The sequence below is a fragment of the Arthrobacter sp. SRS-W-1-2016 genome, assembly GCF_002009585.1.
GTDB classification, from domain to species: domain Bacteria; phylum Actinomycetota; class Actinomycetes; order Actinomycetales; family Micrococcaceae; genus Arthrobacter; species Arthrobacter bambusae_A.
In genome coordinates this window covers 1-57671 of record NZ_MTPV01000022.1, presented here as the reverse complement: position 1 = coordinate 57671, position 57671 = coordinate 1, and the positions used below count along the sequence as shown (strand labels likewise).

The window sequence follows — 57671 nt, the reverse complement described above, 5'->3', positions numbered from 1 at the left end:
GAACGCTTGGACATATCCCGACTGCGGTACCAGCAAGGCCGTGGCGCCGGGCGGCGGGTTTGGCATGCGGATTCCGGGATCCCCGGGAACGAAGGACCGCTCGATCACCTTGAGCGTGGCCTTCTCGACACCCTTCATGACTTGGTCCACCTGGATCGAATGGGACAGGTGGTGGGCGAAAAAGACGAGCATGACCATGCTCACGAACAGCAGCAGGAGTGCCCCGCTCACCGCGAGGCGAGGGTAGTCCTGGGTGCGCTGTCCGGCGGCGATGCCCACCGTGTAGAGACCAGCGGTGCTGTACGCGAACGTGGCCACGAACGCGCTGAGCGTTACCTGGTTGGGGATGTCGCGCAGGAAGTTCCGCAGCAACCGCGGGCTGAACTGCGTCGACGCGAGCTGCAGTGCCACGACGGTGAGGCCGAGCACGACGGCGATGACGGTCACCATGGTGCTCGCGATCCCGATGAGCAGGTTACGCGCGTCGTCGGAGGTCCCTTGGAAGAGGAGGACTGCGAGGGGCGACGTGGCGTCGAGCTGAACCGCGGAGAGCCCCGCACCCGCGATGATTGCGACGACGACGGCGCAGGTGGGCATCGCCCACAGGGCACTCGCTAGATACTCCCGAACGGCATCACGCCTCACAAGTGTCACTCTCGACTGAGGGTGCCCGCCAGTCAAGGGGAGGCTTGTGAATTAGTGAAACACCCCATCTTAGTTGTTCCGCGCCTCCCAGCGTGGCTGCCATGGCGGATGAATCACTACCGAGGATCCACAAAATATGCTTTATAAAAACGGTTGAGTAACCCTCGACGATCACCTAGGCTTCACGTCAAGCCCGCTAAAAACGGCGGGTCATTTCTCAACTGGGGGGAAATATGAAATTCAGATCTGCCTTAGTTGCCGCTGCCCTGGCGGCAACGGCAATGGTATTAGCGCCGCCGGCTCAAGCCGCTGACGGCCACACTTTGAGCGGCTCCGACCGCGCCTTTGTGATGGAATCGAGTGAGCGGCTAGGGATTGCTCCACCAGTCAGGGACCGCCTGATTGCCAATCTGGAGAAGGGAGTCGTGCCCGAATCCATGACAGGTGCATCTCCCGTCAGCACCAAGACCAAGAAGCAGCCGGATAAGACGGAGGTCAGGAAGGAGTTCGGGGACGGATCCGTCTCGCTGACTACCTTCCAGAACCCCACCGAGCACAGGTCAGGGGGATCCAAGGCTGAGGTAACGCCCATGTCCATCTCCAACTGTGCCGACTACACCGGTGTCGGAACGTTCGAGTTCAGGCACTGCCAGGTCCGCACTGATCAGTTCTCGTTCACTATGGCCTTCGAGTCTGACGGCCGCCTCGGCAGCAGCTGCGCGCCCAGCTTTGCCGGAGCGATCTACAACATCTACGGAGCCTGGTACAGCGGTGTCGGATCTGTGGGCGGAATCACCCAGGAAGTCCTCCAAGGAGTGCAGAACTGCTCCGGCGCAGCCCGCGCACGCGCAAGCGCTCTCGTGAACATGGGTTGGTACTCCACAACGGCGTCGTTGACCTTTTACGTCCAGAACAGCTCACGGTGGGACACTTCACCGTAATGACTAGGATAGGAACATGCGAGAACCGAACTGGATGACCGTTATTCTCCTCGTTGTCATGGCGATTGCATTCATCAGCGCCGTTGCCTGGATTACGGTGGCAGCGCTGCGCAGAAGCCGAAAGAAACTAGACAATGAGTCAAGGCACGACGCATAGTTGACCGTTCCCCGGGTCTTCTTGTCCAAGACGTGGGGGCCAACTCGGCAGAGCCCCGCAAAGAAGCCCTCCCCGGGTCAATGACCGGGAAGGGCTTCTTCGTTGTGTTGCTCAACCGGCCACCCAAGGGGTCCGCAGCTAACCTGATTGAACTTACAGGTTCAGAAACAAGCGGACTTACGGACTTCGCAAGTTCGTAGTATTCGAATATACGCATTTACAAATATACAAACTTCGGCCATTGCGCAGCCTCACGGAACGCGCATCGCCCTTGTCAAGGTTTCCTGACATCCCGTCTGTCAGGAACCGGTACTACGACTCGCAAACAGCCCAATTTCTCAATGCAGACTCGCTCGCAGCCCTTACCAAGGCCATCTACAGCTATGCGAATAGCGATCCGCTGAACAAGATGGACCCTCTTGGGCTGTCCGCTACACAGATCTCGGAGGATGATGGTGGTACAGGGTGCGCTTCCCCCTCGAATTCCTACAATTCATACATATCTGGGCCGACTGATTTCTCGTCAGTCACTGGATGCGTCACCAGCTTCGACACCTGCACAGACCAGGCATTCGCAGCGCAAGGGGGCGGTAAGAGCTGGAAAGAAATCCAAAAGAATTTGACCACGTGTCGACAATTCTGGCCTGGGACGCCACTGGGTATCCTAGATTGGTGAATCACGAAGACCCGGGGACACTTCTGGACGGCCCCTCGGCATACTGGTTGGCAAATACCAGAACGAAATACACGAAGATTTTCCTCCCCTCCCTCTCACAGGGGCCGTCCTCAGTTTTTTGAATTTGTGGGTCCAACGGGTGATGACCTCGCTGATCATATTGATAATGATCACGATTGGACCGCTGCTGTACCTGATCATGGCTGCATTCAACAAGGACAGCGCAGAAGTCGAGGCGGGGTACACGACCAGTCCAAGTAACCACATAGATCTTGAGCAACGAGACCCATACGTGGGACGAGTGATCAGGAAGCCCGGCGAACCATACCTGGAACCAGCCCGGTTCAAAGAGATCGTCTCCCGCGCCCGAGCGGAATCGAGAGAGACATCCTGGACGGGAAGCCACGGCAGGCGTCCATGGCCGCCAGTTGTATTAAAGAGCGAATGCAACATTCATGGGAGGCGTGTCAGTTGAGAGGAATGATGGGGTGACTGCAGAGCGCGACACCGTCAGCCGCCGTCGTTGGGGCCTTACACGGTGGGCATTATTCCGGTGGTGGTCTTCTTCCCGGCGGTTTTTGTCAGCGAAGCCATTACTCCAACGGGGATAGATTGGTCGTCACGGTCGTGGAACTTCCTGTCGATCCTGATGCCATGGTTCGACGGGAGCGTGCCTGGGCCAAGGTCATTCGGGGCGATGTTCAGCCTCCCGATCCTGACAGCGATTGCGATCATTTACCTAAGACGGCGATCGATCTCCAATCGTCCAGACAAGAGTGAATGACGAAACAGCTCCCTAGCAGCTTTCATCAAATACAGAAACCCGTAAATCTACACTGGGCTGGCCTCCGGCAACGAAATGAGCAGTCATGACGACCCCGACCAGCAAGAAAAGATCGTCAGGTTCAACGAACTGCTGGCCAACATCGTCATCTACTCCACCGCCTGCGATATCACCGCCGCCGCCAACGAGCTCGCCGCCGAAGGCCACACCATCGACCCCGAAGACCTAGCCACGATCTCGCCCTAAATCAAAAGGACCATCCGCCGCTTCGAAGACTGCGTCCTCAACCTCACCCCGCCACACCAAGACCCACAAACGGAACTAGACCTGCAACCAGGATCGCTATTCTCGCCCATCAGCATCTAAGGGATTGTGAAAAGTGGAATCGGACGGCGCTTCACCGGTAAGAAGTGGACAAGTCGCAGTGCACTATAAGTGCAGTATGATGCACTTATGGATGAGAGTACAACTGCCCTGGCATCCGCAATCGGCGCCCGGGTCAGGCAGGAGCGGCAGTCGCGGGGCTGGACCCTTGATCAGTTGGCGGATGCTGCAGGTGTAAGCCGCCGAATGGTGGTCAACGTCGAGCAGGGCGCCGCGAATCCAAGCGTTGGAACCCTGCTGAGGATCAGCGACGCGCTCGGAGTCGGGCTGCCGGCCTTGGTCGAATCGCCCCAGCCCAAACCGGTAAAGGTTACCCGCCGCGGTGAAGGAGCGGCATTGTGGAGCAGTGCTTCCGGTGGCCAAGGGGTGCTGGTGGCCGGCACAGAATCGCCGGACGTGGTTGAACTGTGGGATTGGACTTTGAGCCCGCGTGACAGTCACGTAAGCGAGGCCCACACACCGGGTACCAAGGAACTTTTGCAGGTTCAGGAAGGCACAGTGGTGGTCGAGGTCGCAGGGCAAGCGATCACCCTCGATACCGGTGACGCTGTCAGCTTCCCGGGCAACGTGGCGCATTCCTATGCCAATCCGGGCACGGAGCCGGCGAGGTTTTCCCTGGCCGTCTTCGAACCCGGCGTAGGGTCCGGACACCGGCATGAGTAAACGCGCAATCCGCGGCGCCGCAGTGCCACCATGGGGGCTGGCCGTTGCCGCGATGTTCTCGGTCCAGCTGGGGTCCGCCCTTTCGGTAGACCTGATCCCTGTGGTGGGTGCGGCCGGCACCGCTTGGCTGAGGCTCAGCGTGGGAGCGCTCATCTTCCTGGCAGTGGCCCGGCCTCCGCTGCGTGCGGTACGCCGTCGCGATGTGCCGGTGCTCCTGGCACTGGGTGTCGCCACGGGGCTGATGACCATTGCCTTCCTCGCCGCGATCGAGCGCATCCCGCTCGGCACCGCCGTCGCGATCGAGTTCCTTGGCCCCTTGACCGTCGCCTCCGTGCGCAGTCACAACGCGAGGGCCCTTCTCTGGCCTGCGCTCGCACTGGTGGGAGTCGTCCAGCTCACCGACCCCTGGCAAGGGCAAGTCGACCTGGCGGGTATCGGGTTCGCCTGCCTCGCCGCCGGCGGGTGGGCGGCCTACATTCTGCTCACCCAACGCGTTGGCGATCGTTTCACTGGCATCGGGACACTTTCGCTCACGGTTCCCGTGGCTGCCCTCACGGCAGCGGTGGTAGGTATCCCGCAAGCCGCTGGACAGCTCACCTTCGGTGTCCTCGCTACCGCAGTCGCAGTGGCTGTCCTGATGCCCGTGTTGCCTTTCATCTTGGAGTTGCTCGCGTTGCGCCGGATGACTTCAGCCGCCTTCGGCACCCTGATGGCGCTCGAACCCGCCTTCGGCGTTCTCCTCGGACTGCTCGTGCTCCACCAGCAGCCCTCGCTCATCCAGTTTGTCGGCATCACGCTGGTGGTCCTCGCCGGCGCCGCAGCGCAACGAGGTGGTCGACGCCACCCGCTCACCACTGATCAGGCCGGGACCAGACCGGACCTCGACCTTGTCGGCTAGATAGGGAGCTGGAGTCCTTGACTTCAAGTTCGGGCTCAACAAGGGTGGAAGGGATCGATCCAAGCGACATTCTTGCGAATCAGGAGATCCACCATGACTCTTCCCAAAGGTTTGACTTCCGGCATCTGGCTGCTCGACATGGCCCACAGCGAGATCGGCTTTAGTGTCCGGCACGCCGGCATCAGCAAAGTCCGCGGACGCTTCACTGACGCGAGCGCCGAGGCCCGCGTCCGCGAGTCGTTGGCCGACGCTTCGCTCCACGCAACGGTCAAGACCGCGAGCTTCGACTCCGGCGACGCCAACCGTGACGCCCACGTCCGCGGCGCCGACTTTTTCGACGTCGAGAAGTTCCCGGAGATGACCTTCCGGGCCACCAGCGTAGAGGGCGACGGCGATGACTACACTCTGACGGGCGACCTCACCATCCGCGGGATCACCAAGCCGGTGGAGCTGGAAGTTGAGTTCACCGGCGTCGCGGTTGATCCTTTCGGCGCGACGCGCGCCGGGTTCTCCGCCGAAACCGAGATCAGCCGGAAGGACTTCGGACTGACGTGGAACGCCGCTCTGGAGACCGGCGGTTTCCTGGTGAGCGACAAGGTGAAGATCAACCTCGAGGCTGCCCTCGTGAAGCAGGCCGAGCCCGCCGCAGCCGAGTAGTCAGCGGCCGAGTAGGCAAGAGGTAGCTGGCCGGCCGCTCAACTCGCCGTGTAGGAGTTGAGCGGCCGGCCGGTGCCGCCATACGTGAGGTCCAAGACGAGAAGGCCTTTTTGTTCCAGGACGCTGAGGTAACGCTGCGCCGTCGGGCGGCTGACCCCAAGCTGTCCGGCGATTTCAGCGGCGCTGACGGGGCCCCCGGCGGCGCGGACGGCGTCGAGCGCTTTCTGCATGGTGGGCTGCAGCCGCGGCGCCGGAGCCGCGGGCCTGACCCCGGCGGAACGCGCGTTGTAGAGGCTATCAATGGTGGCTTGATCGGCAGTTGAAGCGGAATCCAGCTCCTGCCGCCAGTTCCGGTACGCCTCCAATTGCGTGCGGAGCCGGTCAAAGCTGAACGGCTTGACCATGTAATAGACCGCGCCGCTGGTCATCGCTGACTTGACGGTGGCCAGGTCCTGGGCCGCGGTAATGACGATGCAGTCGACGTCGGTTCCGGCCGCCTGCAGGGACCGCAGCATCGAGATCCCGTCCTCGTCCGGCAGGTGTACATCCAGCAAGAGCAAGTCCGGGTTGAGGCGCGCTATCGCCTCCCGCGCGGCTGCGCCGCTGTACACCTGACCGACACATTCGAAACCATCAACTCTGGCCACGCGGGCAGCGTGGATTCCGGCGACCCGGAAATCGTCGTCGACGACCAATGTCCTAATCAAGGTTTGGACTCCTTTCCATGTCCGCGCCGGTACGGGCGTTCCGGTAGTTGAAGCGACGGCAGAAAACGCACAAAACGTGCATTTTTGCGGCTAAGGCGCACAACTTACTGAAGACTTCTGGCCCGGATGCTCCCTTCCTAAGCTTGACACAGTTGCCGTGATCCACATCACGAATTCAAGGAAATCCCAATGAAGGGACTCCAAAGACAGAGAGGTCTTAGCGTTATGAATGCTATCCACCCCAACCGGCCGCCCGGGGCCCCCGAGAGGACTGAGGACGCCGCGGGCATCGACATCGTCGGGTTGACCAAGCGTTACCTCACTCCCAAGAACGAGACATTCACTGCCATCCGCGATGTGACGTTGAGGGTCGAACCCGGCCAGTTCTGCGCGATCGTCGGACCGACGGGCTGCGGCAAGTCGACCACCCTGGCCCAGGTCTCCGGCCTGGAACGGCCGAGCGCCGGCTCGGTGCGGGTCCACGACCAGCTGGTTGACGGCATCACCAATGGCGTCAGTTACATGTTCCAAGCAGACGCGCTCTTCCCGTGGAAGACCGTTCTCGGAAACGTTTTGATCGGCCCGGTCCTGCTCGGGACGCCGAAGAAGGAAGCCACCTTGCTCGCAAGGGACTGGCTGCGCCGCGTGGGCCTGGCCGGCTTCGAGGACCGTTATCCGCATCAGTTGTCCGGCGGCATGCGCAAGCGCGTCGCCATGGCGGCGGCGCTGATCAACAACCCGCGGATTCTCTTGATGGATGAGCCGTTCGGCGCCCTCGACGTGCAGACCAAGGCCATCATGCAGAATGAGCTGCTGGCGCTCTGGGAAGAACTGCGCCCCTCTGTCCTGTTCATCACGCACGACCTCGACGAAGCCGTGGCGCTCGCCGACAAGGTGGTCATCATGACCAGCAGCCCGGGAACCATCAAGGATGTCTTCGACATCGATCTGCCCCGGCCGCGTGGAGATGTCCAGAAGATCCGGCACGAGGAGCGATTCCTGGAGCTGCAGGGCCAGATCTGGGAGTCCTTGAAGGACGAAGTCACCCGCGCTTACAAGCAGTCAGCGGGTGTAGCAGCATGACAACTACAATCAGTAGAGGTGCTCCCGTGCAAGAGCAAGAGAAAGCACAAGCGAGTGAGCTTAAGGTTTCCGCCCGGCGTGCCATGAATCGTCGCACCACGTGGGTTTGGGCTGGCCGTGCCATTCTCGCGTTCGTTGTGATCGGTGGCTGGCAGTGGTTCACCACGGAGGGCTGGGTGGACAAGTTCTTCTTCGGCCAGCCGACCGAAATCTGGAACAGCCTGGTCAAGCTCTTCACCGAGGGCACGGCATTCGGCACCATTTGGGAAAACCTCTGGGTCACCATGCAGGAAGCGATCTACGGCTTCTTGCTCGGCACGCTCGTCGGCGTCGTGCTCGGGATCCTTTTGGGCTCGAACAAGTACCTGTCGGAAGTTGTCGGCCCGTACATCCGGATCGTGAACTCCATCCCCAGAATCGTGCTCGGCTCGATCTTCATCGTGGCATTCGGCCTCGGCGTCTTCCCGAAGGTGCTGCTCGCAGCGGTCCTGGTCTTCTTCGTCGTCTTCTTCAACGCCTTCCAAGGCGTCCGTGAAGTGGACCAGAACCTGGTCGGAAACGTCCGAGTCCTGGGTGCATCGCCGCTTCAGGTGGCGATCCACGTGACCATTCCCTCGGCTATGACCTGGATCATCGCCAGCTTGCACACGGCATTCGGCTTCGCGATCATCGGTGCGCTTGTTGCTGAAGTGCTCGGTGCCCAGCAGGGAATCGGCCTGATCATCAGCCAGGCACAGGGAACCTTCGACCCCAACACGGTCTTCGCTTGCATGGTGATCATCGCAGTCATCACGCTCGGCGCGGAATACCTCATCGCCCTGCTAGAGCACACCCTGCTCAAGTGGCGGCCACCAAACCGTTCCGAAGCCCAGGCGATCTGACGCTCGCCGTCTTGCACTCCACTTACCCAACGCTCGAATCCTCACAATAGAAGGAAAAGCACAACCATGATGAAGAACAAGATCTACGCCGTCGGCGCTGCCGGAGTGATCGCACTGAGCCTCGCGGCTTGCGGCACCAGCTCCGCAAGCAGCAGCACTGCAAGCGGCGGTGCTTCGGCGGACGCCGCCTCGATGCCCACCGTGAAGATGATGGTTGGCGGCATCGACAAGCAGATCTACCTGCCGTACCAGCTCGCAGAGCAGCTCGGTTACTACCAGAAGTACGGCGTGAAGGTGGAGCTCTCCACCGAGCAGCAGGGTGGCGTTGGCGCCGAAGACGCGATGGCATCGGGGCAGGTGGACATGGCCGGTGCCTGGTACGTCCACACTGTCGACTTCCAGTCCAAGGGCAAGAACGTCATCAACCTCGTACAGCTCTCGAGCGCCCCGGGCGAACGCATCATGTGCAGCCCCAAGGCGAACGTGAAGACGGGTGCGGACCTCAAGGGCAAGACCGTCGGCGTTACCGACCTCGGCTCGGGAACCGATGAGCTCACCCAGTTCATCGCCGCGAAGGCCGGCCTCGCCAAGACTGACTACCACACGATCGCCGTCGGCGCCGGATCAACCGCCATCGCGGCCATCCAGCGCGGCTCCGCTGACTGCGTCATGACCACCCAGCCCACGGTCGGGGCCCTCGAGAGCAAGAACCTCGCCACTTCCGCGATTGACCTCGCCACCACTGAGGGTGCCACCGCAGCACTTGGCGGCACCCTGCCGTCGGCCGGCCTCCTCGCCCAGTCTGACTGGGTCAAGACCCACGAAGACGCAGCCCAGAAGGTTGTCAACGCCCTCGTCGACACGATGCACTGGATCAGCACCCACTCCGCCCAGGACATCGCCGACAAGCTGCCCCAGTCCTTCGTCCAGAACAGCACCATCTCCAAGGACCAGTACGTCGCAGCGCTGAACCAGGACAAGGGCCAGTTCCTCCCGGACGGCATCATGCCCGCCGGCGGCCCGAAGACCATCTTCGACGAAGAGAAGACCATCGGCGTTGACACCTCCAAGGTCAACATCCCCGACACCTTCACCCAGAAGTACGCCCAGGCCGCACTCAAGCTTGAGGGCTACACCGCTACCACCACCCCTGCCGGCAACGACGGCTAATCTCATCGCTGTATAGCTAGCCCCCTGACAATCGGCCTGCGTGGTAATCCACGCAGGCCGATTGTTTTGTTTGTGGGTGCTTTTCTAGGCGGGGCGCAAAACTTCGACGGCGGTAGGGCCCGCTCGATCTATGGCCAGGGGGTCAGAGCTGCCGCGTACTGCTTCGATCCCTTGTTTGCCACTCCTCGGAGCTAAAGAACTTTTCCAGCTCCAGGCCTGCATTCTCCGAGACACGTACGTCGTCATCCGTCATGTCAAACACGGGAAGATAGCCTTTTTGTTTCGCCAATTCGTTCGCTATGGCGAGTGCTGACTTATCCTCGGTGGACACGGATTCGCCGTTGATTATTCGCTCCGCAATGTGCTCGCACCCGGAAATTTGCAGTATGACCATGAGATCGAAGTTTCTTAGCTCATGCTCATGCCAGATGCTCTTCAGTTGAAGAGGTCCGATGGTGCTGCTGTCCCCGGCTCTGCTTTCTTGGCTAGTCATGGGATCACTTCTTCGAGCAGAACCGATTTCCTTACGAGGCGCATGTTCATCTCCGTGGCAGGGGGCATTCCAAAACCGGACGATCGGTCTGTTTAAAGTAGGCCAGAACGCTTTCGATGGTCAACCCTTGGCCAACAGCCTGAACGCACGGTAAAGGGTTTCCGTCTCGGAAATCTCCAGGTGAGCATGGCGTGGTCAGCGCGGCACACCGAACCAAGGTTTGAATGTATCCGAGTCGCTGGAGCATAGGGGATTGGCTGCCGGAATTTCCAGACGACGCTACCTCCCGGACATCACCGCGACGGTGCTCAGTGGTGGGTTGTGAGGGGCCGGTGAACCAGCCGAGCTGACGGCTCATGGCGGTGGTGATGCCGGGTCTGAGTGCCGTGGTGTTTGGGTTGGTGTGGGCTTGCCGGAGACAAGGTACGGCAACGGGTTCCCTGCTTATATATCCTTGGCGACCATCCTTCGACCGCGATTTCCAGCGACCTGATGCGATCGCCGTTGAATGGCCAACGCCCGTTTGTCACAGTTCCGCCCCATTGAGTGGCCGAGAGGGCGTTTTTGAGTAAGTAAAACGTGAAAACTGAGTAATGACGGTGTTGTCAATTGAGTATTTAATGGACAGCTTTAAAAGAGTCTTGAGGAATGTTCCTTTGACTCTTGCTTTGCCGGTCGGAAGCGATCTAAACTTTCTCTCAAATCGGTTCCCGCGCCGATTCGATTCAAGGAAAATTACCTACGCTGGCCGATGCTCGCGCGCCTCTTAATACTTCCCCGAGTCTGAATGTATCAATGTTGTGCGTCGGACTAATCAAAACGAGCTAAATGGATTATTGAATATCGGGTCAGTTGACCTTGCTCTCGAGATAAATCATGTACATGCGAGGAGGAAAGTTTGTTCAAAACGTCAGCCCTTTTGATTAGTTCCGCTTTGATGCTCTTTGGGGCGGCTCCCGCGATAGGTTCTACGCCTCGCGCTCCACAACCGCTGGCGTCAGTCGAGGTCGCTTCACTCGCAAAAAGTAACTACCTGAGCATCAATGTGACTTGCAAGAGGAGTGGTGAGATTGCTTGGAATGGATCCTTCCAAGCAAATGCAAACACCACCTATAACGTCTACTCCATGGTTTCGGGCGGGGGCTTGGGAGAATACGACTGGCAGTACATGGGCGTATCGTCCACGGGGGGTCTCGGCATCGGCAGTACCAACACCTACTTCTACTATGTCGACAGCCCAACTTCCGCTACGGTAGAGGTCAAGATCGCTGGGATGACAACAAGCAAGACAGTGAGGTGCACCTAATGAGCGCAACTCGAGTCCCTATTGAGTCGTCCAACTACAGGCCTGGCGAGCCCTTGCGAGCGTGGACTAGCGGCGAGCCGATCGCACCCTTCGATGCCGAGCTAATCATTCAGGAATCAAATTCATTCAAATCCGTCAGTAGAATTATCAAGGGCGTTGAACTTGCGGATTCTGATTTGATCGCTTTCGGGAAACTCAATTCAATTTGCGTTCTTCGATGGTATGAACCCATGATCAGCCTTGTGAGAGAGCCCGCGATTGCCCCCGAAGTCGCCGAATTTCTCAAAAGGTCGATGCCTGGTCTTTGCGAGTAGGCCTATTATCAGGCGAGCTTCATTCATACTATGATGGGCTGCGCCTTCAATTGTCGCCAATAGCGAAGCGACACATCTAGCGCAAACCGGTCAAATAACCTTGGAGGGCCGCGATGGTTCCAATGATGCCAAGAAGGCGGCGCGTTAGCGTGGCGGCGATTGGCTTTTGGCTTCGCTGGATCTGTCGGCCTGTTCAGCAGCAGCGAACGTCGCGGCTACACCGACCACCGTAGATGAAGGGCGGGGCATCGCTGAGGCAATTGCCGGCAAAGCCGGGTGCGGGTCTTTCGAGGACTACAATCTGAACGGACACCCGGGCCGGTGGTCGTTCACTTGCCAAATGAACGACGCCAGCTTTGAAATCATCGTCTACGGTTCACTCAACGCGAGAACCGAGCATGAAACCCAATTGAGCGATGCCGGTTGGCAATACTGGTCTCAAGACTCGTACACAATAGTCTCTGCCTTTAAAACCACGACTCCGGCAACAAGCCGGAGTCTGGAGCCCTTCAAGGAGGCCTTGGACCACTCGAAGACGCAATCCGGATAAGCAAAGGTGGTCTCTACCCTGCGAAGCCCGCTACTCCGGTGGACGCTTGGCCTTAGGTGTCGATGCTGGCCATGTTGGGGTAGCGGTCTCCGGCCGTCGACCCAGCCGGGGCCAGTTCGTCCAGGCGCTTCAGGTCCTCTTCGGAGAGTACGACGGCGGTGGCCCCCAGGTTCTCTGCCAGGCGTTCGCGCTTCTTGGTGCCGGGGATCGGGACGATGTGCTCGCCCTGTGCCAGCAGCCAGGCGAGGGCCAGCTGCCCCGGGGTGCATTGCTTCTGGTCGGCGAGTTCTTTCACCCGGTCCACCAGTTCCAGGTTGCGCTTGAAGTTGTCGCCTTGGAACCTAGGGGAGTGCCGACGGAAATCATTCTCGGCAAAGTCTTCCTCGGAGCGAATTTGCCCGGTCAGGAACCCTCGGCCGAGGGGACTGTAGGGAACGAACCCAATGCCTAGCTCCTCCAGGACCGGGAAGACCTTCGTTTCCGGTTCCCGTTCCCAGAGGGAGTACTCGGTCTGCAAAGCGGTGATGGGATGCACTGCGTGGGCGCGGCGGATGGTGTCCGGTGCGGCCTCGGAAAGTCCCAGGTGCCGGACTTTTCCAGCCTGGACCAGTTCGGCCATGGCGCCGACCGTGTCTTCGATGGGGACGGTCTTGTCCACCCTGTGCTGGTAGTACAGGTCGATGTGGTCCACACCGAGGCGCTGCAGGCTGGCGTCGCATGCGGAGCGGACGTACTCGGGCTTGCCATTGACACCCACAAAGGAGCCGTCGTCGCGCCGTTCGTTTCCGAACTTCGTGGCCAGCACGACGTCCTCACGACGGCCGGCGATGGCCTTGCCCACCAGCTTTTCGTTGGTGAACGGCCCATACATGTCGGCGGTATCCAACAGGCTGCCGCCGGCGTCGAGGAAGGCGCTGATGGTGGCGAGGGATTCGCGGTCGTCCCCTTCGCCGTAGAACTCACTCATGCCCATGCAGCCGAGGCCGAGGGCAGAAACGGTCAGTGAACCAAGCGTGCGGTTTTCCATGGGGTTCTCTCCTTGTAGGTGGCAGAACGTGCTGGACGGCAGGACGGTGCTCAGAGAGGGGTGCGGGTAGGGCCACTATAGGCAGGTTGGGGGAAGAGGGACAACGTGGGGAGTGGAGAGCGGAAAAGCTACGGACTGCTAACTACGGATTGGCCGAACAGTTCTGCATCGAGTTGGTCGAGGGCTTCGGGATACCCGGCCACGTCGATGGTCCCGTACGTGGTCTCGAGTGAGACCACTCGGATACCTGGGCCGAAGTTGGCTGTCGCGAAATCCGACAGTTCCAAGTGCCCGCGGTCCGCGGGAATTCGGCCATTCACGAGGAAAGTAGCTGGATGGACCCAGGATCCGTCCCGAGACTCATTTGTCACGAAGTCAACAAGTGGGGCGCGAACCGAAACCAGGCCCCGCACCCAGCCGTTGGCTACGCCTCCGGGCAATGGTTCGGGCGAACGAATCCAGAATTCCGTCCACCCGCGCCGTCGCCAATGCTTGAATCTGAGTCGGTTAATCACGCCGGCTACCGCTGACCCAACCACCCATGTGGCCACCAAAATGATAAAGAACATGGGAAGGGAGTTGGGTTTTTCCCAGCCGAGCGACAGCAAGACGATCGAAGCAAAAGCCGCGCTAAAGGCATATCCAAGGCCGATCGTCAGCAGACGTTTGATCTTCGCTTGCTTCCCGGTCATGCCACACTATAGGCCCGGGTCCTGCCCGTTGTCCCAGAGATGGAATCACGGGTGCCGATGTCCTAAACGGGCCGCCGGACCGCGGCGGAAAGTAAATTGGTGTTGGAACACGACGTGCCGTCCGGCTAAATCAACCGCCAAGGGAAGCAGGAAAAGGGAAATGAGCGAAACCGCGCTGCGTGCTGCGTGCTGCGAACGTCAATCTGATGGTGGCGCAATGACGGCCCGGCTGCGGGTGTGTCTGCCCGATCAGAAACTTCTGGACGCCCTGGAACCTTCCGCCGACGTCGAGTTCGTGGTGTGGGACCTGACTGGCCCAGCGCCGGCTGACAGTTTCGACCTGCTGGTGCCGCCCTACATGGGCAGGCCAGACGCGCTTGCGGCGCTGGATGGCGTGACGGTCCGGTTGGTGCAGAGCCAGTCGATCGGGTACGACGGCGTCGCCGACATCTTGCCGTCAGGTTGCGCTTTCGCGAACGCGGCAGGAGTCCATGAGCCGTCGACGGCGGAACTTGCCTTGGGATGATGATCGCCAGCCAGCGCGGGATTCCGGAGTTTGTGCGTAATCAGGAGTCCGGAACATGGGCCAACGGTCAGCGCCCCAGTTTGGCGGACCGCAAGGTTCTCCTGGTCGGCTACGGGGGAGTGGGGAAGGCCATTGGAGCCAGGCTGTTGCCGTTCGAAACGCTGGTGATGCGGATGGCAAGCCGCGAACGGGACGATGAACATGGCCGGATCTACGGCATCGATTCACTGTACGAACAATTGCCGTTGAACGAGATCGTGGTGGTCAGCGTACCTCTGTCCGAGCAAACCCGTGGGCTGGTTGATGCCCGGTTCCTCGCGGCTATGCCGGACGGAGCGTTATTGGTGAACGTGGCGCGGGGTGCTGTGGTGGACACTAACGCCTTACTTCGGGAGACGTCTTCTGGGCGGTTACGCGCTGCTTTGGATGTGACGGACCCGGAGCCATTGCCGGCCGACCATCCTTTATGGACGGCCCCCGGTGTGCTGATCACGCCCCATGTTGGCGGGGCAAGCTCGGCGATGTTCCCCCGGATGGTCCGGCTGATCCGGAAGCAGATCTCGTTGCTGCTCGCCGGGGAGGCACCGGTGAACGTGGTGCTGGGGAAGGAAGCGGTGGCTGGGTAGCGGGCTAAGAGGGAGTTGGCGTTGCGGCTGGTGACGGCGCCCCTTGTTCGGGCGTGTCGTCACCCTAGCTGTCCTTCAGCGTCGGCCGCCACGCCTCCGCACGTGCCAGGGCAAGCTTCAGCTCCCGGCCGCCCGCCTCTTCCAGTAGCGCCAAGTCACCCACCACGACGAGCAGGCTCCGTGCCCGGGACAATCCCACATAGAGCTGCTCGGCCGCCCGGTCCATGTCCTTGAAGCCGTTGACGCATAAGACCACAACGGATCGTTCCAGCCCTTTGAAGCCGAGCACATGACCATAGAATTCAGCTTCCCCTGCGTGGAATTCGCACCAGTAGTCTTCGGTGGCCCCGCGTTCGTAGAAGTCGAGATGCACCGGATGACGCTCTTTGGTGGTGAGGAGCGCGATTTGGTTGTTGGTCCACCCCTCGGCGATGAGCGAGTCTACGCAGTCTCCGGCGACGTCGAGAGCCTCGTTTGTGGGGCAATCCACTAGCCTGACGGGTAAGCCCGTGCTGCCGCGAGGCGTGAAGTGCTCTCCGGCGAAGGGCTTGAAGGTTTCGGCGATCTTTCGGGTGTTTCGGAGGTTGTCATCAATGTGGATGGGCACAAAACTTGCCGTGGGCCCATGAGTCAGGTCCGCCGTCGCGCCTCCCCACCTGCGGTAGACGTCCTGGCGGTCATCCATGAACGCGAAGACCTCACCGCCGTCGGGGTCCTTAGTACAGGCCAGCAGCGCTTCCCACCACAGCGGGGCAAAGTCTTGCGCTTCATCGACGACGACGGCGTCCAGCCGCTCGTGCTGCTCCAGCCCGGCCGCGAGTTCTTTGAGGAGCCGCGGCATCTCCTCGTCGAAGTAGGCCTGCCCGGAACCGTCAGGAACGCCAAGCCCGCGCACGTATTCGTGGAATTCGCCGGTGAAGACGGGCTTGGCTTGACGCCAAGTGGAAACCCGGTCCTGCAGGTATTGTCCGAGGCCCTTGTTGTAGCAGAAGAGACCGACGCGCTTGCCCTGTTTGCTGAGCAGGCGGGCCTTCTCCACTGCCAGCCAGGTCTTCCCGCTGCCCGCACCACCGGTAAACCGGATCCGAGGGAGTGATCGTGTTGCTTGGAGCAACACTGCCTGACGTTCGGTGAGGTGGTCTTGCGCGTCTTCATCCTCTTTGGGATTGCGGGAGGTCCCGACGACGGTGTCCAAGTCTCCGCTCAGCTGACGGACGATGCGTTCCAGGAAGGCCGGGGCCAATGGGGAGGCCCCGCCACCTTCGTTCTCTATTGCCCGCCGCACCAGTTCGGCGGGGGACTGGTTGTCGGTCTGGTCAAGGATGAGCGAGCGGGCGCAGCCAGCCATAGCCCAGTCGTGGGGTACGCCCGTGTAGGGCAGGCTCACCATGTATGCGCAGCGGCTGCTCAGCCGTGAACCAAGTTGTTTCTCGAGCCAGTTCTTGAAGGCGTGCAGGGAGCTCTGCGACTGCGCGACGGGACTCTGGATCTTGTGTTTTCCGTTTCGATCGGACTGATACCACTGCCCATTGGCAATGGTAACCTGTCCGCCTTTGACCTCGATGGCCGCTATCCCGACATTAGGCCAGAGGACGAGCATGTCGATCTCGTGCTCGGCCCGGCCGTCGCGCACCTGGACCGAGTGGGCCAGGACTGCGTCGTCGGGGAGACTCTTCTGCAGGGCGTCCCAGACAGCTTTCTCGGCCAGCTGACCGTCGCCGAATTCCGGTTCCTCCGGTATGCACGTCATAGCTGCTCCCACCCTGACTGACCGTCCTTCCTGTCTTTCGCTGATCCAAACGTTAGCCAGCGGACGGCTTCCTCGCTGAAGCGACACCAACGCGTCTCGTCAAGCCCGGATTCCCCGCGAAAATAATCCCCCGCTTATGCCAAACGGATCTTCTCGGCATCATCGCACTGCCTGCCGTATCTCAGGCCTTCAAGTATTTGGTGTCCTGCCTCAAGAGGCGGAACTGCTTGCAAGTACCAATTTGGAACATTCTCGTCCGGCGGCGACCAGCCATTTCGAAGGAGGTAGTCGGCGTCGATGGGCCATTGTTCTCCTGGCAGAAACTCCGCCGACACAATTTCGCACCAAACACCGTCCGCGCTCAGGCTGGCCTGGGCGTAGGGTCGGTTCGGTCCGTCGGCGTTGTCACCGTAGTCAATGCTCAGGAACGAATTCCATTGCATGTTTGCAAGAACTTCGCTTACTTGTTCGCCTGCTCTTGCCCAACGTTCCTGAACGACGTGAGCGTCTTTGAGAGCCCTGACAATGCCATCGAACTCGCCCTCGATTTCCGGAGGCTGAACGGCACCGATCACGGACTCCCAAGCCCCAAAGTACCTTCGGATTGCGATGACAGACGGTCGCTCACGGCGAGCCCAGGTTTCGGCAATTACCCAGCTGTCGTAGCTTGCGACATCTTTTGGCGACCCAAAGTGGTGGTAGTCGTTCATGAATGCCGCTGCCGCTTCACGGTACTCAGCACCGCTGAACGTGACTTTTGCCGGAGGGGCATCCAGATCGTGCCTCAGCGATGCATCCGCAAGCATTCCTGGTTTTCGGAGCAGCGCCACGGCGATGTCGATGTCGAGTTGTTTTCCGAGCGCGACCAAAACAATAGGGATCTCGGAGGGAGCTATTCCGGAGTTCTTGAGCCTGCCAATGAGTCGCTCTTCATTCAGCAAAGCCTTGGAGGTCGAGTTACAGCGCATCCTCAAGGACCTTGTCCGCTCTGCTTCGGCACGATCGGCGACGCGAGAACTAAGGAGATCCAGAGTCTTGTAGCTTCTTAGGTTCGCCGCAGAAGCAATTGTCAGCAAGGGATCACCGGCCAAAAATGATCGCACGGCTTGCCCGGTTGTTTTGCGCGGATCAGCAGGTACCTCATCAAGCGAAGACTCTATTTCCTCCAACTTGGCCACCTAATCTTGAACAGCGCGGAGAGCATCCGTCCACGTTCCGTAGATGTTTCGCACCGAAGCTCCCACTGGCCTCGGCCGGCCCGCGGCAACTTCCTGCTTGACCCATTCGTCGTAGGCTGCGTATGTTGCCTTAGTTCCGGCGAGAGTGGACGTGAAACAGAAGTCCCGAACGGCGTCGTCGTATTCTTCCCGAGTGAACTTCAGCAGTCCCTTGGTGCGCCCTTGCTTGGTGGTCCCGATGCCCATAGCCTCGAGCGCTTCGTTCCATCCACCGAACCGCTTCATGACGGTCTGACGCGTGGGAGGCCAAGGAAATGCACCCTGCCTTGAAACCAGACCAAGCGCAATCACGAGTTCGTCCCGGAGCTCGTCATAGCGTTTGCCCGTAATGCTAGCCTCTGGCTGCTCGGTAAGGCGCCTCTGGGCAGCACCAACGACACCGAGGATCGTGGCAACGTCACTTGGGGTGGCCTCGGCAGATTCGAGCGCTGCCCGAAGTTCCCTTATGAGTGACAGGTCGAGGTTAACCGCCGCCCATTCGGGAGCCGGGGCAAGGCCCAACTCTGCGCCGAGCAGATACCAGACCCCGGCGGCGAGCGCCTCCTTCGAGAAGATGTCCTCGGCTTGGTACTTGTCGAAAACAATCGTGGATGCTTTCAAAGCCTCCTCGGCAAGATCGACGTCGATTGCCGGGTACAGGGCCTGTAGCTTCATCACGGCGTCCGGCCGGGTTACTCCACGCTTGGCCATCTGCCGGGCAGTTTCGCCGTAAATCAGCAGAAACTCTTGATGGGCGGCCCTCACTGAAGCTTCCTTCGCCGCAATTCGGTTCCGCCGCGACTGCTCGGCGTTCGTGCCACCGACCTTCGAAATGATCTGCCGGACCCGCTCGCGGGTGATACCGAAGCTCTGGCCGATAGAGTCCAGGGTCTCGCCGTCTGAGTAGCGTTCCACCATCGCGGTGTCGCGCTGCTCCCGACTGAGTTCAGGAGTAGTTGTCATGGTCACATTCTTATCAGTAGGTTCGGACAATATTTCGCAACTGCTAGGTAGGATTAGTTGCCGCGGTGGGTGCCCCGGGTTGGTTTTGACAAGCAACTTCAGAAACAACTGGTTCGGCTGGGCCGCCGGCAACACGCGCCGGATGTCCTCCAGCGCTCGTAGCGGATCGATGCCGGCGACCGTCGCCCCATAAAGAGCCGCCACCGTCGGGGTCCGAGACTCTGCCCGCACGCAATGCAGCAGCACCGTTTTGCCTTCGGACCGGAAGAGTTCGACGGCGGCAGCGGCCTCTCTCAGCACGAAACCCGGTTGGCCGTTGTCGCCGGCCTCCGCAGAATCCACGACCCAGAAGGTCGCTTGATCACAGGACGGGACATCCGGCACGTCCTCCACGCCCAGCCTGCACAGCGACACAACGGCATCGATTCCGAGCTCCGCAACCCGCGCAAGGGATCCGATCCCGCCCAGCCACACGCCGTCGTCGTGCGGGTGTTGGACCAGCACATCGGTGCGGCCCCACATGCTGTAGTCCTGATGCGCGGCGCGGGGCCAGACGTGATCGCGGCGGCCCTCGCCGCGGGCGAGCTCCATGCCGAGGGTCATGAGGTCGCGGGCGTGCAACCCTGGCCAGCCGTGCAGGCTCCGCCGCCATTCGAAGGGCACCGCGGTGTAACCGTGCGCAGCTCCCAAAAGGCCGCCGGCGATTGCGGCCACGGTGTCCGTGTCGCGCCCGCCACGGACGGCCTCCTCCAAAGACGCCCGCAGATGCGCCGGACCGGACGCTGACAGTCCAGCAAAGTGGATGGCGCTCCAGGCTCCTTGGAGTGCTTCCACCACCCAGCCGTTGTGTTCGAAGTCCCGCGGTCGGGACCGTTCGGCCCCTTCGATGCGCTCGAGCCAGACGGCCGCCCGCCCGGGAGGCAGCAGAGGCAGGCCGGCCCGGACATCGAGCTCTCCGGTCAGAACGGCTTTCCGGATGGCGACGCACCAGAGCCCGCAGGCTTCCTGTGCGTTCGGATCGGTATGGGTCAGCGCGCTGACCACTGCCGCCTCAGCCATCAAGGAAGCCGGGTCCCGGTCCAGGTAGGCGAGGGCCAGCGGTGCGGTTCGCATGAGGGATCCGTTGCCCGCGCTGCGGCCGGTACGGGAGTGGAAGTCCGCGGCCGCGGCAGTGAAATCGGCGGCGTGGACCTTGTCCCGGCCAGCCGCCGAAGCGAGCCGGCGCGCCGCCGCAATGACCGAGCTGGTCTGTGCGCCCACGTCCTTTGCGTCCGTGGCCCAAGCGGCCCATGCCCTCACAATCATGGTCAGGACGGCTGGCGAACCCGAACCCGCGGCGGAAGAAGACTCGAGCAATGCCTGCGCGATCGGGATGGCCATGGACGTGTCGTCGGTCCACTCCGACGGCGCGAAGCCGAATGGACCGCCACCTTTCATGGTTACCTCGGCGCCGTCGGGAAGCGGAGCACCGAATTCGTAGCCTGCGCCGAGCGCGTCTCCCGCGGCCATGGCGACCAGGACTCCGGCGGCGCGGTCATTCTGCAATGGGTTCAGTCTCATGCGATCTCCATCAGGGGGTGCCTGGTGTTCCATCCGGTTAGGTGTGCCAGTTCGGGCTGGCGGTCGGGGAGTGCGACGGCGATGCCGGCCCCTTCGAGCGGTCCGGTCCGCCCGCCGACGTTGCGGCTGCGTAGGGCGCCGTGCTGCCGGATCTCGACGGCAGCCAGGCCGTCGTCGAACGTTCCGAAGTTCATTGCCTGCACTGCTGCTGCGAAGTCTCGAGCCCGCTCACCTGGCATGGCCCCCGCGCCCCGGAGGTGCAGCGGGAGCAGCTCGACGTCCAGGAGAGCGGATTCGACCAGTTGGCGGTAGTGCCTGCGGAACAGTGTGTGCGTGCCGAAGACCTCAAGCAGAAGTGGCTGACGTCCCAGCCCGATCACCACTCCGCGTTGGCCTTCAATTGGGTTCGGGGCATCGGCGACGTCGAAACGCCGATTAGCACGGTGGGCGTCGAGGTGGTCCAGCAGGGAACTCGTCGCCGACGGGCCGCGGGCCGCGTCGAAGCGACGGACCCGCTCCCAGATGCGGTCCTGCGGGCCAGCGCCGCCGCGTTCCTCCGTGCGGGAAACGAGCTCCGCCCTGACGTTCAGGGGAGCGCGCCGGCCCTGGCGGCGGTGGTTGGTCTCGCCTGCTTGCCAGCGGCCGGCCTCCACGCAGTAGGTGTCGATGTCGCGGGTCTCGCCTGCTCCGAGGACGACGTCGCGGGCGCAGGTCCGGTGCTGCTGGCCGCCCTCGAGCAGCTCACCTTCCAGGAGAAGCGCGGGCCTGGGGCCGTTGTTGGTGACCGTCAGCTTGCCCACTTGGGCTCCGCTGGCGAGTTCTGTCACGACGATGTCCGCATGGGTGCCGGTGCTGATGCCCAGCTGTCCGGGGCCTGCCGTCCAGACGGGAAAGATGGTCAGCGGGCCGAGCGTGCTGCCGACGCCGACGTGAAGCTGTTGAACCCTCATGGGAACCTCCTGATGATTTATCGCAAATCTGCGCTAACTGAAATCAGTATGCGCCGCTTGCTTCTTTTGCGCAACCCTGCGATAAATGGTTCTGTGAAGGATTCCAAAGACAGCTCCGGACTCTCCCTGCTCGACTACCCCCGGCCGTCGGTTGCGGTGGACGCGGCGGTGCTGACGGTGGCGGCGGGCAGTGTTTGTGTGCTCCTTGTCCGGCGGGACCAGGGAGACCGGGCAGGCGAGTGGGCGCTGCCGGGCACCTTCCTTCGCGAGCGCGAGCGGCTGAATGACGCGGTGCTGCGGTGCCTCCGCGAGAAGGCCGGTATCTCAGGCCGCGTTCCGCGGCAGCTGCACGTTTTCGACGACCCTGCTCGGGACGACCGCGGCTGGGTGCTCTCTGTGGCGCACGTTGATGTGGTTCCGTTGGCGGCGCTGGGGGAGGCGCTCAAGTCCGACGGCGTCAGGCTGGCTTCGGTGACGGACGAACCTAGGGTCGTGGCTGGGTTGCCATACGGTCATACGGACATCGTGGCGAAGGCCGTGGAATGGATGCGGGCCGCTTATGCGGAGATGCCGGATCCGGGTGCATTGTTGGATGAGCCGTTCACACTGCGTGACTTGCGAACGCTGCATGAAGCGGTGGCGGGGGAGACATTGATGCGGGACACGTTCCGGCGGTTCATGGAGCCGAAGCTTGAGGGGACTGGGCAGATGTCGGACGGGACGCGGGGAAGGCCTTCGCGGTTGTGGGTGCGGGAGTGAACCTGTCCGCTCAGGCGAGGCGTTTGTTCCAAAGCCAGTCCTTCGCACGCAGAATGGTGTGAACTGAAACAGGGCCTCGAGACGCGGGTCCAGGGGGAGGCAATCATTTACACAGAACTCGGGACGCTCCGATATCGCCAAATCAATGCACTCGCCTGGCGCGTGGCAAGTGAGCTGAGCCGGCGCGACCGCAGTCTGTTCATTGGTCTGACAGGTGCTGGGGGCTCTGCGGCTCAAGCTGACGCGTTGACTTTGACCAACGCAAGCGGCCTGGAGTACCAGGCGCGCCGCTGTGGTTTGGGGTTCACGGGTGGCATTGGTGGGGATTTCCAGATGTCGTGGGACAGAGCATTCGGGATGCCAAGCGCTAGGGCGGTTGCGATTGCGCTCGAAGAATCTCAAGGGATCCATCGCGCCGAGAAATCGCCGGCGACCACTCCCAGGGCGCTGGGCTATCGCTTGGTTGCTTCCATGTTGGAGCTCACGTTAGGCGATCGTGTCGAGTGGTCGACAAGTGAGTCCCGCGGAGGCCCGCTCGATCCGGCGTCTGTAGCGACCCGCGAGCGGCTGCGCGATTGGGAAGACACACGCTGGGCGCTGCGGCGCGCCGGCCAACCCGTAGCGCGGCTCGACAACTTCGGTTGGTTGGAGATTGATGGTCGATTAGTGGATCTTCATTTTAGGTACCGTGAGCTCAATGGACGCCTATATCCACTGGTGTTAGACGTCCTCAGCGGTCTACTGCCGTGAAGCTGCGCAACCGTCAGATTGCAACATCAGCCCGGAGGAGCGCCGTGAACCCCCGCTAGTTGGGTTAGAGCTGGGGCGCAAGCCAGCGAGGCGTTGGGATTCCGTCGCTGACTGACGCTAACATCTGACAAGAGTTTGATAAATCACATATGAAATGAGAGATTCATGGGGGCACCAGAGTACTCCGACAGCGATGTCGAAACGATGGCTGAGACGCTTGCAACCTTGGTGGCAGGCGGCAAGACACTTCAAGGGGCTCAGGCAGCCTTGACATATGTGCCGGACGGACTTGTGCATGCAGCACGCGTGTTCTATGAGAAACGGCTTAATCTCATAAAGGAGATCCCGGATCCGGGTTTCTTGGCGGACAAGCACCGGAAAGTTGGCTTCTGGTACTCCGGTCCTCGACATGACGATGTTGTTTGGCCCACGCTCAAAGCCAGGTTACTGCAGGAACTTCCTGAGACCGCAGTTGAAGGCGTGGACGCGGCGTCCTCCAAGGTAATCGGTTTAGGGAGTCCTCCGGGCAAAGAGTCCATCAATACTAGGGGCCTTGTGCTGGGGTACGTTCAGAGCGGCAAGACGACGAACTTCATGTCCGTCGTCGCGAAAGCAGCTGACGTCGGGTACCGACTCATCATTGTTCTCACCGGAACGACCGAAAACCTGCGTACGCAAACGCAGGACAGGATCAACGACTACTTGATCAAACCCTGCAATTCAATCTGGAACCCGTTGACTTCCGTCGACATGGACTTCAGCATGACGACGCCTGCGGATGCCATTCTCAGCAATGCGTCGATGCGATCAATTGCTGTTGTGAAGAAGAATCCCGCCAGACTCCGGCGACTCCACAAGTGGATCAAAACCGCATCTGCGACTACGCGTCAAAGTTGCCCGATTCTGATCATTGACGACGAGGCTGACCAGGCGTCCATTGACGTAGGAACAAAGCGTCAGTCGACTATTAATGGACTCATCCGCGATCTTTTGGCCAACCCAAAGGCCGCATACATCGCATATACGGCTACGCCCTTCGCCAATTTGCTTATCGATCCGAGTGTAGAACATGACCTGTACCCACGAGACTTCATCGTGGACCTTCCTCGCCCCGATAACTATTTTGGGGCGGAACGGATATTTGGTCAATTGGAAGCGGAGAGCCTCGAAGATTCGGTGGATGATGGCTTGGATGTAGTCCGTTTGATTTCCGATCTGGAAGTTGACTCCGTTCGTCCGCCACGGAACAAGACACTTCTCGAACAATGGTCTCCTGAGGTGCCCGATGCAATGGACGCGGCAATTCGGTGGTTCCTGCTGGCCACGGCTGCCCGGCGCCTCCGCGCCCGTAGAGTTGCTCATTCTTCAATGCTTATCCACACCTCGATGTTGGCTGGCGCGCATGAGAAGACTGCGGAAGCGGTCGTCGATCATTTGGACGGGCTTAGGGCGGAGCTGGTCAATGAGACACCTGCGGCTCTCGACGTATTCCGAGATCTTTGGGAGTCCGAATCGGTTCGTGTGAAGGCCGATTCCTTTGGAAATCAGCCCATTGCATTCGACGACCTGCTGCCCCACCTGCTTGAGACAGCCCGTGGCACGAAAGTGATCGTGGATAACTATCAGTCAAACGACCGATTGGAGTACGACAAGGAGCACCCGCAGACAGCGATCGTCATCGGTGGCAACACGCTGTCCCGTGGGCTCACGCTCGAAGGTCTCACCTCGAGCTACTTCGTCCGTGCTTCATCGGCGTACGACACCTTGCTCCAGATGGGACGCTGGTTTGGATACCGAGTGGGTTACGAAGATCTGATCCGCATCTGGATGAGTTCTGAGCTGAAGAGCTGGTTCCTCATGCTGTCCATCGTTGAAGCCGAGATTCGCGAGGAGATCCAGGTCTACGAAGCGGAGGGTAAGACGCCGGCAGAATTACCTGTCAAGATCCGAACACATCCCCAAATGTCAGTGACGTCGGCTGCGAAAATGCGTTCCGCAGTCAAAGCGCAAGTCAGTTATTCGGGACGTCGTGTCCAGACAATCATGTTCAACGAAGACGACAGCGACTGGCTGGAAGGCAACATCATGGCAACCAAAGACCTGTTTGAACGTCTGATCAGCGAAGGCCATGAGGAAAACGAACTTGAAGCGTCTCGACGCGGATTCCGGGACGTTTCGGCTGACGAGATTCTTGACTTCCTAAATAGCTACAAGGTCCATGACGCGGCGAAATCCATCGACAAGGACGCGATCCGCCGTTACATCGAAAAGGAACGTGCCGAAGGTGATTTGAAACGCTGGGACGTTGTGCTGATGGAGCCCCTCAACGGTGAGGAGGAGCTGGATCTTGGGCTCGTTGGGAAAGTCCGGCTCCTTCGCCGCAAGAAGATGTATATCCCAAGCGAGGACGGGACGGCCAATCTAAAGGCAGTTGCATCCACGTCTGACCGCGTTGCAGATCTTGGCGTCGGTTTGGACTTCATCCGGAAATCACTGAACCTAAAGTCCACGGACAAGATCACGGATCGCCAGTTGCTGCAGTTCCGTCAACTGCGGCAGACGACGGATCGAACGGGTCTACTGTGCATCTATCCAATCGCCAGGGAATCTGATCCCGGCCTGGATAAATCCGCGCTGGAACCAGTAGAGAACCGCCGGGTTCCGCTGTTCGCTGCGGCTGACGTGATTGGGCTCTGCTTCATGTTCCCCGAGTCACGAAATCCTCGATCAGTGGTCGACTATGTCGCCGCCAAGGTAGACGCCGAATATCTCGAAGCGCTCGAAGAAGAACTCGAGGCAGCCGATAAGTTGGACGAAGCGAAGGCTGTCGAAGACGAGCTGGTGAAAGCGTGAGAGAGTCGTCGAGTTCGGTCTTTGATTTTCTAGCCAAGGATACCTCCACTGCTGGAAGCTTCCATTCCCGGAAATCTGGCATATCTGCGGCGCACGGCGAGGTGCTTTGTGCCGTGGACTCCGACGGTCGACCCGCAGTGCTCGTCCCAGTGGGGACCCCAAACGGCGGTCCGCTCGACTGGGCCAGTAAGTCGTTGTCCCTTCAGACACTCGAGCTCGCTGTTGATGGTGTTCAACTCCCCTTTGTGATTCTCCGCTGCATCGACCGGAAGCTGCAGCACCAGTTCGGGCTATTAGCGGACGACGTTCTGGACGCCATAGAACTGGACCCGGGTAAGGCATCGAACGCAGTATCGACGACTATAGACCGGTGGAGAAATCTCTTTGAGGCCGAACGCGGAAACCTTTTGGGGGCCGCGCAGTTGGCAGGCATCATGGCCGAGCTCACAGTTCTTCATGAGCTTGTAGGATCTCACGGACCTCTGGCTTTATCGGCTTGGCAAGGGCCGAAAGGCAACCGTCACGATTTCGTGCTTGCGGACTGCTCTATTGAAGTCAAGGCCACAACCAATCACAACAACATGGTGGTTACCATCCATGGTGGTCGTCAGCTGGCGGCACCGGATCAGGGCGGACTCTACCTTCGAGCCCTCCAACTTGAGCGCTCGCCAAACGGCACATCCGTCCCCGGCAAGATCAGGGAGCTGATCGCACTCGGTGTTTCCAGACTTGAGCTTCTAACAGTGCTAAGCGGCGCCCAATATTTGGATGCGGACTCGTCTGCATACGAAGGATTGAGATTTACGATACTGTCCGAGAAGTCGTATTTCGTTGACGCAAATTTCCCGCGGATTACGGCAGAAACGTTGCTTCCGTCCGGCACAATCGAGCGGCTTGGAAACATTTCTTACTCCATTGACTTGGGCCATATGGAGGAGATCGACCTCGATCTGTCCAGGGTCTCGATTGCGAACGACAGGCGAAACTAATGTTGTCGCTGTACAGGCAGCAATACGGTGCGGATGGGGGCTTGGATGCGCGTTCTGCGGACAACGCCATCGGGCGTACTTCACTAGGGCTTTGGGATCTTGTGCTCCGCGAGTCTCTCCAGAACAGTTGGGATGCGCGAACCGAAAAGAATGGAAAGATTTCATTTTCCGTGGACGAGTATGAAATGTCGATAGAACAAACTCGCATTTTGACCGAAAAAGTTTTTCGCAAACTGCCCAGCCATTGCAAATCTACCGATCTGCACAAACATATTTTCGATCGCCGAATACGAGTCCTAGTAATTTCGGATTCAGGAACACGTGGCTTGGGAGGTCCTATTCGGGCGGATGTTTCCGGGACGTCGGGTGAGCGGCGGGACTTCGTCGATTTCGTCCGGAATCTTGGCCGTTCGACCGCCAAGGGCCTGGAGGGCGGAACCTACGGGCTTGGCAAAGGTGTACTGTACAGGGCCAGCCAGGTTGGCCTTTGTCTTATCTACTCTCAGGCGCGACATAACGGATCGGTTGAGCCCCGCTTGATTGGGGTGTCAGGAGGGGATGGCGACTACGATGACGAGGATCGTCGGTACACTGGCCGGAATTGGTGGGGTGTGCCCGGACCGGATGGGATCGTAGATCCACTTACCGGTCCCAGCGCCCGGGGGCTAGCCGAAAGTCTGGGCATGCGTATTCCGGCGGTCGACGATACCGGAACGAGCATAATGGTTGTCGCACCAGACTTCGTTGGGGTCAGAAGTGGCCGTGATCGAGTATCAGCTATTGCGGATGCCGCCTTGAAATGGGCTTGGCCACACGCCATCGATATGGGGAAGGGACCGAACATTCGGTTTGAGTTCACTGCGGACAGCAACTCAATCCCTAGTCCCGAACCGCTGAACCATCCGGTCTATCGTGAGTTTGCTTCGGCATACATAGAGGGCCGAAAACGGATCATCGATCCTAGCTATGAAAGCAATTGGCAGACCACGTTCACGGCGATTCGAAGCCAGAAACCAAAACGAAGTATGGGGCTACTAACGCATCGTATCAGCCACAATCCCGTTGCGACCGGATCCGAACTTGAGAACTCCGTTGCCCTTCTTCGGGATCCGAGGATGGTGGTGAAGTATCTACCCGTTTCGGCCCAGCCAAGTGGGGTGCCGATATTTGGAGTATTCATTTCGACACCTGACATGAATGAAAAATTCGCCGAATCGGAACCAGTGACGCATGACGATTGGGTATATCAGCAGACCGCCGCGGCAAAGAATTCACCGAACCCCGTTAGGATTGCACTGGACAAAATTCGGGAGACTTTTCGGGCGCTTTCGATCCAAGGTGCCAAAGCTGGCACTGGAGTTGCCTCCAAGGGTGCTGCTCGAGTGTCGGCTGCGCTGGGCAGCCTGCTTTCCGGTTTCTCAGGCAATGGCGCAGAACAGCAAGCAGCGGGCTCGGTGGAGGGCCAAGGTGCAAAGCGCCCGAGAAAGGCATCGATCCGTCAACTAGCCGAATCGTCTTTGGATCTAGTGGACGGCGAGATAGTGGCTCGGTTCCCTTTCGTCGTGAGTGGGGGGCGCCCAGGAAACGCGGTGGCAGTCCGTGTTGCGGCTCGCGTTGTGACGGAGTCGGGAGGGAATGAATCGGCCAGCCCAGCCGACGCTGAAATGCCCCGTTTCATCGGGTGGATGTTTCCGAATGGCCTGCTGTCCTCCGAAGACGTGTTGACGGTGGCGGTGCCGAGCGAAGATGAGATCACGGCCGTTTTCACTCAGCCTGCCGATGCGGCAATCCGCGTTACCGCCACTGTGGAGGAGCTTGAAATTGCGAGGAGTTAGCCTCGGGCACCTCACGTTGCCAATTGAGGATGTGTCAACAACTTTGTCATGGGAGGTTTCTGTTGGTGAGACAACTCTGGAAGATGGCGAGGCCGTGGCGGAGGACTGGACTTATTACGACGACATCTTCATTAAGTGCTCTTATCAGCTGGATCTCAAAGCTTCCCTACAACGACTCCGACTGTCGCCAAGCGCACGTTTAGGAGCTCTCATTATCGCCCGCTCGTCGGGTACGCCTCTGATTATGACTTCTGAGGTTCTCGATGTTCGTGGTGGGCGCCAGCAGATCTACCTGACCGTTCCGGCGGATCAGATTTCTGGCACAGTTTCCCTGGAACTTCAGATTTCGGTGCTTACTGTCGGTCATGCCGTGGAAAGTCCCTTTGCGCCGAAGAGGCTTGGAAACACAGTGTTCCGTTTCGACCGAAAGATTGTCTTGGAGGGCACGGCCCCTCGTCTTCCTATGCTCCCTGTGAGTTTTGCCGATCACGGCATAGCGGGTTCGAGCACCTCACTTTGGTGGCTTCGGCTGACAACTCGTGATTTGGCAGCCAACGCCTCGGCCGCCATTTGGTTATGGCTCAACGCAGACAATCCTTTTATTTCCCGAATGCTCGATGATTCCGAATCCCCGGAATCCGAGACGTGGTTGCGGTTTCTTGAACTGGACTTCATGCGCCAACTGCTTCGCGAAGCACTTACCCATGACGAACTGAGCTTGCAAACTCAATATCCGGAGGAATCTCTCGGGTACGTCCTAAGCGGCGTGGTCCGGCTCCTAGGCGAATCCCTTGATCAGGTCCGGCAACGGTACCGCGAGGATCCTGGCCGCGTTGAAGCAGAGCTCCAATCGAAAGTTGGTGCTAACTAGAATGGCCGAACTTCAATCGTTGCTCTGCTATCCCCGGATGCCGCTTTACGAGGCTGCACAATCTTGGGAGGTGCTCCGCGGACAGAGTATGGCGGAGATCCGCGCTTCCCTAGATCTCAGTACAGTTCAGGCTCAGTACTACCCTCTCGCACGGCAGCGTGCTGGTGCTGAAGAGTTACTAGGCCTCCGACAGAAAATTATGGGTATTGCGGAGGAATCTGGGTTTCCATCAACGGTGAGCAGCAAAGTCTTAGTTGAATTCGATCGATCCGTCGGGCCAGAGGTTCATGCCCAGATGGCCATCATGCCCGCCGATGCATCGTCGATTGATGTTTGGAATTTCATCAACACGGCGGTTGTGCCGGATGTTGTCCTTTGGAGGTATGGACGATTCCACACTCAAACCAAGAAATGGATCATCTCTGAGGATCGCCTGTTCGACATAACCAGGACAACTATCGGTCGGCTATGGTGGAGGGTTCATCTCCTTGGTCCCGAACTTGCGCGCAAGCTGGGTGAAGATGAGGTCGTCAACCTGTTGGAAAAGCCGCGCATCGGCGGTTACCCGCTTCTATCCCGCGCGATGGGTGCGCGTTTGTTAACGTTTTCCTCGGAATCGAACACTGGTCGGCGTATGGAACTCTTCCGAGATGCCACGAAACGGCTCCTCCGCAAGATGGCGGTCCAATCCGTTTTCGTTATGACGCCGGAGCAAATTGACGAATTCGTCACATCGCTGTTCCTTGAGTCCGCCATGGCATTGGGTATCTCTGTGCCGGAGGCCCCCACGGAGGCATCAAGCGAAGCGGAGGAGTGAATTTCATACGGATGGGCCGATTTTCTGGGGAACCATGGCGCCAACTGGGCGCGGAGTCTGAAGCCGCACCGAACTAAGCATTGTCGACCGAGTGACGGGCGGGAGATCGGGATTCCCGACCGACCGTCTGTCCGCCAGACTTCTTAGTCTTGACGCCTCCGCTAATGCGAGCGGATTCCGAGCCTTCAGTCCATAAGAGCCCCCAGCATGTCGGCTACAACATCACCGATCTGCCTAGACAGCAGGGGTGGGACGGCGTTCCCCACTTGGTGAAATTGCTGCGTTCTGGCCCCCTCGAAGAAGTAGTTGTCGGGGAAGGACTGGAGACGCGCGGCTTCCCGCACCGTGAAGCTGCGGTTCTGTTCCGGATCCGGGTGAATATAGTAGTGCCCGTCCTTGGAGATGTGCGAGACAACTGTCGTGGCGGGTGCGTCCCAAACCTGCACCCTAAAGCGGTCTGTAAAGGGAGTTCCTACTTTGCCGACATTTCGGTGCTCGGGATGGAGCTTTGCCGGTAAGTCGATGTACTTCGGGCTTTTTCCCAAGCGCTCCGCAAGCTCTGCCATCACGCGATACCGCGCCAAGTCAGAAACCATGTGTGCGCGGGGCTCGTGATGCACGGGTACCGTTAACCTGTCATCTAGGATCCACGATTCGTAGGAATCCACTGCCAGAACTCCTGCCTTTACTGGTTCCGGCTTCGACGCTACATCTATCGTCCGTACATGGCTTAACGCATCAGCCTGAACGGCGCGCCAGTCTTGATCGACCTTCGGTTTCCTGCCCGAGGTCTGTGCTCGAATGCTGGGCATCGTCTGCAAGGCTGCGCGGACCGTAACTGGCCCGTCGGCTTTGTCGAGAACGAGTCGAGGAATGATGGCGGCGACGTCACTTCGAACCCCGAGCAGAATCACGCGGTGTCGCTTCTGCGGCACACCATATTCTTCGGAACGGATAATGAAGTCGGACGGGTCTAAGTCCTTGGGATCTGCTTCCACCACCAATGAACGGATTTCGTAGCTCGCACCACCGGGGAGCCGCTTGAGGTCGCTCAGTATGGTTTGGAACATGCTGCTGTCGCCATTTTTCGACGAGAGAAGCCCTTTGACGTTCTCCATAACGAAAATCGTTGGCTTGAACTTGCCCAGGATGTGGAGGTACTCGCGGTAGAGGAAATGCTTGTGGTCTGATGCGAACGCCTCGTCTCCAGTCCTGCGGGACCGCCCGGCAAGGGAATATGCCTGGCACGGGGGCCCGCCGATTAGCGCCCAATGACCTCGTCGATTCTCCGGCCCGAGCTGCCGTTCGATGAAGTTGTCCACCTCAGGGCGATTTTTCTCACCAAGCTCAACCTGGTAGACGTGGGACTTCGCGGCTAGATAGGCTTCCCTGAAATCACCCGTGAGAGTGGACTGCCACGTATTCTTGCCCTGGATGTAGTCGAAGTAGGGCTGCAGATCCCCTCCGGATCGAACTAGCTCCCGGTACGTCGCTCGTAGCCTGAGCGTCTGGCAGGCAAGACTATCCATCTCAAAAGACGCCAACGTTTTGAAGACGAAGTCGCCCCGCTCGTCCTTGACGCTTGAGAATCCTTCATTTAGGCCGCCCGGCCCGGCGAAGAGATCAATTACTGGAAACACATGAACCCCTTGATATCTGACACTCCAGGATACCAGGTGAGACAGACATCTTAACCATCAATTCTGCGATGCTCTCCGAAGAGGCACCGGCTGCTGCATGGTGGGGGATCGGTCAGCCGATGAGAGATCACCTGCTTGGTGCTTGGCTGCCAAGGGCTCCCAACAAGCAAATTGCGTTGACCAACCACAGGGGCTAGGGATTAGAACCAATCGCCGGGTCAAAATTGCGATCTCCTCCATTGAAGGTCCTAAATTGCTGGGGCGAAGCTTGGGAGGCGCCCAACGTGGCACTAATCTGAACTAAGTTGAGGTCGGCAGTGGTGCCGAAGATTGGGGAACATAGTGGGGCTTTCGAACCGCGAATACGTCGGACGTGCTCTGGACGCGCTGGCAGCCGGACTTGGCCCCCACATCAGTGCCCATCTGGGTGCCTTGGCACCAGGAATCTCGTGGACCAAACTTCTTGAGCACAAAGATGCCAGCGCGGGTAAAGCCCCGAAAACCTATGCCCCCACGGATCTGAGTGTTCAACTGCGCGTCATGACCGAATCTCTCGGCTCGCTCGGTTACCCCTTCAACCTGGGGCACGACGCCCGCAGCTACACCTCCGAACTTCGCCAGATGCGTAACCTCTGGGCCCACAATGAGGCCTTCGACAACGCAGACACCTACCGCGCCTTGGACACGGCGGCCCGGTTGGCTAAGTGCTTGAAACTCGACGACGCTGAGCAAACTCTCACCGCACTACTTGAGGAATACAAGATCAAGGACAAGGGGGCCGTCTGGAACGGCTCCGAAGCCACCACCGTCGGAGGCGAAGCGGAAGAGCTCCACGAATCGCCGCCCAGCGAGCTTGCCGAAAAACCTCTCAATTATCACCAGATCCTCGTGGAAATTACTGCGGCTGACGCGCTGAGCTACGCAATGGCCCACAACGGTTTCAAGTTCGTCCGGCAGATCAAGATCACCAATCCAGGCACGGAAGTTCGGGGCGCGGTGGTTCGGATAGAGGTTCTGTCCACCGCCGGGAGGATTTCTGAGGACTTCCAACAATACGTTGACCTTGCCGCTGGCCAGAGCGTCGTCCTGGACGACGTGGACGTGTCGGTTTCGCCCAACACCATGTACGAGCTTTCAGACAAGCAATCCGGCAGAGTTGTCGTGACCGTTGGATCCGGCGCCGGAGAGGCCACCACGGAGATCGGCAAGGCGGAGGTCCGTATCGACCTCCTTCCGGCACAACTCTGGATCGCAGGCAACGGGCTGGTCTCATACGAATTCTTGGCGGCTTACGTTCAGCCGCACCACCCCGCAGTCGGCAAGCTTGTCTCCGAGGCAGCCGACCTCCTCTCCGCTGCCACTGGCAATAGCAGCCTTGGCGGCTATACGGAAGGCGCCGATCGCGTCGACGAAATCGTCTTCGCACTCTCCCAAGCTGCTAGCAACCGGAACATTCGATATAGCATGCCCCCGGCCAGCTGGGGCCTTCAAGGCCAGCAGGTTCGTACGCCCGCACAGGTACTCGAGGACCGGCTCGGTACCTGTCTTGATACTGCGATTGTCATGGCCGCCGCACTGGAATTCTGCAACATCAGACCACTGCTTTGGATTGTGGAAGGCCACGCGTTTTTGGGATATTGGCGGGAAGAAGGTGTGCTGCCCACAGCCGCTTCCGACGACGTTCCTCAACTCGTCAGCCTCGTCCAGCGTGGTTACATCGGCCTGATCGAGACCACACTGCTCACGGGCAGCCAGCCCATCACTCTTGCCGTGTTGCGGAACGCGCCCATAGCCAAATACATCGAATCGGGCAACGACGAGATTCATGCTGTGACGGACATCCGCCGCGCTCGGCTTGACGGTATCTATCCGCTGCCCGCCCGGACTATGTCTGAGACCGGGACTCCGGTAGTGACCACTTACGTTCCCGAAACGAAGGTGGCGCCAGCACTCCCCGAGAAGCATGGCAAGGTCGTCCGTACCGCCAGCCATGGAACCGAAATCCCGCCTCGTGTTACTCAGTGGAAAAATGCGCTGCTCGACCTAAGCCTGCGGAACCGTCTAATCAACTTCACCGACACCGCACGCTTCCCACTTGCCGTACCGAGCTCGTGGATCGGCTCGTTTGAGGACCTGATCAACAACGGCACGCCGATCAGCCTGCTCCCTTCCACTCAGATCAGCGCGGTCCACCAAGAGCGCGGTATCCGCTTTGGCCGTGATTTGCCCCAGGATGAGCTCATCGCATTGCTCAGTTCCAAGAAGGCAGTGTTCGCAGAGGTCAGCGAAGATGCTTACAGCACCAAGATGCGCGGTCTGGCCTACAAAGCCAAGACGCAGCTCGAAGAAACCGGCGCCAACAACCTTTACCTGGCTCTCGGGAGCCTTATGTGGGAACTCGACGGCCGTACCCTCCGTTCGCCGTTGGTCCTTGTACCGGTCAATCTGACTTCTGCAGGGAAGCAGGGGCTCTACCGCGTGACCTTGGACGAAGCTGGCCAGTCCACTCCAAACTACTGCCTGCTTGAGAAGCTTGCTTTGACGCACGGGCTGCGGATTCCTGGGTTGTCCGAGCCGGTTGAGGATGGCTCAGGAATGGATCTCGACGCAGCTTTCAATGCGGTCCGCGAGGCAGTCTCGGCCAAGGGGCTCGCCTTCCGGGTGGAGAATACCGTGGACCTGTCCATGCTCCAGTTCGCCAAGTTCCGGCTCTGGAAGGATCTTGACGAAAACTGGGAACAGTTCGCCAAGAACCAGCTGGTGCACCACCTCATCAGCACCCCCACGGAACTGTTCCAGGACGCCGTGACCGTGAGTGACGACGTCGATCTCGACGCACTTGCTGCGCAATGCCCCATTCCGGCTGACTCATCACAGCTTCAAGCAGTCGCGTCGGCGGTGTCCGGGCAGACCTTCGTCTTGGAAGGACCTCCAGGGACGGGGAAATCCCAGACCATCACCAACCTGCTCACGCGCGCGATCGTCGAAGGAAAGCGAGTGTTGTTCGTTGCCGAAAAAAGAGCCGCACTCGAGGTCGTGCAGAAGCGCCTTGACGAGGTAGGAATGGGGCCGTTCTCTCTGGACCTCCACGACAAAGGAAGCAAGCCCGCCGTGGTCCGCGCCCAGATAAAAAAGGCCTTGGAACTCCGACTGGATTCGGATGCCCAGCAGCTCGAAACTGCCTCAACAGACCTGGCCGCCGCCCGCCGGGGCCTCATTCGTTATGCCAGCAATCTGCATGAGGAAAACGGCGCGCATCTCTCCCTTTACAGCGCCCGCACAAAGGCGCTCACCTACGAGCCCGACGATCCAGCGATTGCGCTTGGTACAGACTTCACTTCCTCAGCGAACGATTCCACTCTGGAGCCGGTCCGGAGTGTTCTGCGTGAGCTGCCTGAGTACACCGACCGAGCCCGCCCGGGTAGGGACCATCCGTGGCGGTTTGTCGCGGCTGTCGCCGGACCGGAGCAGACGGACCAGCTGCTGACCATCGGGAGGCGTGTCGACGCGGCGCTCGACGCCGTCCGCTCCGTTGAGGGATTGCCGCAGGTTGTCTTCTCCGCTGGGCAGCCGTCCGACGTCTCGACCCTCGCCGCGCTTTTGAAAGACAGGAGCGTTCCGCTGGAAACGCTCGACGTCGTTCGGTCCGGGAACTGGTCTAGCGGTGCCGGCCATCTGGAACAGCTGGTGGCCGCGTTCGCCGCGGTCAATCACCCGGGTCTCGAGCAGGTAGCGCCGGAGGCTATGGACCTCCCACTGCAGGACATCCTGGCACGCGCGGTGCAGGCCGCTGCGACCGGCTTCTTCGGACGGAAAAAGCGACTACTGGCGGTCGCGGCTGAACTGGACAGCGTTGTGCACCCAGGCGCAGGGATTCGTCACAAGGAGCTGGTCCCGCTGCTGGAGAACCTGGTTCGTGCGCAGCAGCAAATCCGGGGACTCCAAAACGAAGCGCAGACCGTGCCTGGCGTCTCCGTGCCCCACTCGTGGAACCCGCTAACAGAAGCCGGGCAGGCAGCGTTGAACCACCGATTGGGTTGGCTGCGCTGGGCGGCGGAGGCAGTAGTCCCGAACAACGGGAAGGGCGATCTCCTGTTCAAGAGGGCACTGCGCACGTTCCTCAACGACGGACCGCCCGTGCACGAAAACATTGTCGGCTGGCTGTATGAGCTAGGGCAGGCGTGGGAGGCCTTCACGAAGATCCCCGCCGTCGCGGAGTCGGAGCTCAAGAGCTGGGTGGGAGACGTCGGCTTTCTGCAAGTCTGGGCGGACACTCGCGCGACCCGGCGCTTGGATGCCGACGGTTCGGCCCCGCTGCAGCGCTGGGTTGAGCTTTTAGAGCACATTGAACCGCTCCGGTCCGTCGGACTGCACGGGGCACGCACTATGATTCTGGACGGTCTTCTGGACGCAGACGACGCAGCAGCTGCCTTTGAACGCGGGCTCGCCGAGAGCTCCCTCGAAGAACGCAGTCTCGCCACCGGCCTGCAGGACTTTGATTCCCACGCCCACGAACGCAACATCGAGCGGTTCACCTCGCGAGCGGCAGCCGTTCGCGAGCTACTGAAACGTAACCTTGCTGCCAAGGTCGTTACCGGAAGGCGGGTGTCGTCGTCGTCGAACTCTGGCCGGATGGGGGAGTTGCAACGTCAGCTGACGCGGCAGCGCGGCGGGATGACCGTCCGCAAGCTCATGGAAAACTACGCCGATCTCGTCACACAAATCATGCCGTGTACCCTGGTCAGCCCCGACTCCGTGGCACGGTTCTTTCCCGCAAAGGCAGATCTGTTCGACATTGTGGTGTTCGACGAAGCCTCGCAAATACGTGTGGCGGACGCTGTTGGTGCCATGGGCCGGGGTGCCTCCGTGGTGGTCGTGGGGGACAGCAAGCAGATGCCCCCGACCTCCTTTGCCGAATCCTCTAGCGATTCCGTGGATGAGGTCGAGAACGACATCACGGCCGTGGAGGATATGGAATCCATCCTTTCCGAGTGCGTGGAGGCACGGGTACCCCGACAGTGGCTGTCCTGGCATTACAGGAGCCAGGACGAGTCCCTCATCGCGTTCAGCAACCAGCAGTACTACGACAGCAAGCTCTCGTCCTTTCCTGGGCCATCGCACGGGGCGCCGGATCCGGGGCTACGCGGCCACGGCGTCAACTTCGTCCGGGTGGACGGACAGTTCCACAGGTCTGGGCCGTCCAAGGTGCTTCGCACCAACCCCATCGAGGCCAGGGCCGTAGTGGCGGAGGTTCGGCGGCGCTTCGACGTGGATTCCGTCGGCGCACCATCGGTCGGTGTGGTGACGTTTAACTTGCAGCAGCGGGCGCTTATAGAAGGCTTGCTTCGCGACACAGACGATCCCCGGATCATGAAGGCGTTGGACGAGGACGCTGAAGGTTTGTTCGTGAAGAACCTTGAAAACGTTCAGGGCGACGAGCGGGATGTCATCCTCTTCTCCACAGGCTTCAGCAAGAACGATAAAGGGTACTTGCCTCTGAACTTTGGCCCTCTGAACCGAGCTGGTGGTGAGCGGCGCCTCAACGTGGCCGTGACCCGTGCTCGACAGCAGGTGATCGTGTTCTCGAGTTTCAGCCCTTCAGAGCTGCGGGCCGAGGAGACGAGCTCTGTCGGGATCAAGCATTTGCGTTCATACCTGGACCTTGCCGAACAAGGCACCGGTGCACTCCCATATGATGGTCGCCGCGCCATTGGGGTGGATTTACATCGCGAGGAAGTTGCCGACGCGCTGCGGGACCGCGGGTTTGTTGTCGCTACGGATATTGGATTGTCCGACTTCAAAGTCGACATCAGCGTCGCGCCCCAGGAGTCCCCGGACCGCCCGGCAATGGCCATCCTTCTTGACAGCCCCGCTTGGGCGGCCCGCCGCACAGCGGGGGACAGAGACGGCCTACCGGGGGACGTCCTCACCCGCATGATGCGCTGGCCGTCAGTCCAGAGGGTCTGGCTGCCGGCGTGGATCAAGGACCGGAACGACGTGCTGGACAAGCTTGAGCAGGCTTTCAAGCAGGCGGACTCTGATTCCGCTACGTCCCAATCCGAGTCTCTCGGATTGTCGGAGGATGAGTTTGAGCCCTCGAGTGTCCTGACTGTTGCACACTTCCCAGATGATCGGGCACGTGACCTATTCAGCCAAGAGCAAGTATTGGCTGATGGGTCGTTGCTGGCTCCTGCGGCTCAGATCCTTGGGCAATTCACTGCCACCGACGAACGTCGGCAAGCCGAATTTAAGCCATGGGACGTGCAACGATTCGGTAACGTCGAGGTTCTGGATAGCTTGCATTCGCGCAGGTCCGTGCAGGCTGTCCGTGAGACGATCCGGGCTATCGTCGAGGCTGAGGGACCGATTCACCGGGAACGGCTGGCCAAGCTTGCCTGCGCCGCGTTCAACCTCAATAAAGTCAGCGCGCAGCGGGCGAAATCGGTATTAGACGTATTGGACAACGACGTCCATCGCTGCGACTCGGACGGTTTCATTTGGGATGCATCTATTGACCGGGACAGCTGGTTCGAATTCCGGACCAATGGGCCTGAAACCGATAGGAAGCCGGAGTACATCAGCATCGTGGAGCTTCGCAACGCAATGGTGGATATTGTCCGGCTTTCAGGAGGAGTTTCCATTGAAGAATTGCACCGGGAGACTGTTCGAACATTCGGCGGAAAACGTCGCACCGCTGGCATCACAGCGCGACTCAACCAGGGGCTCCAACACGGCGTTGACACGGATCAGCTCGAGTTGCGAGATGGCGTAGTCTATTTAGCCGGGTAGCGCTTCGCAGAGTTCGGCCGACGAGACCAAGACGCACAATGGGCGTCGGTGCATGGTCCCACGCCTACAGATCAAGCTGGCGGGCGTGCCGAGAAGGTTGACGTTACCAATTTTGGACAATGAAGGAGAAGTCTTTTGTCAGGGCACTTACGGAAACAGCGCGTCATTCCTCGTTTTCGAGATCTGCCGCGGAGAGTCCAGCCCAGGCCTTGGAGTCTGTCCGTAAGGATTTGGAAGCTCAACTGGAGGAAGCTCGCCGCGAGGACCCAAGATTTGTGATCACGACGATCTCTCATCACCTCACCGAGTGGAACCGAAAGCCGATGGTGACTGCCATAGCGACGTTGGACGTTCTCTCGGGATGACATGTATTCCGTAGCCCGCGACCGCCGCACCGAGTTTGCCTCTGAATCGGAGAGCCCGAAACAGGGGTAGGGAGCCGCGGTCAGCTCCCCACCTGCTGTGGTAATTTCTACCCGATCTTCGTCCAAGCCTGGCAGCTCGTCGATTCGAATACCTCGCCATTCGCGAGGGTCACAGTGGCCGCGCCCTTGACGATGTTGTTGTCCTTGATGCTGGCATCGCTGCCGGTACCTGTCTTCCACGCGTAGTAGCAGCCGACCGAGTTGGTTCCGTCGGGACCCGTTGTTGTGTAGGTGCCGGGCTGCACGTCCCCACCAACAACGTGAAGGCCGCTCTTGATCTGGCTGGCAGCCACTTGTTTCTGGGCATCGCTGAGCTTTTGTTCCCTGGAGGCCAAATCCGCTTCCTTGCCAGCCAAGGTTTTCTCCTTGTCAGCCAACTGTTGCTGCAGTGTCTTCACCCCGTCGGAGGCTGATTGCAGCGTGCTGATCTGGGCGTCCTTGTCCGATGCCGCGGCGCGCAGCTTGCTAATAGTTGCATCTCCGCTAGTGATTTTGGCGGTGAGCTCGTCGTTCAGTGCCGCGTATTCTTTCGTCGAACTGACGGCTGGCCGCGTCGCGAACCCGAGTGCTGTTCCGCCGACCAGCCCGGTGACAAGCGCGATGGGCACCACGACCCGAGCCCATCGGGGCACGCGTTTGAGCGGTCCGGTAAAGAAGGCACTTTGGCGGCCAGCTGGCGTCGTGCCCTCCGCGGGGGTGCCTACCTGCGGCGCCCGCGTTGGCATTTCCGGTGCTGCGGATGGTTCGCGTTGGTCCGGACCAAGCCCGGGTTCAGATGGTGTGTTCATTATTTTTCGTCCCCATTCATGATTCTTGAGTCAGTGTGCTATGCGCGCTCCAGTGCCCTAGCCGCAGGGACTAGGGCACTGGATCATACGAGCAAACAGCCGTTACTTGCCGCTGCCGGTGCAGCTTGCCATGGCAGTGGTTCCAGAGCCGCTATTCTTTGACACGCTCTGACCGTCGACCAGGATTTCGCAGGTGACGTTGGTCGGGCTCGTGTAATCACCCGTGACGATCAAAGAGCTCAGGTTGAAGCCCTTGGCGGTGACGTCCTTCTTCCAGTTGGCCGTAATGTCCTCGTTGGAAGTTCCTCCGTCGGTCCAGTAGGAGACATGAGCCTTACCGGTGACGGTGACGACGTACTCGATCTTGTGTTCCTTGTTCACCGAGTCGCTGACGCTCTGAGCCGCAGCGCCGATGATGGCGGTGACGATGATCGCGACGATCACGGACAGAACGCCCAAGATAAGTCCGGCAACAGAGGTTCCCTTCTTGGAGAACTTACGGGTCAACCCAATGACACCGAAGATGATGGCAAGCGGGCCGAGGAGGAAGGCAATGAAGCCAGCGATCGGGATGATCGAGAAGACGATGGCGAGAATACCCAGAACGAGGGCGGCGGTGCCGAAGCCGCTGCCCTTCGAGGGCGCGGGGGCGGCCGGTGCCGGCTGGGCGTACGGTGCGAGTGGTTCGGTCATGATAGGTCCTTCGGGTTGAGCGATTCGGAGACAATGCAGGGCCGCGAGTGCGTAAGCGTTGAAATGACCCCTGCTCTTACTCTCGGCAGCCTGCTGTGCTCACGTTAGGATCGGGGTCGGACATTTTAGGGGAGATCCTTGAAAACGCCAGTCAACTCCCTGTTTGCCCACCGATACGAGCTTTCTCGAACGGCAATACTCAAGCCGTCATTGGGCAAATCTCGAGAGCCTATGGGGCGGCCAGGATTTCGATGAGAGCCCGATCCCAGCGGATCAGTGGTGGGGTGCCGTTGATGGTCACCACGGTGCCGCTGGTGGTTGTTGGGCCGGTTTGGCGCTGCAGCCAATAGGTATCGCCAGCCGGGGGCAGTATTGGTCAACCAGGGTCTGGGCCGCCCCGACGGTTCGGGCCAGCGGAGCGTTCCAGTCAGTTCCAACTCCACAAACCCATGAGCCAGCGCGGGTGGTGGCGAGGCTGGCGCTCGGCGCTCCGGTGGCGGCGCTGCCTCCGGCTGTGGCACCTTTGGGCGGTGTCGGCGTTGCTGAACGCCACCACGGTCATGGCTGACTGCCACGAGCCCGAGTTTTGAGTTGCCGTAATGGTGGCGTTGCCGTAATAGTGGCGTTGGTGAGCGAGCCAGGTGCGCCTGCCTGCCATATTTCGGCCGTGCCGGCCTGGGCATTGGTGCGCTGGCGGAGCGTCCAGGACAGGCCGGCGCCGCTGACGGATCGTATGGAGGCACGCCCTCCGCTGCTGGGACCGTCAGAGCTCATGAAGGCAAGTATCAGCTGGTTGCTTCCGGTGGTTGTGAGACCGGAAACGCTGACTGTGGCGTACCTCTTGGTGCGGGCGTAGCTTTCGATCGGCAGCGACAGAAACGCGCCATTCGAGCGGTGACGATGCTAGCTGCAGCGGGATGGGCAGCCGACTACGTGTTTCGGTCTTGAACACGTAGACGCTCCTTTTGTGACACGTAGATGGCGCCTCTATTACACGTAGATCGGCCGTTTTTGCACGTATTTTTCGGTGTCTCACCACTAGATGGCAAATCCAGCCATAGCCTTTTTACGGCGAACTGGGCGGCCCTGGTGCCACCCAATTGCCGGAATGAGGTGATTGCTACAGCAAGCTAATACTTGGGATCTGGAGGGTTGGCGCCGAGTTGTGACCAACCCGGTCGACTTCATCAGGTACCGACGCAATTGGTAGTACGGAAGTAAGGACGAAATGAGTAACCGAACAGCCCCCATCATCATTGGCGCGCTTGGTCTTGTAGTCTTTTCCGTCGTATCCGTGATGTGGACAGTGCGGACATTTGAGATTGACGCTGCCAATCTGACAGAGGCCACCCCACCACTGCAGGAGGCCCTCTGGCTGGGGAGCATCCTGGTGGTTGCCGGATCCATTACTTGGCTCATTGTGCTCAGAGGACGGACACCTTAGGAGTAGCAGCCACTCGATCATTTCATCGACGAGCGCGGGTTCGCGGCTTTCGATCGCGGCGGCGGCAATGCAGGCGTCGAGCTCGCGCCTCATGCCCTGGCCGAACCCGGGCTCGACTGTTGCTAGGGGTTCGGGGACGTCGTAGGTGAAGGTGAGCTCTCCGTCGTCGGCCTCTTCCAGTGCCCGTGAAGCCGGATGCCTGGCGGCCGAGCATAGGGAGGTGGATGTCGCGGTCACCGTCGTCCGCCACAACCCGTGTCGGTTCGTCGAGCGCCTGAAGTCCCCCAGACCGAATTCCAGCTTGGCCTGAAGCGGTTCTCCTCCTGCTTTTGCAGGTGGCTATCGCGCTCACCACGTTGATCTTCATCGCGAACCTGCTGCTGCACCCTCCGCTCATCGAGTCGCTGAGCACGAGCCTCGCCACCGGCACCCGCCAGCTGGCCCGGCGGAAAGTCCTGGTCAAACGGCTGGTCTGCATCGAGGACCTGGGCGACATGGACATCCTGGTCATCGACCGGCACCCTCACCGAGGGGCGGATCAGATTCACCGGCGCGCTGTCATCCTCCCCTGACGTGTCCGACGTCGGACTCCTCACCTTGGGCCTGCTGGCCACCGAAACCGACTACTCCGAGGTGGTGGCCACCGGCGGCGCGCCTAATTTGTGATTACGGCGCTCAATGAAGTCAGGTCTGAAGTTGGAGTCCGCAACTATGGATGATGCAGCAGTAGCCGACGCGCCAATACGACGGCGGGCCCAAGGAATCCTGGACCCGCTGTCGTACGGAAACAATGCTACTCATGCGTTTCTCACTAGATCCTACAATTCGTTACCGCCGGAATCATGACCGGGCAGTTCTGTTTGATCAAGTTCGCGTCGAGCATCCCTGATTGCATTCTTTACGGCGCGATAAATGACACCATAGAGGACATACAGGAATATCGCAGCAAAGATCATCGGCACGAATAGCGTCAGAGTAAGATCCAAGTTAGAGAGCTCCATAGATTGGTTGAGAAGACTTTCGCAGGACATCGCCCTGGCTGTTGTATCCAATGTTCAAGAAACCCCAACCGACAGACACGTTAGCGATACTTCCACCACGATTTGCCTCGTAAGAGAAAGCTATTCCCACTTGCGCTGGGCCGCCAACTGTGCAGTTGGCTGCGTTCAGTGTAGACGTCACGTACCCGTTGTCGGTTAGATTTGCGAAACCAGAAGTACCATCTGCGATGTTCCAGATGGGTGACTTCGAGCCCACGCCGGCGTCCCGCAAGGTGGCGCGATTGGTAACTGTCCCGTCATACTTGCCGGTGTTGGCGAGCAGATTGCCATGGCGCACGCAGTCAGGGTAAGTGAACTGCAGCGACGCCAGGTCTTCGGGGGCCCCTTGGCCAACAAAGTCATCTCGCCAATTCCATTGGCCGTACACCTTCAGCTGACGGCTACCCTGAGCCAAAGGCACATACGTGACAAAGACATTGAAGGCGTCATGAGGAAATGCCCTTGTTTGAAGCCCCGAGCTTTCACCGTTCAATATAGCCTGAGCGCGCTCCGGGCTAACCTCACCCTCATTGTTGAGAGATACTCGGGTACTCTGGCCAGTCAATTTCTTCGAAAGGCGGTCAAGTCCAACAATATCCTGAGGGTTATTTGCCACAAATTTGTCAATTTGTGCTTCAATTTCTGCATTCGAATATTTCTTGTCAGGCGTGGCGCTTGCTGATGAGGCGGCAAGGCTGACAAGCAACGCGGCGCTGACAATGATAGCAATTTGCTGACGCAATTTCCCCATTTTTCCCCCAAATTTAGCTTTCGAATTAATGCGTGATCCACAATATATGAAGGCGTGGCGATCCGACAAGTCATGAGAATTGAGCCAAGTTTGATAGAGGAAATAAGGCACTATAGACGCGCAGCTTCCCATCTTCCAGTCAATTGATTTTAGACCGACGCGTTCTTACGTCGTAAGGCGACCGCCGTTCTGATTCAGTATCACCTGAGTTGCCTCATTTGCTTGGTAAGTGAGTTTTGGGCTGTGGATGGCGTCGAAGTTGGATTGCTGCTCGGCGGGGTCAGCTATCACTATGTATTCTTCAACGGCTCCAGATTCAGACAAAGCGTCCGCTTGTCTCGGTGCGAGAAAGGGAAGGACACAAATTGGCGACTAGGTGGACGAAACGCGTGAAATGAGTGCTGTAGAAGCGAAGTTAGGTGGCGCTCGAGGTCTTGATGAGTGCGCTCAGTGTCGACGAAGTGGGCGTTGAGCTCCCGCCCCATGCGCTGGCCGGACCCGGCCTTGGTCGATGCCAGACGTTCTGGGAAGGCGGCCGTGAAAGGTGGGTTCGATGCTCCAGGATTACAGCGACGAGCCAACGCACTCCTCGGATGGCTCCTTGCCAGGGTTCCCGCTCGCCCGCGATGCTCGGCGCTGGCAAGCCGCCAGCACACCGAGCGAAACGATGGTCAAAGACGCGATCGCCGCTCCGACTGCCGGTGGCCCGGTTTCGCCTGCCGCGGAGCTGAGGGCGAGGCCTGCCGCCCATGAGCCGACGGCAATGCCGAAGTTGAACGAGGCTGTGGTCAGCGCGGACGCAAGCGTCGGGGCCTTCCCCGCGAACTTGACCGCAAGCGCGAACGCCACGGGATTCACCACGAACCCGGCGAAGCCTGCCAGGGTGATCAGGATGACGACAGGCAGGGCCTGCTCCGAAAACACGCACAATGCGAGCAGGAAAACCGTGGCCGCGACGGCAGCTGTAGTCGTCGTGGCGTACGGCCGGTGGTCTCCGAGCCTGCCTCCCGTGTAATTGCCAAGGAGCGCGCCGACGCCGAAGCAGCACAGCACCCACGGCAGCATCGCAGCCGGGACGCCGGCACGGTCCGTCAACAAGGGCGCGATATAGCTGTAGGTCGCCAGGACGCCTCCCATGATCAAGGCACAGGAGGCCAGCGCCAGCCACAATCGTCCGGACCGGAGCGCCGCGAACTCGGAGCTGAGCGACGGCGTCACGCCGGCGGGCTCTTCGTGCGGGACGAAGCGGACGATAAACACCGCGGCGGCTGCCGCGAGGATGGCCAAGGCCCAGAAAGGAGCCCGCCAGCCGGCGATCTGCCCCGCGAACGCCCCGAGCGGGACGCCAACCACTGTCGCCAGGCTACCTCCACCCATGACGACGCCGAGCGCGCGGGATCCGGCCGCGGGACCTGCCGCTCGGGTCGCCACCACGACGGCGACGGACCAGAACGCGCCCGTGGCACAGGCTGTGACAAATCGGGCCGCGAAGATGACTTCGAAGCTCGGGCTGACGGCGACCAGGACATGACCGGCCGCGAACAGCAGGAGCGAGAGCATCAGGGTGAGCCGGCGCTGGAGGCGCAGGGTCAGGATGATCATCGCCGGCGATCCGATGATCATCCCGACCGCGAAGATGGTGATGAGGAGGCCCGCGTGCGGAACGCTGACCCGGAGGTCGCTGGCGAGTTCGGGCAGCAGACCGGCGATGAAGAACTCGGTTGTCTGCATCAGGAATGTCCCGGCGGTAAGAACGAACACCACCGGAGGCAGCCCGCCGCGTGAAGGCACGGCGTTTTTCAACCCCGCCGCTTTGAGATCTGTTGATGACATGCTTCGAGGCACCACTTTCTTGGGGAACACAGAAGGCAACGCCTGAGGCGTGCCGGGGATGTGGGAGGGGGCGAATTCACGGTATCGGAGTCGAAGCGGACACTGAGAGGCCCCCTTAGAACCCCTCACCCGGCTCCAAAAGGGGCCCCGGCAGGGCCTCCCACTGTTGGAGGTCCAAGCCCTACCGTGGGAGGTATGAGTTCGAAAGATGAAGTGCGGGCGTTTCTGATGTCCCGCCGCGCCAACATCACCCCATCCCAGACCGATCTGCAGGACTTCGGCGGGCAGCGCCGCGTACCCGGCCTCCGACGCTCAGAGGTGGCCATGCTTGCAGGGGTTAGCCTCGATTACTACACCCGCCTCGAACGGGGGAACCTCCGCGGGGTGTCAGAGCATGTACTGAATGCCCTCGCCAATGCCTTGCAGCTCAACGAGCTCGAACGGGAATATCTATTCGGACTCGCCCGCACCGCCACGGCGCCCGCCGCCGCCAGGACCGCGCAGAAGAAGCCGGTAGTGCGCGAATCGGTGCAACGGATTTTGGACAGCATGAGTGTTCCGGCCGTGGTGTGGAACCGCCAACATGACCTCGTCGCCTCGAACCTCATGGGGCGGGCGCTGTACTCGCCGCAGTTCGAATCCGACAGTCCCAACCTCGCCAGGTTCATCTTCCTGGACCCCCGGGCGAAGGACTATTACGTGGACTGGCCGCTGGCCAGGCGGATGACAGCAGCAATGCTCCGCATGGAAGCAGGACGCGATCCGCTGAACGCCGAGCTGACCGCCCTGATCGGGGAGCTCTCCACCCGCAGCCCGGAGTTCCGTTCGAACTGGGCTGAGCGAGACGTGCACGAGCACCGCACCGGCAGGAAGCTGTTCAAGCATCCGGTGGTGGGGGTCGTTGACGTTACCTACGATGTGTTTGAGATGCCGGGGGAGAAGGGGTTGTGGATCGGGATCTATAGCGTCGAGGAGTGTGGCGAATCCGCAGAGAAGTTCGCACTCCTCGCCAGCTGGGCCGCCACCAACGACCAGGTCGCCGCCCAACGGCTAGCGCCGCCGTCGTCCGGTCGCCCCAACCGGAACCAAACCCCCGCCCAGAACCAAACACTCACGGCTAAATCATCACGAAGCACTGGAGAGCAATGAAGGTCATCGTCATCGGCGGCAGCGGTGACATCGGATCCTTCCTCGTCCCCCGGCTGGTGCGCGCCGGTCATGAAGTCATCAACATCAGCCGTGGCACCCACAAAAGCTATGGCGAGGCGCCGGAGTGGGAGCAGGTGCGCCAGGTCGTCGCCGACCGGCAGCAAGAGGACCGGGACGGCACGTTCGGTGACAGGGTCGCGGCACTGCAGGCCGACGTCGTCGTCGATCTGGTCTGTTTCACGTTCGAATCGGCGAGCTTGCTCGTCAACCGGCTCCGCGGGGAGGCCGGGCACCTGCTGCACTGCGGCTCGGTGTGGCGGTATGGCCAGAGCCTCAAGCTGCCGATCGCCGAGGGTTCCGCATCGGCGGCCGCCCCGTTCGGGGAGTACGGAATCCAGAAGGACCGGATCGCGCGGATGCTGAAAGAGGAGACGGACGACGGCGGCCTGGTCACCACGTCCGTGCACCCTGGCCATATCGTCGGGCCCGGTTGGCACCCGATCGGTCCGCTCGGGAACTTTGACCCCGCCGTTTGGTACGCCCTCTCCGCCGGCGAGCCGCTGCAAATCCCCGGAAGCGGCGCCGAATTGATGCACCACGTCCACGCGGACGACGTCGCGCAGGCGTTCGAGAAAGCGATCCAGAACCGCGAAGCGGCAGCCGGCGAGGATTTCAACATCGTCGCCCCCACTGCGCTGACCGTCCGCGGATACGCCGACATGGCCGCCGCTTGGTTCGGCCAGTCCGCAACGTTGGAGACGGTCACGTGGGAACACTTCCGCGAATCGACCACACCGGAGTACGCAGAGTCGAGCTGGGGCCACCTCTACCGCAGCCACTGCTTCACGATCGAGAAGGCCACGTCCCTGTTGGGCTACGCTCCCCGCTACGAGCCCGAACAAGCTGTGCTGGAATCCATCACTTGGCTGATCGAACGCGGGCAGCTCCGCGTTGCCAATACGCTAAGCGTCCCGGCGAGCTGATCGGTCACGTGGACAGCGCCGGATGTGTCTGGCGGTCGCGGGACGCCGCCATCCTCCCCGCCGACGTCCGACTCCTAAGTACCAAAAGCGTCCTGACTGGTGCCGCCCTGGCCGGCAAGGATCCCGCGCCGGTCGCCCAGATCGGCCCTGGGCGACCTGGTCCAAGTCCTAACTCTTGCCGGAGTTGCGAGTGTCCTTTTCGGAGCCGACGTCATGCAAGCGGACAAACTGTTCCAACTCATTGCGCTAGGCGTTGTGATTGTTGTGGATTGGGTGGGATTCGGGGCCGCAGCTGGCGCCAGGATTCAGTCGTACTCCAAACGTGATTTGGTCATTACGCTTACATCACTTCCGGTGGTCTTGGCGGCTCCGCTGTTCTATCCTCTGGACTCGGCACCTCGGTACATCAAATGGCTATCGGCAGCCAACCCGCTTACTTATCAAGTGGCTTGACTCAGGGCCGAAGGCTTGGAAATCATGCTCGGCTATGGATTCGCGGCCGCGTGGTGCCTCGCAGGTCTGCTACTGGCGTTCTTCCTTCTTCGCGCTGACGACAGGGTCTCAAACGAAAGATAGTGTGAGGACGCCGATCACTTTTCGACGTACCCAGCTTCGCGGCTTTCTGCGCTCAACGCTTCGGGTGGACCGAGGTGGCCGCCCATGGAATGGACTTCCGGGCCGAAGGGAAGCGTTGAGATCGGACCGGCGGTTCGCCAACTCGTCTTAATGCTCACCATCACGATCGGCTTTCCCTGTTCCTGGGCGATGCCACGAATTCGACCGAGATCGGCGCGATCCTCCTGGCCAGCATGGGGTTGGGAATAGCCAGCCAATGAGTCTGGAGCTGCGCTACCGATGGCCCTAAAGAGTGCGGCCTTCACCGGCTTTTCTTAACCGGTAACGGTGAATCGCCGGGACACCAAGGAAGATGTACCCAAACGCTATCGCCGGGTATCCGGTCCACAGCGGTCCAAGCAACTCGCGAACCGGGCTAATGAAAATCATGGCCACGCCCGAGAGTGCTATTGCGAGAGTCAGCAAGCCGCTCCAACCATGAAGCATTACACGGCGGGCTTGTTCTGCAGTGATCATTTCACGGCTCCTCGTGCCACGGGTTCCCTGCACTTTGATCCTGGATTGTTGAGACAACCTCTTCGGAATGGGCGGTTGAGACGATCCATCGGCGGGTCTTCGTTTCCAAAGCGACCGCAGGCCCTCCCGCCAACAATCCTCGGGTGCCCTTGCCCTTGCCCTTGCCCTTGCCCTTGCCCATGACCCGGAAACCATATCCGTCAGACAGGGATGTATTCTCGGCCATCGTTACGGCCAAAACGTCCGGGTTCGACACTTCGATTGAATAGAACGGCGCGCGGCCCAGGACGATTTTCTCCTCAGCTATGGCGATGGAGACAGTCATCTGAACAATCACCCAGGTGAAGGCGACGATGCCGGCTGCCACGAGGAGCCCGGGCAATAGGATGCCCGAGACCAGGGCTGACACGACCAAGACAATGACTGAAGCGCCGACAATTCCCCAGATCAAGCCTTTGGAACGTACTGCCAGCTGGGCCTCCGATATCACCATGCCTTCTCCAGTTCCGCCTCTTACTCAGTTCGGCCTCTCTACGATCTTCTGGACTGTCTTCCGAGCCCTCGTTGCCGTACTTGTGAGTAGATAATCCAGACAACTGAGCCTGCAAACGGCACCACCAAGATCGCGACGGCAATCGCTACTTTGACTGGGGCGGGAATCCACCTTGATGCCATAAGCGATGCAAGCGCGACGACTACCAAAACGAAGTAGGCGATGCCAAGAACAGGAGTAGCCAAGGTGTCGCTGACGTCTGGGTTAACCGGATCAGTTGGGCTCAACACGACCGACAGATTCATGTGTACCGCTTTCTTCAGAAGTTGCAGTTATTGATCCCGCGAGCATTTGATGAGGCATGGAACCACCTGTTCCGACAACGAGCGGGACAGGCTTCGGACCAAATGGTCGTTCCTGGTGGTCAATTTGCCTGCTTGCCGTAGACAAACCACGTCGCAAGGCTCGCCCCCGACGCCGCCAGAGATCGCGCCCATGTGGCCTGATTGCCGACGAATGAAACGATGGCAACGATGACTTCGACCCGAATATGATCACGGTCCCACCGCTGGCACCGGCTCCCTGAAACGAATTATTGTGGACGCAATAGACATTGAGAATTTGCGGCATTCTGAACTCGCTAGAGACGGAGGAACGTTGAACAGATCAGTAAGCAGGGGATTATTGTTCGGGGCTGGGTTCGGATGCGCGTATGTGCTGATGGTTCTTCTCTTGGGAGGATCCAGCGGCCTGGGCCTGTCGATACTCGCGGGCCTCGGCGGCGCGATGATAGGTGCCGTGTTTGGTTGCATCATTGCCGTATTGACCTTTTGGGCGTGTCGCCTGATCGGAATTCAACGTGATCTTGAAAAAGCTACGGCCGCCGTAATTACCTGGGCTTCGACGTTGCTGATCCTCATGGCCTTGGCTTCGACATCCGATTCAAAGTGGCCGTGGTGGACGAATCTTGTTTCGGCGGGTGCAGCAGCCGTTATTGGTGGACTGGCGTGGCCGCGGACGAAAACTGTCGTTGGAGAGTCTCGCTAGACTCCCCAACGACAGTTCCTTAGTTAGTAGGGTGGGTAGAGCGCAGGCCAGTTGCAGGCTGAAGCATTCGTCCTCCAAAGCCCCATGCACATGTTGCTTGCAAATTGGTACCACTGCCCATGTGCGGCGTACTGGTTCCCGGCGTTCAGTACTCCGCGGTCAATGACGATGGCCGCGTTGACGTTCAAGGCCCTCTCGCCGTTTGGTTTCGGTATTGAGGCGAAATTGATGACCGATCCTTCGCCGTCGAAGTGTCCTGCCAGTGCCGTGAATTGGAAATAGAAGCTTCCGGCATAACCAATTTGCACTGGCGCCGGAACCTGAATCGCCCCAGCAACGAGGATTTTCAGATCCAAGACCTGCCCTACGTAAGGGTACGTTGACGTTGCCCCGTTGATCGGGAAGTAGCAGTTGAAGCACGTTCGAAGGAGATTGAATGGCTCCACGTGATTTCCGTAGCCCAGTGGGAACTCGAAGTTGTAGGTCCACGAAGGGGCCGCCATCACGAGCGGATACGCAGTCGCACTGATGGGCTGTACCTTCTGCGTAATGGTGGCAGCGCTAATTTCCAATGTTGTGGGGACTGCGTTGCCGGCAGAGTCCTTGGCGCTGCCCAGCTTCACCGAACCCAAATAGTTGCCTTGAGCCGAGTAGAAGTTCTTGAAACCAGGGATTCCGTCCGAGACAGTGAACCCGGGCGGAAGGTCGTAGTCAAAGGCCGCCGTCCGATCGGCCCTGGGACTGCCGAGGGCAACAAAAACATCGGCACCACTTGGGCGTGGAACGCACATACAACTTTCTGTCGACACCAGAAGTTGAATACACCGCAGTGTCCCCGGAAACTTTGGCTTTCCCATGAGCAAACGAGGCAGTGATCTTCCTGTCCGGCTTCTTCTGGTCATTCTCTGACGAAACGAGAACCTCGGCCGTGCCCGAAGCTGAGAGTTCGACTTTGCTGGGAACGTGAGCCTTTTGACCAGCATCGGTTTGTTGCCCAGGTGCAACAACGCCGTCATTTGTAGGGTCAACCAAGTTCGACGTGACCTGCATTCTCGTCGATGTCTTGGCCAGGATCTGGTTAGCATCTTCCAGCGTGGGTGGCGCTGCAAATGCCGAGGTGGGCTGGGCGACGCACAACCCAAGTGCGATAATACCTGCTGCGACTGCTCGACCAGCTTTTGTCTTTCTTCGCAGAACGCAGCTAATTTGATGCCAATTCATAATCCCCCCAAGAGTTAGGCTGACATAGCTTGGTTAGGAAAGTTGGTCAGTCGTTGAGCTACTGACGGTCCCATCCTGAGAGAAAGATAGACCTTCGGAAACCCGTCTCCGTGTGGAATTGGTCCAATCTCCGTGCGTTTTGGGCGAATCTCCGTGTGAAAATCGCAAAATTCAGTGTGGAAGAGCCCGCGTCTACGTGTTTGGGCCTACATGTGTCTACGTGTTTGGGCTGGGAAAGCGTGTGGTCGTGCTCCGCGACTGAACCACGCAGGAGGCGAACGCCACCGCCCAGGTGCCGGTCGGCGTCGTGCATCTCGACTTGGGCATCCAGAATGCCCAGCGACGCAGCGCGCCGCCTACTCCTCAGACTCCGGCCGCTGCTGCGATCCGGATCCGGGTTCCTTCCTGGGGGACTCGCCATCCGGGCTACCGAGCTCGTCGGAGTAGGGCGCGTGGCCCTGGGGAAATTTGTCGATGAGTTCGTTGGCGGCCATGGCCAGGAGGTCGCGCTGGAGGACGGGCAGGGAAAGGAGGCCTTCGAGATAGGCTTCCACCTCGTATTCGCCAACTTCGCCGCCCAGGCTGAAGTACTTGAGCCAGCGTTCGCCGACGCTGACGCGGGCTGACTCCAGGGCAGCGGCCAACATGCGATGCTGTTGTGGTTCGTGCGGATCGAAGCCCATGGGGCCGGCCTTATTCCAAGGCCGCCGGAATCCCGGCGACGAGATCGGCACTGATCTGGCCCAGCGTGCTGTTCTTCCGCCGGGCCCGGCGCATCAGTTCAGCAAGGGCCATGTTAACGGTCAAAGAGTGGCGCTGCATCAATATGCCGCAGGCCCGGTTGACGAGGTCGCGGCTATGGAGGGACTCTGCCAAGGCTTCACTGATGCGGTGTGGTGCTTCGCTGGCCTGGATATTCGCAAGGAGCGTTGCAGCCGGGGCGGATCCGTTGCGACGTCCCGGACAATCACCGTTTCCTCCATGGCCCAGGCTGTCAGGCACGGACCCTGGCCCAAGTCATATTGGAGGGCATCCGCACGGGTGACATCCCGAAATCTCCTAATTCGACACTACGCCCTCGTGCGACCTTTGGACACGAAGCCCCAGGTGCCCTCGTTCGCCAGGCCTGCTGCCGGCCGAAATAAAGTCAAATTCGTTGACATGACGTAAGTCACTTTTTATATGCTGGAATAAGTCAAGCAGCCGGCTTTCTCGATACAAGGCGAGGAGGTCACTCATGGCAGCCATTCAACCCAGTCACCCCCATCTTCATGGTCAAAGGGCCGGCCACCTCGATGTTCGCGCTGCGCGGCGGGGAGCAGTTTGGTCGCAGGAGACCTCGAGCGAACCTTGGCGGGGCTACCTCCCCAGGCAAAGCGCGGTTCAGCAACTGTTTCGGCGTTGGCCATCCGTGCCTTCCCGCGAATTGGAACGCATCCGCCTGGTGCTTCTTCACTGTGATGAAGTAGCCCATCCGTCCGCAACTCGGCGGCTCTCCGAACCAGCCCAGGCGCTGCTGGACCTCGTGACCGGCGAACTCGAGCGGCGACGGGAATCGGGACATCAACCGCTCAACGGTAGCCCGGCTACCGAGCATCCCGGGCCACTCAAGCTTTCCCGCGGACGCCGCCAAGGAGGACTTCCCTGAGTTTGGTGCCAGGCCGGTGGTGGGGCAGTTACTTCTTCGCCGAACGCGGTTTCGCGGCTTTCGGCGGGAGGGTCGCAACGTAGGCGAACGCCTTTTCGACCCACTCGGCCGTGTGTTCGTCGTCGCCGGCAAAGGCTTCGGGGAGGCCGACGTAGCCGCCCATGGCGCGGCCTTCCGGGCCGAAGGGAAGCGTTTGGTGGCTGGCCTCCAGAACCTCGCGGTCGTCGTCGGAAAGCTTGACGCCGATCATCGGGCCGAACAGGCCGGCGAACATATTGCCGTTCACGAAGGCGCCGAGGTTGCCGAACATCGGCTTGACGACGACGTCAGGGTTTTCCGGCACCACCGCGCGGAAGCGGTCTTTGTCGGCGTCGGACGGTTTGGGCATCTGCATGAGTCTGCTCCGGGGTAGGGGATCGAAAGCCTAGGACTGCATGCAGCATACGACGGCGGGATGCGGGCTGCCAGGGTCGCGGCACCGCGCCCCTTGTGAAACAAGGAAAGTAGGATAGGGGGATGTCGAGTTCACCGGAAAACGAAGCCGCAGGCCTTCTTCAAGGCATTCTGGACCTTCAATCTGTTCTGGCGGGCTCAGAGAATGTCTCTGAATTCCTCACCGGACTCACCAAGCTCGCTGCAGCCTCGATTTCTGAAGCCTCCGACGATGAGATCGAATGCGCCATCACCGTCAAAGTCAGGCGCCGGCCCCTTACCGCTGCGGGCAGCAGCTCACGCGCCGTCGAGATTGACCGGTTTGAGCAGGCTATCGGTGACGGCCCCTGCATCGCGGCACTCCGGGAGATGTCGCCGGTGATCATCGAGGACGGTTCGACAGATCTGCGCTGGCCGGCGCTCACCAAGAAATTCGCCGAGATAGGTGTTCACAGCTCGTTGGGGATTCCCATGGAAATCAGTGAGGAGGCCAGCGCTGCGCTGAACTTTTTCGCCTCCAAGCCGGGCGCATTCACCCCGGAGGTCTTCGACAAGGCCGTGGGCTTCGCCGCCGCTGCACGCAACATACTCCACCTTTCCGTGCGCATCGACTCCGCCCATCACCGGGCACAGAACCTGGAATCAGCCATGCAAAGCAGGACCGCCATCGACGTGGCCTGCGGTGTCATCATGGCGCAAAACAGATGCTCGCAGTCGGAGGCGATGGCGATCCTTACCAAGGTCTCCAGCAACCGCAACCGCAAACTTCGGGACGTAGCCACCGAACTGATCGAGCAGCTGTCCGGGAACAGCATCGAAACGCACTTCGAGGCGTAGGACGCGCCCGCACCGGCCGGCGCCAAAGACGAACTATGAATCAGCGGATGACTGTGCCAGTTCGCGGCTCTCGAGCCGAAGTTCCAACTCGCTGATAACAAGCCCCGCCAGGTCCTGCAGGGTCGCCATGTCAGTCGCGGACATTGTTCGCGGGACCGTGTCGAGTATGCACATGGTTCCGAGGTTGTATCCCTCCCGAGTCTTCAGTGGAGCCCCGGCGTAGAATCCGAGGCCGAAGTCCCCGGCGACAAGGGGATTCGTGAGTGTCCGGGGGTCTTCGGGAGCGTTCTCCACGACCCAGACGTCGCCCTGCAGGATGGCTGAAGCGCACAGGCCCGGGTCCCTGGGAATTTCCTCGGCCGTGATGCCATGGTGGGACTTGAACCAGATACGGTCATGGTCGACGATGCTGACGATTGCTATCGGTACGTTGAATAGCCGGGCTGCCAGGGCGGTGATTCTGTCGAAGGCGCCGTCGGGCGGGGTGTCCAATATCCGGTATTGGTGCACGGCGGCCATACGTGCGATTTCGTCGTCGGGAATGATGGAGGGGGCCACTTTGTGCCTGGCCCGGCCTGCGGAGACCTGATCGAACAGTGCCTTGGATGCTTCGCGTGCTGTGGGTCGTTCCAGCGGATCGGCGGCGGTCATGGCGGTCAGGAGTGTCTTCCAGTCCTGATCCATGTCTTCAGGGATGTGTGGATCCCGGATCAGCCGGGCAACGGCGCTCTGGATCGGATCGCCGGGAAAGGCGACCTGTCCGGTAAGGCTCTCAAGCAGGACGAGCCCTAGGGAGTAGACATCGCTGGCGGAAGTAACGGGCTCGGCCCGGGCTTGTTCGGGGCTGAGGTAGGCCGCGGTCCCTAGGACTCCGCCGTCCGTGTCCCTCGGCGATTCGGACATTAGGGCTATGCCGAAATCGGTGAGCTTCGCGCGTATCCGCGCAGCGTCCTGGTGGTAGTCAAAGATCATGATGTTGCCCGGTTTGACGTCCCGGTGCACCACACCGTTGCCATGGATATAGGCCAGAGCGTCAGCCACATCGTGTCCGATCTGTGCCGTGTGGCGCGGCCCAAGTACGCCCCGGGCCAGATGCTGCTTCAAGTCAGGGCCCTCGATGAGCTCCATCACCAGATAAACACGTGGCTCACCGGGCCCGTTGCTATCAACGCCTGCATCAAGGAGAGTGACCAGTCCGTGGTGGTTCATGCGGACAAGGACCTTCACTTCGTCGTCATCGATGGCCGCCGCCACGCCGTTGCGGGCTGGTTTCTTGATGATTTTGACTGCTACGTCGCGCCCAAGAAAGATATCGGTGGCCCGATATACGATGGCCATCGCTCCGGACCCGATGCGCTCGATCAGGCGGTATCGGCCCCCGAGGGGGGCATCGCCGTCGGCATGTTGTTTCATGCGGTAACCCTTACTTTCCTGGACCGCAGGAAGACGGAGCCCCGAATGGGGAATTGAAGAAAGATTCCGGTTACCTTGGCGTTTGAGCTCGGGGGCGCGGACTGGAAAGCGGTAGCGGTCGCGGGAGCGAACCCGGCCTCAGTCAGAAATTTGGTCAAGCTTTCACAGTCCTCCGGTAAACATGCCGGAGGACTGTGGAGTTCGCGTATTACGACTCGCCTCGGTTGGCGGGGGGTGCGCCGCTAAACGCGTGACCTGCCGCTGATGAAGTGGAAAATCAGGACGATCACGGCGACAACCAGAAGGATGTGAATGAGTCCACCGCCGATGCCGCCGATAAAACCGAGAAGCCAGAGAATGGCGATGATGATGGCTATCCAAAGCAACATGTGAGTCTCCTTGTTTGTGTGAGTGCCCTGGCCGGCGGCCAGGGGCCTCATTGGTAAGCATACTTACTAATGAGCTGTTAGTGCGGTTTTTCCATTTGGAAGCCGCACCGGCACCGAAGGACCCGGGTGCGGAGGTAGGCGCCGAGGAGGTCCGTTGGGAGTGGTTGGGTCGAGAGCGGTGTTAGCGGCGTTCTCAGGTCCGGGTTGCTCGGGGACATGGGTTCCCCGCAGTGGATGTACTCGGCGCCCAGGTGAAGGACGTCATCCTTATCGGGGGAGCGGGCCAAGACTGGGGCAACGAGGCCTGCGGTGGTGGACAGCACGCGGGCTCCGCCGCATCGGGTGCAGGTGACGGCAACGGCGAGGGTTTCTTTGCGGTTGTCCATGATGGCGATGGAGTCCACGACGAGGTGCAGATCGGTGTCGCATGTCGCGCACCAGGGTTGGGTGCCGCGGGGCTGGTTGGAGTCCCGGGGGATGTAAGTGCTTGAGATGGTGCTCAACGGTTCAGGCCAGGCCCGGGTAGCTTGCCAGAATGTAGTCGGCCGCCGCTGGGCCTGTCATGGCCAGCCCGTTGCCGGCTGGATGGATGCCTTTGGTTTTCAGCGCTGCCCAAAATACGTTTTCCGGCAGCGGCAAGGATTGCTGGAGGAGGCACCAGCTCGTGTACAGGCCGTAAAAGCAGTCCCGCCCGAGAGCGGAGTCCGACTTGTCGTAGGTGGTGATGGTGGATTCTTCAAGGAATTGGTCGAACTGGATGTCAGCCGTCTTAGCCATGGGGTCCCTTTGCGGGTAGGTTGCGTGCTGCCATGTCGTATTAGCAGGGGAGTGGTCGCCCGGTTCTGTGGAATTCTGCGGTTCGGGCGGTCTGTGCGTGGTGCGCAGTCACGGACTTGGGAAATGGAGCGCACGGCCGGTGGCGGTGCGTTGAAGTCCGCCTCGTTTAATCTGCTGTCGAACTTCACTACAATGTAGACTTTACGCGTAGACTACAAAGTAAGCAAGCTTATTTTCCCGGCAAGAGCCGCGATGAAACGATCAGATCAGGACGGAACCCCATGCCTCCCCCA

General features: G+C 60.1%; 49 protein-coding genes and 1 pseudogene (1 of these 50 running past the window's edge). 24 read left to right on the top strand and 26 right to left on the bottom strand.

Features of this window, described 5'->3' with window-relative positions:
* Positions 1-645: the start of a DUF2254 domain-containing protein gene (locus BMF89_RS05690; protein WP_139359563.1), read on the bottom strand. Its footprint begins 690 nt before the window's first position; only the first 645 of its 1335 coding nucleotides appear in the window; its start codon is at positions 643-645; its stop codon lies beyond the left edge, outside the window.
* A gap of 437 nt (positions 646-1082) precedes the next feature.
* Between BMF89_RS05690 and BMF89_RS05685 the strand changes: the two genes are divergently transcribed.
* Positions 1083-1586: a hypothetical protein gene (locus BMF89_RS05685; RefSeq protein ID WP_139359562.1), complete on the top strand. Its 504-nt coding sequence runs from the start codon at positions 1083-1085 to the stop codon at positions 1584-1586.
* A 1364-nt stretch (positions 1587-2950) separates the two neighbouring features.
* On the opposite strand, the gene BMF89_RS05680 is transcribed toward BMF89_RS05685, so the two are convergent.
* Entirely contained in the window at positions 2951-3154 is a 204-nt protein-coding gene (locus BMF89_RS05680) for a hypothetical protein (protein ID WP_078106105.1), read from the bottom strand.
* Between the two features lie 124 nt (positions 3155-3278).
* Here BMF89_RS05680 and BMF89_RS22150 point away from each other — a divergent pair, with 124 nt between their 5' ends.
* From BMF89_RS22150 to BMF89_RS05660, 4 genes are all read left to right on the top strand, one after another.
* Positions 3279-3449, top strand: coding sequence for a Tn3 family transposase (locus BMF89_RS22150; RefSeq protein WP_216353789.1), 171 nt, complete (start codon positions 3279-3281; stop codon positions 3447-3449).
* Between the two features lie 207 nt (positions 3450-3656).
* Entirely contained in the window at positions 3657-4250 is a 594-nt protein-coding gene (locus tag BMF89_RS05670; protein ID WP_078106104.1) for an XRE family transcriptional regulator, read from the top strand.
* On the top strand, positions 4243-5148 hold the full coding sequence (locus BMF89_RS05665; RefSeq protein WP_078106103.1) for an EamA family transporter: 906 nt from the start codon (positions 4243-4245) through the stop codon (positions 5146-5148). Before BMF89_RS05670 ends, BMF89_RS05665 begins: the two co-directional genes overlap by 8 nt.
* Before the next feature lie 93 nt (positions 5149-5241).
* A complete protein-coding gene (locus tag BMF89_RS05660; protein ID WP_078106102.1) occupies positions 5242-5805 on the top strand; it encodes a YceI family protein in 564 nt (187 codons plus the stop codon).
* A gap of 38 nt (positions 5806-5843) precedes the next feature.
* On the opposite strand, the gene BMF89_RS05655 is transcribed toward BMF89_RS05660, so the two are convergent.
* The gene (locus BMF89_RS05655) at positions 5844-6512 is read right to left on the bottom strand and encodes a response regulator (protein WP_078106101.1); all 669 of its coding nucleotides are present in this window, start codon (positions 6510-6512) and stop codon (positions 5844-5846) included.
* Between the two features lie 225 nt (positions 6513-6737).
* Between BMF89_RS05655 and BMF89_RS05650 the strand changes: the two genes are divergently transcribed.
* From BMF89_RS05650 to BMF89_RS05640, 3 genes are all read left to right on the top strand, one after another.
* Positions 6738-7595 (top strand): ABC transporter ATP-binding protein, encoded by an 858-nt coding sequence (locus BMF89_RS05650; protein WP_078106100.1) that lies wholly within the window; start codon positions 6738-6740, stop codon positions 7593-7595.
* A 26-nt stretch (positions 7596-7621) separates the two neighbouring features.
* The gene (locus BMF89_RS05645) at positions 7622-8476 is read left to right on the top strand and encodes an ABC transporter permease (protein WP_216353788.1); all 855 of its coding nucleotides are present in this window, start codon (positions 7622-7624) and stop codon (positions 8474-8476) included.
* Positions 8477-8542: 66 nt separating this feature from the next.
* On the top strand, positions 8543-9646 hold the full coding sequence (locus tag BMF89_RS05640; protein ID WP_216353787.1) for an ABC transporter substrate-binding protein: 1104 nt from the start codon (positions 8543-8545) through the stop codon (positions 9644-9646).
* Between the two features lie 142 nt (positions 9647-9788).
* Here BMF89_RS05640 and BMF89_RS05635 read toward each other — a convergent pair whose 3' ends face one another.
* From BMF89_RS05635 to BMF89_RS05615, 3 genes are all read right to left on the bottom strand, one after another.
* Positions 9789-10139, bottom strand: a complete 351-nt coding sequence (locus BMF89_RS05635) for a hypothetical protein (protein ID WP_078106098.1) — start codon at positions 10137-10139, stop codon at positions 9789-9791.
* A 2222-nt stretch (positions 10140-12361) separates the two neighbouring features.
* Positions 12362-13336, bottom strand: coding sequence for an aldo/keto reductase (locus tag BMF89_RS05620; RefSeq protein WP_078106095.1), 975 nt, complete (start codon positions 13334-13336; stop codon positions 12362-12364).
* 128 nt (positions 13337-13464) lie between these two features.
* The gene (locus tag BMF89_RS05615) at positions 13465-14028 is read right to left on the bottom strand and encodes a hypothetical protein (protein ID WP_078106094.1); all 564 of its coding nucleotides are present in this window, start codon (positions 14026-14028) and stop codon (positions 13465-13467) included.
* Positions 14029-14245: 217 nt separating this feature from the next.
* On the opposite strand from BMF89_RS05615, the pseudogene BMF89_RS05610 reads away from it, so the two are divergent.
* Positions 14246-15180, top strand: a pseudogene (locus BMF89_RS05610) (2-hydroxyacid dehydrogenase).
* 64 nt (positions 15181-15244) lie between these two features.
* On the opposite strand, the gene BMF89_RS05605 reads toward BMF89_RS05610, so the two are convergent.
* The 4 genes from BMF89_RS05605 to BMF89_RS05590 all read right to left on the bottom strand — a co-directional run bounded on the left by BMF89_RS05605 (position 15245) and on the right by BMF89_RS05590 (position 21620).
* Positions 15245-16930, bottom strand: a complete 1686-nt coding sequence (locus BMF89_RS05605; RefSeq protein ID WP_078106093.1) for an NERD domain-containing protein — start codon at positions 16928-16930, stop codon at positions 15245-15247.
* Between the two features lie 134 nt (positions 16931-17064).
* A complete protein-coding gene (locus BMF89_RS05600; RefSeq protein WP_139359561.1) occupies positions 17065-18099 on the bottom strand; it encodes a hypothetical protein in 1035 nt (344 codons plus the stop codon).
* Positions 18100-18108: 9 nt separating this feature from the next.
* Positions 18109-20670 carry an ADP-ribosylglycohydrolase family protein gene (locus tag BMF89_RS05595; protein ID WP_078106091.1) on the bottom strand — a complete coding sequence of 854 codons (2562 nt, stop codon included), beginning with the start codon at positions 20668-20670 and terminating at the stop codon, positions 18109-18111.
* Complete coding sequence (locus BMF89_RS05590; protein ID WP_078106090.1) at positions 20667-21620, bottom strand: DUF6569 family protein; 954 nt, start codon at positions 21618-21620, stop codon at positions 20667-20669. The genes BMF89_RS05595 and BMF89_RS05590 overlap by 4 nt, the downstream gene beginning before the upstream one ends.
* Before the next feature lie 93 nt (positions 21621-21713).
* Between BMF89_RS05590 and BMF89_RS05585 the strand changes: the two genes are divergently transcribed.
* The 7 genes from BMF89_RS05585 to BMF89_RS05555 all read left to right on the top strand — a co-directional run bounded on the left by BMF89_RS05585 (position 21714) and on the right by BMF89_RS05555 (position 30494).
* A complete protein-coding gene (locus BMF89_RS05585) occupies positions 21714-22379 on the top strand; it encodes an NUDIX hydrolase (protein ID WP_253190719.1) in 666 nt (221 codons plus the stop codon).
* Positions 22380-22625: 246 nt separating this feature from the next.
* A complete protein-coding gene (locus tag BMF89_RS05580) occupies positions 22626-23129 on the top strand; it encodes a hypothetical protein (RefSeq protein WP_139359560.1) in 504 nt (167 codons plus the stop codon).
* Between the two features lie 165 nt (positions 23130-23294).
* The gene (locus BMF89_RS05575) at positions 23295-25982 is read left to right on the top strand and encodes a Z1 domain-containing protein (RefSeq protein WP_078106087.1); all 2688 of its coding nucleotides are present in this window, start codon (positions 23295-23297) and stop codon (positions 25980-25982) included.
* Positions 25979-26971: a PD-(D/E)XK motif protein gene (locus BMF89_RS05570; protein ID WP_078106086.1), complete on the top strand. Its 993-nt coding sequence runs from the start codon at positions 25979-25981 to the stop codon at positions 26969-26971. The genes BMF89_RS05575 and BMF89_RS05570 overlap by 4 nt, the downstream gene beginning before the upstream one ends.
* Complete coding sequence (locus BMF89_RS21545; RefSeq protein WP_139359559.1) at positions 26971-28806, top strand: hypothetical protein; 1836 nt, start codon at positions 26971-26973, stop codon at positions 28804-28806. Before BMF89_RS05570 ends, BMF89_RS21545 begins: the two co-directional genes overlap by 1 nt.
* 31 nt (positions 28807-28837) lie before the next feature.
* Positions 28838-29677 carry a hypothetical protein gene (locus tag BMF89_RS05560; RefSeq protein WP_139359558.1) on the top strand — a complete coding sequence of 280 codons (840 nt, stop codon included), beginning with the start codon at positions 28838-28840 and terminating at the stop codon, positions 29675-29677.
* Between the two features lies 1 nt (position 29678).
* A complete protein-coding gene (locus BMF89_RS05555) occupies positions 29679-30494 on the top strand; it encodes a hypothetical protein (RefSeq protein WP_078106083.1) in 816 nt (271 codons plus the stop codon).
* A gap of 185 nt (positions 30495-30679) precedes the next feature.
* Here the strand turns inward: BMF89_RS05555 and BMF89_RS05550 are convergent, their stop codons facing one another.
* Positions 30680-32134: a DNA cytosine methyltransferase gene (locus tag BMF89_RS05550; protein WP_139359557.1), complete on the bottom strand. Its 1455-nt coding sequence runs from the start codon at positions 32132-32134 to the stop codon at positions 30680-30682.
* Between the two features lie 342 nt (positions 32135-32476).
* On the opposite strand from BMF89_RS05550, the gene BMF89_RS05545 reads away from it, so the two are divergent.
* On the top strand, positions 32477-38923 hold the full coding sequence (locus BMF89_RS05545; protein ID WP_171983408.1) for a DUF3320 domain-containing protein: 6447 nt from the start codon (positions 32477-32479) through the stop codon (positions 38921-38923).
* 472 nt (positions 38924-39395) lie between these two features.
* Here the strand turns inward: BMF89_RS05545 and BMF89_RS05540 are convergent, their stop codons facing one another.
* Both BMF89_RS05540 and BMF89_RS05535 read right to left on the bottom strand, forming a co-directional pair.
* Positions 39396-40136 carry a hypothetical protein gene (locus BMF89_RS05540; protein ID WP_139359556.1) on the bottom strand — a complete coding sequence of 247 codons (741 nt, stop codon included), beginning with the start codon at positions 40134-40136 and terminating at the stop codon, positions 39396-39398.
* 102 nt (positions 40137-40238) lie between these two features.
* Positions 40239-40829, bottom strand: coding sequence for a DUF4190 domain-containing protein (locus BMF89_RS05535; RefSeq protein WP_078106080.1), 591 nt, complete (start codon positions 40827-40829; stop codon positions 40239-40241).
* Between the two features lie 1228 nt (positions 40830-42057).
* Here BMF89_RS05535 and BMF89_RS05530 point away from each other — a divergent pair.
* Positions 42058-42273: a hypothetical protein gene (locus tag BMF89_RS05530; RefSeq protein ID WP_078106079.1), complete on the top strand. Its 216-nt coding sequence runs from the start codon at positions 42058-42060 to the stop codon at positions 42271-42273.
* Positions 42274-42608: 335 nt separating this feature from the next.
* Positions 42609-42845 carry a hypothetical protein gene (locus BMF89_RS05525; RefSeq protein WP_253190718.1) on the top strand — a complete coding sequence of 79 codons (237 nt, stop codon included), beginning with the start codon at positions 42609-42611 and terminating at the stop codon, positions 42843-42845.
* A gap of 415 nt (positions 42846-43260) precedes the next feature.
* Here BMF89_RS05525 and BMF89_RS21540 read toward each other — a convergent pair whose 3' ends face one another.
* Together BMF89_RS21540 and BMF89_RS05520 are read right to left on the bottom strand one after the other, a co-directional pair.
* On the bottom strand, positions 43261-44175 hold the full coding sequence (locus BMF89_RS21540) for a hypothetical protein (protein WP_139359555.1): 915 nt from the start codon (positions 44173-44175) through the stop codon (positions 43261-43263).
* Positions 44176-44628: 453 nt separating this feature from the next.
* Entirely contained in the window at positions 44629-45897 is a 1269-nt protein-coding gene (locus BMF89_RS05520) for an MFS transporter (RefSeq protein ID WP_078106078.1), read from the bottom strand.
* A 195-nt stretch (positions 45898-46092) separates the two neighbouring features.
* On the opposite strand from BMF89_RS05520, the gene BMF89_RS05515 reads away from it, so the two are divergent.
* From BMF89_RS05515 to BMF89_RS22745, 3 genes are all read left to right on the top strand, one after another.
* Complete coding sequence (locus BMF89_RS05515) at positions 46093-47046, top strand: helix-turn-helix transcriptional regulator (protein WP_078106077.1); 954 nt, start codon at positions 46093-46095, stop codon at positions 47044-47046.
* Positions 47043-48029, top strand: coding sequence for an NAD(P)-dependent oxidoreductase (locus tag BMF89_RS05510; RefSeq protein ID WP_078106076.1), 987 nt, complete (start codon positions 47043-47045; stop codon positions 48027-48029). The genes BMF89_RS05515 and BMF89_RS05510 overlap by 4 nt, the downstream gene beginning before the upstream one ends.
* A 99-nt stretch (positions 48030-48128) precedes the next feature.
* A complete protein-coding gene (locus BMF89_RS22745; protein WP_171983407.1) occupies positions 48129-48482 on the top strand; it encodes an ABC transporter permease in 354 nt (117 codons plus the stop codon).
* Positions 48483-48619: 137 nt separating this feature from the next.
* Here the strand turns inward: BMF89_RS22745 and BMF89_RS22145 are convergent, their stop codons facing one another.
* The 3 genes from BMF89_RS22145 to BMF89_RS05495 are packed head-to-tail and all read right to left on the bottom strand — an operon-like array spanning position 48620 to position 49614.
* A complete protein-coding gene (locus tag BMF89_RS22145; protein WP_216353786.1) occupies positions 48620-48910 on the bottom strand; it encodes a hypothetical protein in 291 nt (96 codons plus the stop codon).
* Positions 48891-49121 (bottom strand): hypothetical protein, encoded by a 231-nt coding sequence (locus BMF89_RS05500; protein WP_078106074.1) that lies wholly within the window; start codon positions 49119-49121, stop codon positions 48891-48893. Before BMF89_RS05500 ends, BMF89_RS22145 begins: the two co-directional genes overlap by 20 nt.
* A 1-nt stretch (position 49122) precedes the next feature.
* Positions 49123-49614 carry a hypothetical protein gene (locus BMF89_RS05495; protein ID WP_078106073.1) on the bottom strand — a complete coding sequence of 164 codons (492 nt, stop codon included), beginning with the start codon at positions 49612-49614 and terminating at the stop codon, positions 49123-49125.
* A gap of 720 nt (positions 49615-50334) precedes the next feature.
* Here BMF89_RS05495 and BMF89_RS21535 point away from each other — a divergent pair.
* The gene (locus BMF89_RS21535; RefSeq protein ID WP_139359554.1) at positions 50335-50661 is read left to right on the top strand and encodes a hypothetical protein; all 327 of its coding nucleotides are present in this window, start codon (positions 50335-50337) and stop codon (positions 50659-50661) included.
* 23 nt (positions 50662-50684) lie between these two features.
* Here BMF89_RS21535 and BMF89_RS05490 read toward each other — a convergent pair whose 3' ends face one another.
* The 4 genes from BMF89_RS05490 to BMF89_RS05470 all read right to left on the bottom strand — a co-directional run bounded on the left by BMF89_RS05490 (position 50685) and on the right by BMF89_RS05470 (position 53924).
* Positions 50685-51518: a hypothetical protein gene (locus tag BMF89_RS05490; RefSeq protein WP_139359553.1), complete on the bottom strand. Its 834-nt coding sequence runs from the start codon at positions 51516-51518 to the stop codon at positions 50685-50687.
* 720 nt (positions 51519-52238) lie between these two features.
* Positions 52239-52565: a hypothetical protein gene (locus BMF89_RS05485; RefSeq protein WP_078106071.1), complete on the bottom strand. Its 327-nt coding sequence runs from the start codon at positions 52563-52565 to the stop codon at positions 52239-52241.
* Between the two features lie 10 nt (positions 52566-52575).
* Positions 52576-52884, bottom strand: coding sequence for an ANTAR domain-containing protein (locus BMF89_RS22580; protein WP_078106070.1), 309 nt, complete (start codon positions 52882-52884; stop codon positions 52576-52578).
* 674 nt (positions 52885-53558) lie between these two features.
* Entirely contained in the window at positions 53559-53924 is a 366-nt protein-coding gene (locus BMF89_RS05470) for a TfoX/Sxy family protein (protein ID WP_078106068.1), read from the bottom strand.
* Positions 53925-54046: 122 nt separating this feature from the next.
* Between BMF89_RS05470 and BMF89_RS05465 the strand changes: the two genes are divergently transcribed.
* The gene (locus BMF89_RS05465) at positions 54047-54799 is read left to right on the top strand and encodes a GAF and ANTAR domain-containing protein (protein WP_078106067.1); all 753 of its coding nucleotides are present in this window, start codon (positions 54047-54049) and stop codon (positions 54797-54799) included.
* Positions 54800-54832: 33 nt separating this feature from the next.
* Here the strand turns inward: BMF89_RS05465 and BMF89_RS05460 are convergent, their stop codons facing one another.
* The 4 genes from BMF89_RS05460 to BMF89_RS05450 all read right to left on the bottom strand — a co-directional run bounded on the left by BMF89_RS05460 (position 54833) and on the right by BMF89_RS05450 (position 57378).
* Positions 54833-56212 carry a protein kinase gene (locus BMF89_RS05460; protein WP_078106066.1) on the bottom strand — a complete coding sequence of 460 codons (1380 nt, stop codon included), beginning with the start codon at positions 56210-56212 and terminating at the stop codon, positions 54833-54835.
* Positions 56213-56454: 242 nt separating this feature from the next.
* Positions 56455-56601, bottom strand: a complete 147-nt coding sequence (locus tag BMF89_RS21530) for a lmo0937 family membrane protein (RefSeq protein WP_139359552.1) — start codon at positions 56599-56601, stop codon at positions 56455-56457.
* 77 nt (positions 56602-56678) lie between these two features.
* Positions 56679-57104 (bottom strand): hypothetical protein, encoded by a 426-nt coding sequence (locus tag BMF89_RS05455; protein WP_078106065.1) that lies wholly within the window; start codon positions 57102-57104, stop codon positions 56679-56681.
* Between the two features lie 4 nt (positions 57105-57108).
* Positions 57109-57378: a hypothetical protein gene (locus BMF89_RS05450; RefSeq protein WP_078106064.1), complete on the bottom strand. Its 270-nt coding sequence runs from the start codon at positions 57376-57378 to the stop codon at positions 57109-57111.
* Positions 57379-57671: the final 293 nt, after the last annotated feature.

Excerpts from the sequence above, each read along its gene's own strand:
- BMF89_RS05685 (WP_139359562.1), top strand. The coding sequence starts at position 1,083 with ATGACAGGTGCATCTCCCGTCAGCACCAAGACCAAGAAGCAGCCGGAT.
- BMF89_RS05680 (WP_078106105.1), bottom strand. The coding sequence starts at position 3,154 with ATGATCGCAATCGCTGTCAGGATCGGGAGGCTGAACATCGCCCCGAAT.
- BMF89_RS22150 (WP_216353789.1), top strand. The coding sequence starts at position 3,279 with ATGAGCAGTCATGACGACCCCGACCAGCAAGAAAAGATCGTCAGGTTC.
- BMF89_RS05670 (WP_078106104.1), top strand. The coding sequence starts at position 3,657 with ATGGATGAGAGTACAACTGCCCTGGCATCCGCAATCGGCGCCCGGGTC.
- BMF89_RS05665 (WP_078106103.1), top strand. The coding sequence starts at position 4,243 with ATGAGTAAACGCGCAATCCGCGGCGCCGCAGTGCCACCATGGGGGCTG.
- BMF89_RS05660 (WP_078106102.1), top strand. The coding sequence starts at position 5,242 with ATGACTCTTCCCAAAGGTTTGACTTCCGGCATCTGGCTGCTCGACATG.
- BMF89_RS05650 (WP_078106100.1), top strand. The coding sequence starts at position 6,738 with ATGAATGCTATCCACCCCAACCGGCCGCCCGGGGCCCCCGAGAGGACT.
- BMF89_RS05640 (WP_216353787.1), top strand. The coding sequence starts at position 8,543 with ATGATGAAGAACAAGATCTACGCCGTCGGCGCTGCCGGAGTGATCGCA.
- BMF89_RS05635 (WP_078106098.1), bottom strand. The coding sequence starts at position 10,139 with ATGACTAGCCAAGAAAGCAGAGCCGGGGACAGCAGCACCATCGGACCT.
- BMF89_RS05620 (WP_078106095.1), bottom strand. The coding sequence starts at position 13,336 with ATGGAAAACCGCACGCTTGGTTCACTGACCGTTTCTGCCCTCGGCCTC.
- BMF89_RS05615 (WP_078106094.1), bottom strand. The coding sequence starts at position 14,028 with ATGACCGGGAAGCAAGCGAAGATCAAACGTCTGCTGACGATCGGCCTT.
- BMF89_RS05605 (WP_078106093.1), bottom strand. The coding sequence starts at position 16,930 with ATGACGTGCATACCGGAGGAACCGGAATTCGGCGACGGTCAGCTGGCC.
- BMF89_RS05595 (WP_078106091.1), bottom strand. The coding sequence starts at position 20,670 with ATGAGACTGAACCCATTGCAGAATGACCGCGCCGCCGGAGTCCTGGTC.
- BMF89_RS05590 (WP_078106090.1), bottom strand. The coding sequence starts at position 21,620 with ATGAGGGTTCAACAGCTTCACGTCGGCGTCGGCAGCACGCTCGGCCCG.
- BMF89_RS05575 (WP_078106087.1), top strand. The coding sequence starts at position 23,295 with ATGGGGGCACCAGAGTACTCCGACAGCGATGTCGAAACGATGGCTGAG.
- BMF89_RS21545 (WP_139359559.1), top strand. The coding sequence starts at position 26,971 with ATGTTGTCGCTGTACAGGCAGCAATACGGTGCGGATGGGGGCTTGGAT.
- BMF89_RS05555 (WP_078106083.1), top strand. The coding sequence starts at position 29,679 with ATGGCCGAACTTCAATCGTTGCTCTGCTATCCCCGGATGCCGCTTTAC.
- BMF89_RS05540 (WP_139359556.1), bottom strand. The coding sequence starts at position 40,136 with ATGAACACACCATCTGAACCCGGGCTTGGTCCGGACCAACGCGAACCA.
- BMF89_RS05535 (WP_078106080.1), bottom strand. The coding sequence starts at position 40,829 with ATGACCGAACCACTCGCACCGTACGCCCAGCCGGCACCGGCCGCCCCC.
- BMF89_RS05530 (WP_078106079.1), top strand. The coding sequence starts at position 42,058 with ATGAGTAACCGAACAGCCCCCATCATCATTGGCGCGCTTGGTCTTGTA.
- BMF89_RS05520 (WP_078106078.1), bottom strand. The coding sequence starts at position 45,897 with ATGTCATCAACAGATCTCAAAGCGGCGGGGTTGAAAAACGCCGTGCCT.
- BMF89_RS05515 (WP_078106077.1), top strand. The coding sequence starts at position 46,093 with ATGAGTTCGAAAGATGAAGTGCGGGCGTTTCTGATGTCCCGCCGCGCC.
- BMF89_RS05510 (WP_078106076.1), top strand. The coding sequence starts at position 47,043 with ATGAAGGTCATCGTCATCGGCGGCAGCGGTGACATCGGATCCTTCCTC.
- BMF89_RS05500 (WP_078106074.1), bottom strand. The coding sequence starts at position 49,121 with ATGATCACTGCAGAACAAGCCCGCCGTGTAATGCTTCATGGTTGGAGC.
- BMF89_RS05495 (WP_078106073.1), bottom strand. The coding sequence starts at position 49,614 with ATGGTGATATCGGAGGCCCAGCTGGCAGTACGTTCCAAAGGCTTGATC.
- BMF89_RS21535 (WP_139359554.1), top strand. The coding sequence starts at position 50,335 with ATGGTTCTTCTCTTGGGAGGATCCAGCGGCCTGGGCCTGTCGATACTC.
- BMF89_RS05490 (WP_139359553.1), bottom strand. The coding sequence starts at position 51,518 with ATGGGAAAGCCAAAGTTTCCGGGGACACTGCGGTGTATTCAACTTCTG.
- BMF89_RS05485 (WP_078106071.1), bottom strand. The coding sequence starts at position 52,565 with ATGGGCTTCGATCCGCACGAACCACAACAGCATCGCATGTTGGCCGCT.
- BMF89_RS05470 (WP_078106068.1), bottom strand. The coding sequence starts at position 53,924 with ATGCAGATGCCCAAACCGTCCGACGCCGACAAAGACCGCTTCCGCGCG.
- BMF89_RS05465 (WP_078106067.1), top strand. The coding sequence starts at position 54,047 with ATGTCGAGTTCACCGGAAAACGAAGCCGCAGGCCTTCTTCAAGGCATT.
- BMF89_RS05460 (WP_078106066.1), bottom strand. The coding sequence starts at position 56,212 with ATGAAACAACATGCCGACGGCGATGCCCCCCTCGGGGGCCGATACCGC.
- BMF89_RS21530 (WP_139359552.1), bottom strand. The coding sequence starts at position 56,601 with ATGTTGCTTTGGATAGCCATCATCATCGCCATTCTCTGGCTTCTCGGT.
- BMF89_RS05450 (WP_078106064.1), bottom strand. The coding sequence starts at position 57,378 with ATGGCTAAGACGGCTGACATCCAGTTCGACCAATTCCTTGAAGAATCC.